The organism is Streptomyces sp. NPDC046557, assembly GCF_040645975.1.
Lineage (GTDB): Bacteria > Actinomycetota > Actinomycetes > Streptomycetales > Streptomycetaceae > Streptomyces.
In genome coordinates, this window is the sequence record NZ_JBEYZH010000001.1 from 443,400 (window position 1) to 499,848 (window position 56,449).

A 56,449-nucleotide genomic window follows, 5' to 3' on the forward strand; every position below is an offset into this window, starting at 1 on the left:
CTCGTCCCCCTGCAGGGCGGCGGTCAGCCGCTGGGACCGGAACAGGACTGCGGCGGCGTTCAGCAGGGCGAGCGCGCCGAAGAGGCCGAGCACGAAGGACAGCGGGCGGGGCGGGCGGCCGTCGAACTGGCGGGCGGAGAAGAGGCCGCCGAAGACCTCCTTGGCGGCCCAGTCGAGCCACTGGCCCTTGGGCAGGGTCCCCGGGACCAGGGCGACCAGGCCCCATCCGGCGAGGACGGCGAGGAGCAGTCCCAGACCGAGGACGAGCAGGGCCCGCCAGAAGGCCCCGGGCCGGGAGGCGGCGTAGAACTCCCGGCGAGCGGCGATCAGGACGGCGAGGGCGCCGGTCGCGAGGGCCAGGGAGACGCCGCCGATCCAGTACTCGTCGTCCGCGATGAACAGGACGTCGACGAGGATCAGCAGGGCCAGATAGGCGACGACGATCCACCAGGCGACCTTCTTGCGGGCGCCGAGGGCGGCGGCGAGGAGGAAGAGGAAGACGGCGTAGGCGAGGTTCGCGCTGACGGGAACCACGAAGTCGTCCAGGGAGCGCAGGACGGGGCGCATGAGGTGGCGCAGCGCCGGAAAGAGCGACAGGAGGGCACACAGCAGTCCGAGCGTTCCGAAGAACGCCCCGAACGCGTCGGGGACCCGGTTCAGGAAGCGGCTGCGGGTCCCCCGGGTCTGCTCCGCGGTGGCACTCATGGTTCGCACTGTAGGGAGGGCCGGGCCGGTCCGCGCGCCGACGGGATGATCTCGGGGCGTGACGGACCACGTGGGTAGGGGATTCGAACGCGGCACGGACGGTCCGAAGGTGCTCCTGGCCGGGATCGACGGTTCGGACTCTCGCTGCGGGCCGCGGCGTACGCGGCGGGGCCGGCGCGGCGGCAGAACGCGCTGCCGGCGCTGGTGTACGTGCAGCCGGTGATGGCGGCCGGGGCCTCGTTGGGGCGCCGGTGTCGGACACGACCGGTGAGATCGCGGAGGGCCTCGTCGCGGAGATCCGTGCGGCCGCCGAGCGTCTGAGGGGCATCTTCGAGGTGCGCTGGCAGTTCCACACGTTCCGTGGCGATCCTCCCCCAGCTACCGCTGGGAGGTGCCCCCAGCCGGTCTGGTGGGCGCGGCGGAGGAACTGAAGGGGGACGCGGTGGTGGTCGGGACGTCGGAGCGGGCCGGGCACCACATCGTCGGCTCGGTGGCGGTCAGGCTGGTCAAGGCGGGCCGCTGGCCCGTCACGGTGGTGCCGTAACGGGCCGGGCCGTGGTCGGGGCGCACGGGCCGGGGGCCGTGGTCGGCCGGACGCGGGGACGGCCCTGATACGGGGGCGGTTCGCTACTTGCCCATCGTGAGGCCGTCCTTGTCGGCGCCGCGGCTGAGGACGGCCTCGCTGATGGCGGCCCGGGCGGTTTCCCAGTCCTCGTGGTCGGGGTGCTTGGCGAGGGCGTCGGGGAGGTTGACGACCCTCCAGGGCGACTCGTCGGTCATCTGCGGGACGAACTCGGCCTTGGTGACCTGCCAGCGCTGTCCCGCGGCGGCCGGCGGGGCGAAGGTGAATCGGCCGATCGACCCGTAGTTGCCGCGTGCGTCCCGCGCGCCGGTGTCGTTGAACATCTCGCCCGCGACCTGGTCTCCCATGCCGTAGATGATCCAGGTCCCGTTGACCTTCTCGTAGGGCTGGGGGATGTGGGCGTGGGTGCCGAGGATCAGGTCGATGTCGGGGCGTCCGGCGGTCTGCGAGGCGGTCAGCGCCTTGCCGAGCGCCAGCTGGGTCTCGTCCGGCTCGGTCTGCCACTCGGTGCCCCAGTGCACGCTGACCAGGACCACGTCCGCGCCCGCCTTCCGGGCGGCCCGCGCGTCCGCGATGATCTTCTCCTGCTTCATCAGGTTGACGGCCCACGGCTGACCCTCGGGCATCGGGTAGCCGTTCGTGTCGTACGTGTACGCGAGGTGCGCGACCTTGGCGGAACCGGCGCGGTAGACGGTGACGGTGGCGGCCTCGGCCGCCGTACGGGCCGAGCCGGCGTGTTTGAGGCCCGCCTTGTCGAACGTGTCGAGGGTGCGCCGCACACCGTCGGCGCCGTCGTCCAGGGTGTGGTTGGAGGCGGTGGAGCAACCGTCGTAGCCGGTGGCCTTCAGCGCGTCGGCGATCTCCGGCGGGGATTTGAAAGCCGGGTAGCCGGTGAAGGGGCCGCCGTCCTCGCCGTAGACGGTCTCCATGTGGCACAGGGCGAGGTCCGCGGCGGAGACCACCGGTTTGACGCCGGCGAACATCGGCTGGAAGTCGTAGCCGTCTCCCCCGGTGTCCGTGGCGCCCTGCCGGATGATCGAGGTGTGCGGGAGTACGTCGCCGCTCGCCACCAGGGTGAAGCCCTTGGCGCCGCCCGGAGCGGCGGCTGAGCCGCCGGTGGAAGACCCCGGGCCGTGGCTGCCGGCCATGCGCGCCGGGGCGGACCTCCCGCCGGCGGAGCAGGCGGCGGCCGTGGCGGACAGCAGGAGGGCCGACGCGAGGGCGAGGGCCTGGCGGGTGCGCTGGGTCATCTGTACCGGCTCTCGCTCGGAGGGACACCTGCGGACGCCGGAACGGCCGGGACACACGGGACGTCGTGGAACGCCCGGACTCCCGGTTCCGGATGATGCGTACGACTATCCGATGAGCTGAATTCACAGAAGACGACGCCGCAAGTCAAGGAACGACGCGGCCCGACCCGCACGGTTCACCCCCGTGGCCGTTCGCCGCGCCGTTCGACCGTTCACCGTGCGGCGCGCCCGCCCACCGGAAGACCGGGGTGCTTGGGCGCAACGGCGGCTCCGGACGGTTCCCGGGCTGCCCCGTGCAGGTCAGGGTGGATCCGTCGGACCCCATACGGGCGCCGGGACGGTCCCCGGCAGACCCGGTGAACCGCGGAAGGAGCACTCGTGCCGCCCTCCCCCACCCTCCTGCGCACGGACCCCGAGGCGCTGGCCGAACTCCAGCGCGAGCACGGGCGGGCGCTGTTCGGTTTCCTGGTCGGCCTGACGGCGGGGGACGCCCAGCGGGCCGAGGACCTCGTCCAGGAGACCCTCGTACGGGTCTGGCAGCACCCGGAGGTGTTGGCCAGCGGGCACGAATCCATGCGGCCGTGGTTGTTCACCGTCGCCCGTCGGCTCGTGATCGACGCCCGCCGGGCCCGCCTCTCGCGGCCGCAGGAGGTGGACCCGGACGGCCTGGACCAGGCACCCGCGCCGCAGGACGCGGTGGCGGGCTCGGTGACCGCGATCGATGTCAGGCGGGCCGTGGGCAGCCTGGGGCAGGAGCACCGTGAGGTGCTGATGCAGGTCTACTTCCGGGACCGCTCGGTGGCCGAGGCCGCCGCGGAACTCGGCATTCCGGCCGGAACCGTCAAGTCCCGTACCTACTACGCGCTGCGCGCCCTGCGCAAGGGGCTCCAGGGATACGGGCTCGGCGCCTGAGGTACCGTCAAGACGGAGCGGAGGCGAGCCTGGTCGGTACGCCCGCACCCGAGGCGGCACCCGGTCCGGAGAATGCCTCGAAGGGACACGGACCGGACACAAGCCGCGCCAAAACCGGTACCAGTCCGTTCAAGTTGAGTAAACATCCCCCGCTCCGCGAGGCCCTCGGTGAAGGCTCGGGGCTGACGACGGGAACCTCACGCGCGGGAGAAGGTGGAACGGTGCGGCCCGAAGGTACGAACGGCACCAGTGACGGTGGCGGCAGTGGGCTGGCGGTGCCCATGGCGTGGCTCTACGCGGAGTACATCGCCGACGAACTGCTGCGCACGGGCCGGCTGATCCCCGTCAGTACGCTGGAGTTCCGGGCCGGCCGGGACACGCTCGCGCTGACCATCTACCTCTCGGACGCGGCCGGTGAGCTCTCCGGGATCAGGGTTGTCTCCCAGCTCGACGAGTGGCTGTCGCTGACGGCCTACGGACACCCGTGGCGCGACTGGGTGGAGACCCGGTTCCTCCAGCTCGGCGAAGAGGCGCGGGAGGACGGGCGGGACGGGGACCCGGACCTGGAACTGGCCCGGGCGGCCTGGCGCTGGCTGGACCGAACGGAGCTGTTCGCGACCAACCTCGACCCGGGACGGCGCGGCCACGCGGACACGCCGGCCGGCCTGGACGAGAACGCCCGCGTCTGGACGCCGGCCTGGCAGCTGGGGCTGCCGCTGGGCCACTTGGCGATGCACCTGTTCTGAGCGGCTGCTCAGGCGTCCGCGGTGCGGGATCCGGGCGCCTCGGCGGGGTCCGTGACCAGCCCGGTGAAATCGGCCTCGTTGCGCTCGGCCCGGGCCACGTACCAGCGGGCGATCAGCCACATCACCGGGTACACGAGCAGCCCCAACACCACCCACACCAGCGGGCCGGACGCCACCCGGGGCAGCAGGAACGCCACCGGCAGCGCGCCGACGAGCAGCGCGAGCACGGCCAGCGCCCGGAGTCCCGCCCGGAGTTGACTGCGCATCAGGGCCCTGACGTAGGTGGCACCGACGCTGGTCTGCTCGGAGATCTCCGACCGCGCCGGGGTGTGCGCGGGCGCCCTGCGCCGCGACCCCCGGGGCACGCCGGTGACGACCTCCCGCCGCGCCGCCTGCTGCTCCTCGGCCATGGCCCGACAGTCTACGCACCCCCTCCCCGAGCAGCCCCGCCGACCGGAAGCGCCGGCCCGGAACACCGGCGCCCGGTGGGTTGCGTCTCGCGGCTACTTGAGGAGGCGGGAGAGGCGCCGGTCCGCGAGGGGTTTGCCGCCGGTCTGGCAGGTGGGGCAGTACTCCAGCGAGGAGTCGGCGAAGGACACCGAGCGGATGGTGTCCCCGCAGACCGGGCACGGCTCCCCGGACCGGCCGTGGACCCGCAGCCCGCTCTTCTTCTCGGCCTTGAGCCGCCCCGCCGCCACCCCGTGGGCCCGCTCGACCGCCGCGCGCAGGGTGTCCCGTACGGCGTCGTAGAGGTGCGTCACCTGCTCCTCGTCGAAGGAGGCGGCCAGTTTGAACGGCGAGACCTTCGCGGCGTGCAGGATCTCGTCGCTGTAGGCGTTGCCGATGCCGGCGATGACGCTCTGATCGCGCAGGACCCCCTTGATCTGCCGCCGCTCCCCCGCCAGCAGGGCGGCGAACGCGGCCCGGTCGAAGTCGTCGGCGAGCGGGTCGGGCCCGAGCCGGGCGATGCCGGGGACCTCCCCGGGGTCGCGGACCACGTACACCGCGAGCCGCTTCTGGGTGCCCGCCTCGGTCAGGTCGAAGCCCCCGCCGCCTTGCAGTACGACGCGCAGCGCCAGCGGTCCCTTCCCGGGGCGCGGCGGGCCCGTAGGCAGGGTGTCCTGCCAGCGCAGCCAGCCGGCCCGGGCCAGGTGGGTGACGAGGTGGAGGTCGCCGATCCGCAGGGCGAGGAACTTCCCGTAGCGGGTGGTGGACCCGGCGGTCTGCCCTTCCAGGGCGCTGAGCGGGGGGTCGTACGTCTTCAGCACGCTGACCGCGAGCGGGAGGACGCGTTCGACCACCCGCCCGGTCAGGTGCTCGTCGAGGAACACCCTCAGGGCCTCGACTTCGGGCAGCTCCGGCATGCTCCCAGCGTGCCGCCGCCCACCGCGCAACGCGAGCCGTAGCCACCGACGTCTACGAGAGGACGAACTCGCACCACACGCACTTGCCGCCGCCCCGGGGGTCCACGCCCCAGACGTCCGCCAGCCGATCCACGAGCATCAGACCACGGCCCGAGACGCCCGACTCCCCCGCCTCCCGGCGTCGGGGCAGGGCGCTGGAGCGGTCCTCGACCTCCACCCGGAGCCGGCGCCGGGGGCCGGGCAGCACCCGAAGCGTCACGATGGCCGGGCCGTCGGTGTGCATGAGCGCGTTGACGATCAGCTCGTCGGCGACCAGCTCGATCTCGTCGGCCCGCTCCCGCGCCCCCCACGCGCGCACCGCCGCGCCGATCATGTGCCGGGCCGAGACCAGGGCCTCGGGGTCCGCCGGGGCCACGTGCTGTTGGAGCCGGCCGCCGGCCTGCGGCGCCTCGGGCACCTCGCGGCGCAGCAACAGCAGCGCCATGTCGTCGTCGCCGCCCCGCTCGTCGATGACCCCGCACAGCACGTCCGCCAGCTTCTGGAGGTCCGACGGGCCGCTCCGGATGAGGTGCGTCAGGTGTCCGATCCCCTGGTCGAGGTCCGTGCCCGGCTGCTCGACCAGGCCGTCCGTACAGAGCAGAAGCGTTTCCCCAGGGCCCAGCTCCATCGTGGTGACCGGGTACTCCAGCCGGCCGAACTCCGCCGAGAGCCCCAGCGGCATTCCGCCCTCCGCCGTGATCCGGCGGCAGTCCCCGTCGCGGGTGCGCAGCAGCGGATCGATGTGCCCGGCCCGTACCAGTTGGAGCACGCCGGTCGCGAGGTCGGCTTCCACGTAGGTGCAGGTCGCGAAGCGGTCGGTGTCCAGCTCGTGCAGGAACACCGAGGCCCGCGCCATGACGGTGGCCGGCGAGTGGCCCTCGGTCGCGTACGCGCGCAGCACGATGCGCAGCTGGCCCATCACCGCGGCCGCATGGGTGTCGTGGCCCTGGACGTCGCCGATGACCGCCCCGACGCGGCCGCCCGGCAGCGGGACGACGTCGTACCAGTCGCCCCCGATGTCCTGGCCCATGCGCGCCGACCGGTAGCGGACGGCGATGTCCGCGCCGGGGACGGACGGGATGCGCCGTGGCAGCATCGCCTGCTGGAGACCTTCGGCGAGGTCGTGTTCCTGTTCCAGCAGCATGGCCCGTTGCAGGCTCTGGGCGATGCTGCTGCCGAGGGCGACGAGCAGGTTCCGTTCCTCCTGCGTGAAGCCGTCCTTGTCCTGGTAGAGCAGTCCGATGGCGCCGATCGGGCGGGCCTGGGCGATCAGGGGCAGGTAGGCGGCTGCCGAGATGTCCATCGAGGAGATCTTCGCCCAGAGTTCGGGGTAGCCCTCGGCGAACTCCTTCGCGGAGTCGAGGAAGCGGGGCTGGAGGGAGCGGACGACCTCGCTCATCGGGTACTGCTCGTCGATGCGGGTGTAGCGGGTGCCGGGGATGAAACTGCCTTCCGGTCCTTCGGCCACCAGGTGGATGCGGCCGGCCTCGACGAGTCCCATGACCATGCCCATCGAGCCGAGCCGCTCCAGGCCGTGGGCGTCGCCGAGCGCGTCGATGACGTCCTGGACGGTCCGGGCGTGGGCGAGGGCGGCGGTGGTGCTCTCGACCACCGAGGTCTGGCGGCGCCGCTCCTCGTCCAGGCCGAGGCGTTCCGCCGAGTGGCCGAGCTCCTCGGTCGCGTCCCGGACGATGCCGATGATCCGGTACGGGCGGCCGTCGGGGCCGCGCATGACGCGGCCCTGGGTGTGGGTCCAGCGGAGGGTGCCGTCGTGGCAGCGGATGCGGAAGTAGGCGCCGTAGCTGTCCACGCCGCTCTTGAGGGCGCTGGAGACGAGCGCGTCGAGCCGGGTCGCCTCGGCGGGCGGTACGCGGTGGGCGAGGGATTCGGGACGGCCGTCGTAGTCGGCGGGGCTCGTGTCGAACACGTCGAGGGCCGCCACGTCCATGTGCATGAGACCGGTGAGCAGGTCCCAGTCAAAACTGCCCATCCGGTTCAGCGAGAGCGACCGGTCCGGGTGCGCGGGCCAGTCGTCCGGGAGCGATACGGCGGTCGGCACCGGTCCACCATGACACACCGGCGGGTCAGGCGCTCTCCATGGAGGGGGCGGGGCCGAAGGGCTGCGGGGCGTCGGGCACGGCGTACGGGTCGGAAGGGGCGACGGGGTCGTATCCGTACGGGTCCGCCTGCTCCGGCGCCACGCCGTCCGGGACCGTCGGCAGTCCCGGGTCGCCGGGCGGCGGCGCGGTGGGGTACGGGTCCGGCGGGAGGTCGAGGGTGCCGTCCGGCGGAATGTCCTGGGGCAGGCCTTGGGGGATGTCCTGGGGCACGTTCTGCGCGGGACCGTCGGGGAGGGCCGGGGCGAATGGGGAGGGGGCGTCGGAGGGCGGCGCCGGCGGCTGCTTGGGCGGCGGTTGCGGGGGCTGGACCGGCCGGTTCTGCCCGGTCGGTCCTGTCGGGCGGGCCGCTTCGGACGGGCTGCCGGGTCCGGCGGGACCCTCGGAGGTGAGGGGACCGCTCGGGATGCTTTCGGCCGGGTCGTAGGGCGGCATCCCCTGGGGCGTCGTGTCCTGGGCGCCGTCGTCGCCGGTCTTGCGCTCCAGCCAGGTGTTGTCGGCGAGGTTCACGAGCACGAGGTGCTCCAGCTGCTGGACGGTCGGCTCGATGACGATGACCTGGTTGGCCTGGTAGCCGTTCCAGGGTTCGCCCTTGATCACCGGGTTCCCCTTGGGGGCGCGGGGCGCGGAGAGGGGGTTTCCGGAGCCGCAGCGGACGCGCGGCATGCCGTGGCCGTCGACGAGGACGGCCGTCCCGGCCTGGAGCACGGACTGGAAGGCACTGGCGCGGCCGTCCTGGAAGCCGTGACTGGTGACCCGGGTGTCCGCGCGCAGGACGACCGGTGTGAGGTCGCGCAGGAAGTCCCCGATCTTGTCCTGGTCGACGCCGGAGGCCCCGGCGAAGGCACCCGCCTTGGCGTTGTCGGCGGTCAGCAGGCTCGACTGGTGTTCCACGTCGCAGCTTCCGAGCCGCTGGATGCCGCCGTACAGACCCGGTGTGGCGGCGTTGACGGTGCGGATGCCCCGGCCGCTCTGGTTGGGCAGCGGAGGCTGGGCGGGGGCGGACTCACCGGTGGCGGTGGAGGTGGTGAAGGGGTCGGGTCCGGCGGAGCCGACGGGTTGGAGGTGGACCTCCTGGTTCTCCGGGCCGGGGGTGCTCACGGGCTCCTCCGAGCCGCCGCAGGCGGTGGCGAGCAGGCCCAGCAGGCCGATGGCCGTGAAGAGCGTTGTCCGGGCCGGGGTATGACGGCGCGGCGCCTGACGGGATGTCGGTGCGTGCTCGTCGTTCACGAGATTCTCCCTTTTCGCCCCGGTTGCTCCCTCTTGTCTGCCGCATCCTCGCCCGGCCCGCAACCGGAGCGCCGAACCATTCCTTGAACATGTTCAAGAGAGCGCGTAAGGTCACGACCGAGACTGAACGCGTTCAAGAACGTTCGGCGCATCGAACCAGGGGAGTGGCCGTGACGGTACTCGTGAACCTGATCGTCACGCTGGGCATGCTCTACGTCGTCCCTACCGGCCTGCGCCTGATCGACCCGGCCTGGTTCCGCCGCACCGCCAGGCTCTGGCCCCTGCTCGCCGCTCCCGGGGCCGTGTGCCTGTGGCTCCCGCGCGGCGCCCCGGCCACGGTGCTCGCCGCTCTCTACGCGGCGACAACCCTGGCCCTGGCGGCCGGCGGAGCGGCCCGGCTGGGCGTCCCACTGGTGCGGACGCCGCCGCGCACCGGCAACCGCCTGCCGGCACCGGCCGAGGCCGCCGTGCTCACCGCGCTCGTGTCCCCCGCCGTCGCCGGCAGTGCCCTCGTCGCCGAACGTGCCGGGTACCGGCTCTTCGGCTTCGACCTCGACGTCCTTGAGCTGACCGTCCCGCACTTCCACTTCGCCGGGTTCGCCGCCGCCCTGGTCGCCGGGCTGGTGTGCCGGGCGGCCGAAGCGGGCCGCCCGTCCGAGGCCGCTCCCGGCGCCGCTCCGGGGCCCGGCGCGCCCCTGGCCCGCTGGGCCGCGTACAGCGTGCCCACCGGGACGCTGCTCGTCCTGTTCGGCTACTTCATCGGCGACTGGGCCGAGCTGGTGGGCGCGGTCGTGCTGACCACCGGGATGTGGGCGGTGGCCCTGACCACCTGGCGCGCGATCCGGCCGGGCGCCCGCGACCGCACCACCCGCACGCTACTCGCCACCTCCGCGGGGGTCCTGGTGGCCACGATGCTGCTCGCCCTGTGGTGGGCGACCGGCGAGGCCACCGGAATCACCCACCCCACCCTGACCTGGATGGCCGCCACCCACGGCCTCGGGAACGCGCTCGGCTTCGCCCTCTGCTCGCTCTTGGCCTGGCGCCGGCTCACCATGGACCGACAGGAGATGACCCGATGACCCGACTCCTCAGCACCGACCGTGACATCCTCAGCTACCCGGAAAGGGGCGCGACGGAGCACCGCCCGCTGCCCGCCGGATACCACCACCTCCACCACCGCACCCGGATCGGACACGGGCCGGCCGTCTTCGAGGCGGCCGGGACCGCGCTGACCACCTTCCGCGCCCACCGCGCCTCGGGCATGCGCGTCCTGGCGGAGCCGGGCGCCGTGCGGCCCGGCGCCCGGGTCACCGTCGGGATCGGCTTCGGCCCCCTGCGCATCGACGCCCGCTGCCTGATCCTGCGGACCGCGTACGAGAGCGCCCGCGTCGGCTTCTCCTACGGAACCCTCACGGGCCACCCGGAATCCGGCGAGGAGTCCTTCATGGTGCTCATGGACCCCGACGGCACCGTGTGGTTCGAGGTGACCGCTTTCAGCCGCCCCGCCCGCTGGTACACCCGCCTCGGCGGCCCGGTGGTCCCCTTCCTCCAGCTGAATTACGCCCGCCTGCTCGGCCGCACCCTGCGCAGGCTGGCGACCGGGACCCCCGCCGCCTGATACTGGAGGTGATGGACTGGTTCACGGCGCCCGGCTACTGGTTGGGCCGGCTGGTCTTCCAGCGGGCCCTGGCCGGCGTCTACCTCTGCGCCTTCACCGCCGCGGCCCTCCAGTTCCGGGCCCTGATCGGGGAGCGCGGCATGCTCCCCGTGCCGCGATACGTGCGCTACGTCCCGTTCCGCCGCGCCCCGAGCCTGTTCCAATGGCGCTACTCCGACCGGCTCTTCGCCTGCTGCGCCTGGGCCGGCGCGGTACTGGCCGCCGCCCTCGCGGCGGGCGCCGGGGACACCGTGCCGCTGGGAGCGGCGATGGCGATGTGGGCCGTGTTGTGGCTGCTCTACCTGTCGATCGTGAACGTGGGGCAGACCTGGTACTCCTTCGGCTGGGAGTCGCTGCTGCTGGAGGTGGGGTTCCTCGCCGTCTTCCTCGGCAACGCGCGGACCGGGCCGCCCGTACTGGTGCTGTGGCTGCTGCGGTGGGTGGTGTTCCGCGTCGAGTTCGGCGCCGGGCTGATCAAGGTGCGCGGCGACGCCTGCTGGCGCAAGCTCACCTGCCTCTACTACCACCACGAGACGCAGCCGATGCCGGGACCGCTGAGCTGGTTCTTCCACCACCTGCCGAAGCCGCTGCACCGGGTGGAGTGCGCGGCGAACCACGTGACCCAACTGGTCGTTCCCGTCCTGCTGTTCACCCCCCAGCCCGTGGCCTCGTACGCCGCCGGGATCATCGTCGCGACGCAGCTGTGGCTGGTCCTCTCGGGAAACTTCGCCTGGCTGAACTGGATCACGATCGCGCCCGCGCTCTCCGCCGTCGACTTCACGGGGCTCGCGGGGCCGCCGCCGGCCGCGGCCTTCAGTCCGGCGCCGCTCTGGTACACGGTCCTGGTCTGCGCGGTGACCGCGCTGGTGCTCGTCCTCAGCCGGCATCCGGTGGCCAACATGCTCTCGCGGCGCCAGGTGATGAACCGCTCCTTCGATTCCCTGCACCTGGTCAACACCTACGGGGCGTTCGGCACGGTCGGCCGAATCCGCGACGAGGTGGTGGTGGAGGGCACCGCCGAGCGTGTCCCCCGGACGGACGGAGACTGGCGCGAGTACGGCTTCAAGGGCAAACCGGGCGATCCGCGCCGGCTGCCCCGCCAGTTCGCCCCCTACCACCTGCGGCTGGACTGGCTGATGTGGTTCGCGGCGCTCTCCCCCGGCTACGCGCGGGACTGGTTCGGTCCGTTCGCGGAGCGGCTGCTCGCGAACGACCGGGACACCCTGCGGCTGCTGCGCCACAACCCCTTCCCGGACGCGCCGCCGGTGTACGTACGGGCCAGGCTCTACCGCTACCGGTTCACCACCTGGCGCGAGCTGCGCGAAACCGGCGCGTGGTGGCACCGCCGGCTGCTGCGCGAGTACCTGCCGCCCACCCGTCTCGAGGAAGCGGCCTGGTCAGAGCCCGAGTAGCGCCGCTTCCCGTTCCGGTGAGACACCCTTCATGGGCCGGTCGGGGCGTTGTGGGGCGACCCCGCCGAGGGACCGGAGCCAGGCCCAGGTGTCGGCCACGGTCTCCTCGACCGGCCGGCATTCCAGGCCGGCGGCCAGGGCCTTCGTGACGTCTGCGCGACACATGAAGTCGTGGAGTTCGCCCGGCGGGAGCCAGACGGGCAGCTCCGTCCACGGCTCGACGCCGGCGGCCTCGATCACGGCCGGGTCGGTCCAGCGGAGCTCCGCCCCGCCTCCGGTGACGCTCACGCACGCCTCCAGGAGGCCGCCCATCGTGGCGTGCCCGGACGGCGAGACGAGGTTGAACGCGCCGCCGTGTCCGGCCAGGGCGGCCCGCAGGGTCCAGCGCGCGAGGTCGCGTACGTCGATGTACTGGAGCGGAAGGTCACGCGGGCCCGGCGCGATCATCGGGCCGCCCCGGGCGGCGCGGCCCAGCCACCAGGGCAGCCGGCCGACGTTCTCGTACGGGCCGAGGATGAGCCCGGCGCGCACGAGCAGGGCCCGTTCGCCGAAGGCGTCGAGGGCGGCCAACTCACCGCCCCGCTTGTCCTCGGCGTAGGCGGTGGCCGACGCGTCCGGCGAGCCCTCCACCAGCGGGCCCTCCTCGGCCAGGCCCACGGGGGCCGGGTAGGAGTACACCGAGCGGCTGGAGACGTACGCGTACCGTCCGGCCCGGCCGGCGAGCAGCCGGGCGCTGTCGCGGACGGCGGTGGGGGCCGCGCCCCAGGTGTCGACGACGAGGTCCCACTCCCCCTCGGCGAGCGCGGCCAGGCCGTCGGGGCCGGTGCGGTCCCCGTGCAGGGCGGAGGTGCCCGGCGGGGGCGCGTGGTGCCCCCGGTGGAAGACGGTGACGTCCCAGCCCAGGTCCACGGCTTCTTCGGTGATGGCGCGTCCGACGAATTCGGTGCCGCCCAGCATCAGCAGTCTCATGCCGGTCAGCCTGCCCGCCGGAGCCCTGGGCCGGAACCCTTGATCGCCCTCAGCGATGACGCCGAGGGCGTACACGGTGCGGGAACCCGGTGGGTACGCGCGGGATACGTGCGGCGCCCCCGCCGCCGGGCCGGCGCGGGGGCACTGTGTCGCCGGGGCCGCCTCCCGGACCGGTCCGGCCGGGCGGCGGCGTGCGGCAACTAGTCGATGCCGGGCAGGATGTGAGGCTCCGCCAGGTCGTCTTCGTAACCGGCCAGTCGGATCGGTGCGGAGCGGGCCCAGACTTCGAGGCTGCCCAGTGCGTCGGAGCGGCTCTTGCCCTGCCACCCCGACCGTTCCAGCAGGACCTGGTCGGACTTCTTCGGTTCTGTCACCGCGCACTCCTTTGTGTCGCGTAACCCGGCGGGCGAACCCCGCGCCGGGCAGGAATGAAAGGGATACCGGACGCGGTGGCGTCGTGATGGAGCGAGGGAGGGCCGTGGTGGGGCCCTTTCATGCGGTCCAGAGTACACATATGAGCGGGGCCCCGCTCGATGGAAAGGCAAAATTCACTCTCGCCGTCGTGTCTTCGCCCCGAATTCAGCCGGTCGGCGTCGCCGGCCCCCCGCAGCGTGCATACGACGACGCCCCGGCCCCCTCACGGGAGGGCCGGGGCGCGCGGACCGTCGGGTACGACCTACCAGTTGGCGGGCGCGTAGTCCTTGAGGAAGACGCCGTACAGGTCCTCGCCGGCCTCGCCGCGCACGATCGGGTCGTAGACCCGGGCCGCGCCGTCCACCAGGTCGAGCGGGGCGTGGAAGCCCTCCTCGGCGAGCCGGACCTTGTCCGGGTGCGGGCGCTCGTCGGTGATCCAGCCGGTGTCGACGGCGGTCATCAGGATCTGGTCCTTCTGGAACATCTCCTGGGCGCTGGTGCGCGTCAGCATGTTCAGCGCGGCCTTCGCCATGTTGGTGTGCGGGTGCCCGGCGCCCTTGTAGCCGCGGCTGAAGACGCCTTCCATCGCGGAGACGTTGACGACGTAGCGGCGACCGGCCTCGGCGGCGGCCATCGCCGGACGCAACTTGCTGATCAGGATGAACGGCGCCGTGGAGTTGCACAGCTGCACTTCGAGGAGCTCGATCGGGTCCACCTCGGACACCGTCTGGATCCAGCTGTTCGTGTCGTGCAGGTCCGGGACCAGGCCGCCGGCGTCGATGGCGGTACCGGCCGCGATCCGCTCCAGCGAGGCGGAACCGGAGACCAGGGCGAGCTCGGTGACGTCCTGGGCGGTGAGCTTCTCGCCCTTGCCGGTGGGCAGGGCCGCGACCCGGTCGACGGTGCCGCTGCCGAAGGTGCCGATCACCTCGGCGGAGGGCAGCTCACCGGCCGGCAGCGGGGCGCTCTCGGCGGCCACCAGCTCGCGGTACGCGCCCGGGGACCGGCGCACGGTCTGGGCGGCGTTGTTGATCAGGATGTCGAGCGGGCCCTCGGCGGCGACCGAGTCGGCGAGGGCGACGACCTGTGCCGGGTCGCGGAGGTCGATGCCGACGATCTTCAGGCGGTGCAGCCACTCGGAGCTGTCCGGCATCGCCTTGAAGCGACGGACCGCGTCGTTGGGGAAGCGGGTGGTGATGGTGGTGTGGGCGCCGTCGCGCAGCAGCCGCAGCGCGATGTACATGCCGATCTTGGCGCGGCCGCCGGTGAGCAGGGCGCGGCGGCCGGTCAGATCGGTGCGGGCGTCGCGGCGCGCGCGGTTGAAGGCTGCGCAGTCCTGGCAGAGCTGGTGGTAGAACGCGTCGACCTCGACGTAGCGCGTCTTGCAGATGTAGCAGGAGCGCGGACGCTGGAGTATCCCGGCGATCGGGCCCTTGGTCGCGGCGGTCAGGGCGTTGCCCTGGGTCTCGTCGTCGATGCGCTCGGCGGAGCCGGTCGCGGTCGCCTCGGTGACGGCCTTGTCGTTGGCGGTCTTCGCGGCGCGGCGCTCTTGGCGGCGGCGCTGCTTGACCGTGCGGTAGAGGCCGGCGGTGGCGCGGCGTACGGTGACGGCGTCCGGGTGGTCGACGTCGAGCTTGTCCAGCTCGTCGAGGACGCTGAGGCAGAGGGCCAGCCGGTCGGGATCGATGCCCGGGCCGTACGCCTGGGCGCCGTCCCCGGTCACGTGGTTGTCTTCGGTCACCGTCATGGCCGCTGCCGTTCCTTGATCAATCGTCCGCATCCGCCTGCTGCGGAAGTCCTCAAAACCGCCACTGTACGGAGGCCACGCGCCCGGCACCAAACCCGTGTCCGCCCTCCTCACGGAGCGCGAGGGGCCGTCACCCTGCGGAAGGCGGGAAGAGGGCCGTCGTGGTTCGCGGGGAAGCGGTCGGGAGAGGCGCGACACGGGTGGGGCAGGGGGCGGGGCCGGGGGCGGGGGCGGGGCCGGGCCAGGAATAAGCCGCCGCGGCCGGGCATTGTGGACAACATGAGTGCACTGGCGCTGTCGGTCCTGCTCTGCCTGGCCTCGGCCGTCGCGTACGCGACGGGCGCGATCGTCCAGGAGCGGGTCGCGGCCGGCACGCCGGACCGCCTCTACGCGCCGTTGCGCCGCCCCGTCTGGTGGGCGGCGGTGGCCCTGAACGGGCTGGGCGCGGTGCTGCACGTCGTCGCGCTGGCGTACGGGCCGCTGAGTCTGGTGCAGCCGCTCGGGGCGCTGACCATCGTCTTCGCGCTTCCGATGGCGGCCGTGTTCGTGCGCCGCCGGGCGGGGGCGGCGGCCTGGCGCGGGGCGCTGCTGGCGACGGTCGGCCTGGCCGGACTCCTGGCGCTGGCGGGCGGCGACCGGGACGCGGGGCGGACGTTGACGGGCGGCGAGCGGGGCTTGCTGCTGATCGTGACGGGGGCCTCGGTGGCGGCGCTGTTCCTGGCGGCGCACCGGATGCGCCGGGCGGTGGTGCTGCGTGGTGTGCTGCTGGCGGCGGCCGCCGGAACGGCCTTCGGCATGGCCTCGGTGTTCACCAAGTCGGTGGCCGACGGCTTCTCCCTGGACGCGCCCGCCGCCCGGTGGCCCGACCTGTTGGCCATCGCGGTCCTGGCGTCCGGCGGGCTGCTGCTGTCGCAGGCGGCCTACCGGGGGGCCGGGCTGGCGGCGCCGCTGGCCACTGTGACCGTGGTGGACCCGGTGGTGGCCGCGGTGGTCGGACTCTCATTGTTCGACGAGGGCTTCCGGTACGGGTCCGTCGGGACGGCGGGGGCGCTGGTGAGCGCCGTGGCGGCGGCGGCCGGCCTGATCCTGCTCACGGCCGCGCCGCCGCACGCGCGGGGGTCAGATCTCGACGCCGTGCCCGCGGAGGTACCTGAGGGGGTCGATGTCGGTGCCGTACCCGGGCCCGGTGCGCATCTCGAAGTGGAGGTGCGGCCCGGTGGCGTTGCCGGTGGAGCCGGAGCGGCCGATGCGCTGTCCGCCGGAGACCTGCTGCCCGGCCTTCACGCCGAGGGCGGAGAGGTGGGCGTACTGGGAGTACCGGCCGTCGGCGTGCCGGATGACGACCTGGTAGCCGTACGCCCCGGCCCAGCCGGCCGAGAGGACGGTGCCGGGGCCGACGGCCTTGATGCCGGTACCGGTCGGCACCGGGAAGTCGACCCCGGTGTGGTAGCCGCTGGACCAGGAGGAACCGGCGACGTGGTACGCCGTGCCCATGGCGGCGTCGACGGGCGCGGTGAAGCCTCCCGAGGCCGTCTCCTGCTTCGCCGACGCCGACTCCGCCGGTTTGCCCTGCTCGGGTTTCGGGGCGGGCTTGGTCTGCTCGGGCTTGGGGGCGGCCGGCTGTACGGGCTTGACCGGCTCGGCGACGCGCGGCGGCTTCTCCGGGTTCTGGACGGGCGGCGCGACGGGGGCGGTGGTGACGCGCAGGGTGAGCCGCTGGCCGGGGAAGATCAGGTTCGGGTTGCCGCCGATGGTGTCGTGGTTGGTCTCGTACAGCGCCTGCCAGCCGCCTTCGACGTGCTGGTCGGTGGCGATCGCCGAGAGCGAGTCCCCGGGGGCGACGACGTACGGGTTCGGCAGGACCGAGGTACCGGTCGGGCGGGGCGCGCTCTGCGCCCGGGCGGGCGCCTGGGCCTGGACGGCCGCGGGTGTGGCCTGCTGTTGGCGCGGGATCGCGGCGGGCGCCGGGCCGGCGGCGGGACCGCTGCGGCTGAGCCCGGCCTGCGGCCCGCAGGCGGGCCAGGCGCGGGGCCCTTGCCCCTTGAGCACCTTCTCGGCGACCGCGATCTGCTGGTCCTTGGTGGCCAGGTCGGCGCGGGACGCGAAGGCGGTGCCGCCGAAGTCGCGCCAGGTGCTCTGGCTGAACTGTAGGCCGCCGTAGTAACCGTTGCCGGTGTTGACGTGCCAGTCGTTCGTGGACTCGCAGGCGGCGACCTTGTCCCAGGTGCTGACGGAGGCCGCGTGGGCCGCCCCCGCACCGATGAGCGGGAGTGCGATCCCCGCGCCGCCGGCGGTGACGGCGAGCGAGGCGCGGTTGATGCTGCTCGGCTGATACCGGCGGTGCCGGCCCCGTACACCCATGGGAGCCCCCTTGAAGACGTGCCGGAACCGCACAGGCGAACGGCGCCGATGGAGGCTGACAATAGCGACAACCGGCTGTCTTCGAGGGGGATTTGACGCTTTACCCGAGACCCAGCGGTCCCGGCTGCGGGATCGGGGCCGGCCCGGGGGGCGGTGGCACCGGATCGGGCTCCGGAACGGGCCCCGGCACCGGAGGGGCGGGCCGCGGCACGGGGTCGGGCTCCGGGAAGGGTCCGGGGCCGGGCGGGGGCGCGGGCACCGGATCGGGTTCCGGGGCGGGTGGCTGCGTCTGGTCTTCGTCGAGCACCACGAGGTTGAGCACCATAAGCCCCACCTTCCCCGGAACCCGGCGGGTACTCCCGCCGGCGGCGTCCGGGCGACGTACCCGACGTCCTACGGGCGCAGCGCCGCGGCCAGCCCGGTGGCGAGACTGGCCAGGACCGGGACCGCGGTGCTCACCAGGTCCGCCGCGTCGGCCATCGACGCCTGGGCGAGGACGATGACGTCCGCGCCTTCGACCGCCTCCGCGGCGCGGGCCACCCGGGTGAGGTACCCGGCGGTGTCCCCCGCCGCGAAGCGCTCCCACGCCCCCGCGACCAGGTGCGTACGGATCGACACGGCCCGGCCGGCGGCCTCCTGCTCCAGCAGTTCCACCGTCGGGCCGAGGGTGGACTCGACGGCGGCGAGTACGACGATCCTCGGCCCGGTGCGCACGGCCTCGGCCGCCATGGGCCGGTCCACCCGCAGGACGGACCGCCCGGGTCCGGGCGCGAGGTCCTCGGCGACGGCCCCGATCGTGGAGCAGGTGACCAGCACCGGTCCGTCCGCCCCGGCGAGCGCGTCGCGCACGTCCGCGGCCACCGACGCGGGCCCGTGCGTACGGGCCCGCTCCAGCAGCTCCGGGACGACGAGGTGCCGCAGCACGGCTCCGGGGTGGTTCCGGTCCCGCAGCGCGTCGAAGACGGGGACGTGGACCGGGGAGGTGTGGAGCAGTGTCAGGGAGCGGCCGGTCACCAGAGGTCGGCGTCCGCTTCCAGCCGTGCCTTCGCCGCCTCGACCGCCTCGGCCGGGGCGGCCGGGGCCTCGTCGGGGTGTTTGGCCGCCCAGCTCGCCGCGTAGGGGCAGAGCGGGACGACGGGAACGCCGTCGGCGGCGGCGAGCCCGTAGAAGGTCCTCACCAGCCGCCCGCCGATCCCGCGGCCCTCGTGGCCCGGCTCGACGATGGTGTGTACGGCGACCAGCGCGCGGGGCTCCCGGTCGAGGACGAAGTACGCGATGAACCCGACCACCGCCCCGTCCTCGACGGCCAGCAGCCGCCCGGCCTTGCGGTCGTCCTCGAACTCGATCGCCTGGTTCTCGGCCATGGTCCCCCGCCTCTGTTCGGAAATGTCAGACAGCCACCGCGTGGGGGCTGCGCTCCTGGTCCGTCCCGGGAACCGGGGCGGAGGGGTCCGCCCCGAGCTCGATGATCCTGTTGTCCGCGTCGACGTGCACGACGCGCGGCTTCAGCGCCCTGGCCTCGGCGTCCTCGACCTGCGCGTAGCTGATGAGGATGACGAGGTCGCCGGGGTGCACGAGGTGCGCGGCCGCGCCGTTGATCCCGATGACGCCGGACCCGCGCTCGCCCTCGATGACGTACGTCTCCAGCCGCGCCCCGTTGGTGATGTCCACGATGTGGACGAGCTCCCCTGGCAGCAGGTCGGCTGCGTCCAACAGATCGGCGTCGATGGTCACGGAGCCGACGTAGTGCAGGTCGGCCTGCGTGACGGTGGCCCGATGGATCTTGGACTTGAACATGGTGCGCAGCATCGAGTGGCTCCCGGTCGGTCTGCTCCCTGCCCACGTGCGTGGGTCAAGTGCGGTCGCGGCAGCCTACAACGATTCGCATGTCCGGTCAGCTGTCACGACGCACCCGCGGGACCACCCCCCCGATCCCGGATCTCATGGACGGTGGTCGATCAAACGGGGAGCACCGGCTTGACGGCCCGCGCATGGCCTCAAGAGCGGGTGGCGGCTCGGCCGGCGACTGAACGGCGTTGCCACTCCTCGGCCAGCAGGCGGTAGGACCGGACCCGGTCCGCGTGGTCGTGCGTGATGGTGGTGATCAGCAACTCGTCGGCTCCGGTGGCCTCTTGGAGCCGCTCCAGGTGATCGGCGACGGTCCGCGGCGAGCCGACGAACTGGGTGTCCACCCGGTCGGCGACAAGTTCCCGGTCCGCCTCCGTCCAGGGCAGGGCTCGCGCCTCGGCAGGTGTGGGGAAGGGAATGGCACCCTCGGCGGTACGGATGCTGCGCACCCAGGGCGCGTATCCGGTGGCCAGTTCACGGGCGGTCGCGTCGTCCTCGGCGACGACGACGTCGGCGGACACCGTCAGGTACGGCCGGTCGAGCTCGGCGGACGGCTTGAAGGCGGCCCGGTAGCCCTCGACGGCCTCCAGCACCGAGGCGGGGCTGACGTGGTAGTTGGCCGCGAACCGGAGCCCGTTGCGGCCCGCGGTCTCCGCGCTGACCCCGCCACTGCTGCCCAGGATCCACACCTGTACGTCGGCACCCTCCCCCGGGACGGCATGGGCCTCCACCCCTTCCGCGGAGCGGTAGTCGCCCCGCAGCAGCGCCAGGACGTCCTCGACCTGCTCCGCGTAGTCCTGTGGCTGGGCGCCGGGCAGGTTCAGCAGCCGCTGCTGGAGCGCGACCCGCGGATGGCCCAGCAGGTGCTCGAAGGAGAACCGGGCCGGGATGCGCAGTCCGTTCGGGGTGTACCCGTCCACGACGGGGGTGCCGGGCGATGCCGGTTCTCCGGTGCGCGACTGCGGCCGGCCGGCCGAGCGGCCCAGACCCAGGTCCAGGCGCCCGGGGTGCAGCGAGTCGATCAGGCCGAACTCCTCGACCGTGGACAACGCGGTGCGGTGCCCGAGCTGGACGGCGCCGGAGCCCAGCCGGATGGTCGAGGTCGCGGAGGCGGTCAGCGCGAGCACGACCGCCGGGGAGGTCCCGGCGACGCCCGGATTGAGGTGGTGTTCGGCGAACCAGTAGCGGGCGTAGCCGAACGCCTCCGCCTGCCGGGCGAGGTCGATGCTGTGGCGCAGGGCCTCGGCTGCGGTGGAACCGGACGGGACGGGGACGAGGTCGAGGACCCCGAGGGGGATGCCGGACATGCCGGGCTCCTTACAGATCGGGGAAGACGGGGTCGGGGAAGACGGGGTCGGGGATCTCGCGGCGCAACACCGGGGCGATCTGCGACTGGAAGAGTTCGAGGGAGGCGCGGTGCTCCGCGGGAGTGAGCCCGCCCGGCTCCGCCTGGAGGTGCAGGACCGTGTGCCCGAACGCCTCGTGGTAGCGGTGGACCTTCTCGATCACCTGCTGGGGGCTGCCGACGAGTGCCGAGCTCCGCTCGACGAAGTCCTCCGGCGTCGTGAAGACGGGAACGATTCCTTGCCGTTCGTGGGCGGCGAGGTACCGGGCGAACACCGGCCGGTACGCCGCCACCGCCTGCTGCGAGGTGGGGGCCGCGTGGTAGCCGGCCGTGCCCGCGCCGACGACCGCGTGCGCCGGGTCGTGCCCGTAGTGCTCCCAGCGCTCCCGGTAGTGGCGGATCAGCTCGGCGTACGGACCGATCGGGTGGGTGACGTTCGCCGAGAAGAGCGGGTCGCCGTAGCGCGCCGCGAGTTCGACCGACTCCCGGCTGGTCGCGCTGCCGTGCCACACCCGCAGGGCCGGCTGAAAGGGTCTCGGCAACACCTCGGCGCCGGCCAGCGCGGGGCGGAAGCGCGGCTCGGCGCTCACCTTGTCCTCGCGCCAGATCCGCCGGAACAACGCGTAGCCCTCGGCATTGCGCTCCCACTGGTCCTCGGGCGTCACGTGGAACAGCTCGCGCTGGGCCGTGCCGTTGCCCTTGCCGATCATCAGCTCCAGGCGACCGTCGCTGAGGTGGTCGAGCGTGGCGTAGTCCTCGTACGCCCGCACCGGGTCCAGCAGGCTCAGCGTGGTCACGGCGGTGAACAGCCGGATCCGGCGGGTCAGCGCGGCGATGTGGCTGAGCACCACGGGCGGCGAGGACGACAGGAACGGCCGCTCGTGGCGCTCCCCGACCCCGAAGCCGTCGAAGCCGAGTTCCTCCGCGAGCAGCGCGGCGGCGACCACCTCGCGAAACCGCTCACGGGTGGGTGTGGGGGCTCCCGTCACCGGGTCCGCGGAGTCCGTGATCAGGGTGATGGCCAGGAACTTCACGAGGCCGCGGCCTGCGGGGCCGGCGCTTCGACGCCGGGGACGGAGAGCCCGAGGTGATCGCGCAGGGTGGTGCCCTCGTACTCGGAACGGAAGACACCGCGCTCCTGGAGCAGCGGGACGACGGTGTCGGCGAAGACGTCCAGGCCGCCCGGTGTGATGTGCGGGACCAGGATGAACCCGTCGGCCGCGTCCGCCTGCACCAGGTCGTTGATCGACTCGGCGACCGTGGTGGCGGAGCCGACGAAGGTCTGGCGTGAGGTGGTCGCGATGACGAGCTCGCGGATCGACAGCTTCTTGGCCTCGGCGAGCTCGCGCCATTGCCGGGCGGTTTCGAGCGGGTCGCGGAACTGGCGGACGCTCGCCCGACCGAGGGCGATCGTGTTCTCACCGACCTCCGGGTCGACGGTGGGCAGCGGGCCGTCGGGGTCGTAGGCGGACAGGTCCCGGTTCCACACGTGCTCCAGGTACTTGATCGCGGTCTGCCCGCTGACCTGGAGGCGGCGGACCTCGTGCGCGATCTCGTGCGCCTCGGCGTCGGTGTCGCCGAGTACGAAGGTGGCCGCGGGCAGGATCTTCAACTGGTCCGGGGAGCGCCCGTACGTGGGAAGGCGGCCCTTGACGTCGGCGTAGAACGCCCGTCCCTCGTCGAGCGTCCCGTACCGGCCGAAGATCGCGTCGGCACTGGCGGCGGCGAACTCGCGCCCCTCGTCGGAGTCTCCGGCCTGGAAGACGACCGGCCGGCCCTGTGGACTGCGCGGCACGTTGAAGTGCCCCTCGATGTCGAAATGCCGCCCGTGGTGGGCGAAGGCCCCGGCCCGCGCGTCCCGCAGGAAGGCGCCCGACACGGGGTCGGCGACGACCTCGGAGCCGTCCCAGGAGTCGAACAGCTCGGTCGCGGTGGCCAGGAACTCCTTCGCGCGCGAGTAGCGCTCCTCGCGCGGCAGGAACCCGCCGCGCCGGAAGTTCTCGCCGGTGAAGGCGTCCCAGGAGGTAACGACGTTCCACGCGGCCCGACCCGCGGAAAGGTGGTCCAGCGAGGCGAACTGGCGGGCCACCTCGTAGGGCTCGTTGAAGGTGGAGTTGATGGTGCCGGTCAGCCCGAGGCGCTCGGTGACGGCGGCCAGGGCGGCGAGCACCGTGAAGGTGTCGGGGCGCCCGACCACATCCAAGTCGTATATCTTCCCGCCCTGTTCGCGTAGCCGCAGCCCCTCGGCGAGGAAGAGGAAGTCGAACTTGGCGCGTTCGGCGGTATGCGCGAAATGGACGAACGAGTCGAAGTCGATGTGACTGCCGGCCGCCGGGTCGCTCCACACGGTGGTGTTGTTGACGCCCGGGAAATGGGCCGCGAGGTGGATCTGCTTGAGCGGCTTGCTGCTCATGATGGGTCCTTCCGGGTCCGGGATCAGGCGACGGGGTGGGCGGCGTAACGGCCGACCGGGCGCTCCAGGCCCAGAAGTCCGCGCAGGGTGTCCGCCTCGTACGCGTGGCGGAAGACCCCGCGCCGTTGGAGCTCCGGCACCAGCCCCCGGGTGATCGCGGGCAGGTCGTGGGCGAGTACGCCCGGCCGCAGCCGGAAACCCGACAGGCCCGCCGTCCGCCAGTCCTGGAGCAGGTCCGCCAACTGCGCGTAGGTTCCGGTGAAGATCGCGGTGTCACTGCTGTACGCGGTTTCCGCGAGCGCGTCGAGGCGGCTTCGGCGCGCGTCGGCCGCCGGGGCGTCCTCGTCCAGGAACACGGTGAGGTCCGCGAAGAGGTGCAGCGGCTGCGCCGCGAGCCCGGCGGATTCCCGGACCCGCCGGATCTCCGCGACCGCGGCGCGGGCCCCGTCGGCGTCGCGCACGGCGATGTAGCCGACGTCCGTGGACCGGGCGATGAGACCGTACGCCGCGCTGACGTCACCGAGGGCGCCGGCGGCGCCCGCCGCACTCACGACCGGTTGCCCCTGCGGTGGACGGGGGGTGATCGAAGGCCCCCTGACGCTGAAGTGTCGGCCCTCGAAATCGATGTAGTGCAGCTTGTCCCGGTCCACGAACCGGCCGGTGCCCACGTCCCGGATCTCGGCGTCGTCGTCCCAACTGTCCCACAGCCTCCGGATCACCTCGATGTGGTCGGCGGCCTCCTCATAGGACTCCGCATCGGGGAGCGGGACCGCCCGGCGCCCGAAGTGCCGTGCTTCAAGGCTCAGTTGTGATACCCGGACGCGCAGGCCCGCACGTCCGCGGCTGACGTGGTCCAGGGTGGCGATCGCCTTGGATATGTGGAAGGGCTCGGTGTGGGTGGCGGTCACGGTCGGGACCAGCCCGATGTGCCGGGTCAGCGGTGCGACGCGGGCGGCGGTGAGCACCGCGTCCAGCCGCCCGCGGACCTGGTCCGTGCGCCCGTCGGGACGGTCGGCCGAGGAGGACTGGAGGGTGAGGGCGTCCTCGAAGGTGACGAAGTCGAGCAGTCCGGCCTCGGCCTCGGCCACGGCGTCGGCCCAGTAGCGGGCCGTGAAGAGTTCGCCGGGCCGGGCACCCGGCTCCCGCCAGGCGGCAGGGTGCCGGCCCGCGCCGTCGAGCGCGACGGCGAGGTGCAGCGGGGCGGAAGACGCTGATGTGCTTGCGGATGGGGGCGGGGATGCGGGCACGTCGAATTACGCCTTCCTGATCGGCCGTGCGAAAAAGGAGGCCGATGCGCGTCGCGAATGAGGGCATGTGAAAGGGCGGGGAAGAGGCCCGTCGCCGATATCTCTTGGAAACGCTACGCCCGATAGCGGTGCCATACAATGACCGGGATATTAAGAGGAGTTGGCAGCAGTGTTGCCGGGCGCGCGGACCGCCATGAAGGACGGGCGGCGACGCGGGGTGAAGCCGACCGACTCGTACAGTCGGATCGCCGTGGTGTTGCTCGCGGCGGTGTGGAGGAACGGGACGTCGCCCCGTTCCCGGATGCCCGCGGCGACGGCGCGGACCAGCCGCGTCGCCAGCCCCCTGCCCCGGTGGTCGGGATGGGTGCACACCGCGCTGATCTCGGTCCAGCCGGGCGGTCGCAGCCGCTCACCGGCCATCGCGATCAGCCGGCCCCGGTGCCTGATGCCGAGGTACGTGCCCAGCTCGACGGTGCGGGGCAGGAACGGACCGGGCTTCGTGAGGTCGATCAGGCCCAGGATCTCCGGTACGTCACGCGGGCCGAGCCGAACCGCCTCGGGGGCGGGTTCGGCGCGCAGCGAGGTGTCGACCAGTTGGACGCCGGGGACCGAGCCGACGGTCTCCCAGTCGTCGGGTGGGGTCAGCACGCCGGCGAGCGCGGCGGTCCCCCCGTCGCCGACCAGCCTGCGCAGGTCGGCCCAGCAGGCCGGGTCGGTCGGGTCCGCGAGGGCGGCGAACGGTGAGACGTCCGGCGCGTAGCGTGCGGCTCGGGAGCAGGGGTCGGTCTCGGGGCGGGCGGCCCGCTCGGCGAAGGCGGCGTGCGGGCCGGACAACGCGGCCCAGGCCGGGTTGTCCAGGATGTGTGGGGACACGAGGGTGCCCGTATGCGGACTCGCACTCGTGCTCATACTCGTGCTCGGACCTGCGTGGGTGCTCATACGGCGGGCTCTCCGTCCGTGGCGCGACCTGGGGCCGGGGATTCAGGAGTTGGGCACCGGCAGGCCCGGCGGGTCGACCTCCGAGGTGGTCACGGCCTCGTCGGTCAGGTTCCAGGCGGCCAGCACCTGCGCGTACTGGCCGTTCTTGATCAGATGGTTGACCGCATCCGCCACCGGCTTGGCGAGCCCGCTGCCCTTCTTCGCGGTCCCGGCGATCAGACCCTGGAGCGACTCACCCGCCCCGGAGAAGGAACCGGCGTTGCGCGTGGGCGCCTTGCCGCTCGCCGTCTGGGTGATGTGGTAGGCGATGGACGGGTTCGGGCCGAAGCTGATGTCGATCTTCTTGCCGCTCAGGGCGAGGTAGGCGCTGTTGGTATCGGGGAAATTCTTGACGGTGACGTCCTTGCCCTCGGACTGGAGCTTCTTCTGCCACTCCAGCAGGATCTTCTCCTGGTTGGTGCCGGAACTGACCGCCACCGTCTTGCCCGCGAGGCTGTGGTAGTCGCCGCCGAAGTTCCAGGGGTTGTCCTTCAGGACCTCGAAGGCCAGGTTGTCCTGCCGGTAGGAGGCGAACTCGTACTTCTTCTTGCGCTCCTCCGTGACCGTGACGTTCGTGAAGGCCACGTCCACCTTGCCGCTGTCGATGCCGACGAAGAGGTTCTCCCAGGTGGAGTTCTTCACCACCGGCTTGAGCCCGAGCGTCGCGGCCACCAGGCGGCCGAGGTCCGGTTCCGCTCCGGTCAGGGTTTTCTGGTCGGTGCCGACGTACGCCAACGGTGGGAAGCCGGCGGGCAGCGCGCCGACCCCGATGACGAGTTCGCCGCGCTCGCGGACCTCGGCGGGCAGCCCGGCGCGCAGGGACTCGACCACCGGGACGGACAGCTCGACCTGCCGAGCGGCGCCATTGGACACCGCGCCGACGGTGACCTTGCCGGAGCCGGAACCGGTGGCCTCGGCATCGCCCCCGCACGCGGTGAGGCCGGAGGCGAGCGCCACGGTGGCGGTGGCGGCGCCGAGGCCGCGAAGAAGTCCGGTGCGCAGAGAGCGTCGGCGTTGCATGATGTTCCTTTTCGGTTCGGGTAAGGGTTGCTCGGGCGGGGCGGGACGGGGGAAACGGGGCGCGGCGGAGTCAGAGCACCTTGCTCAGGAACTCCCGTGTACGGGCATGGACGGGCCGGTCCAGCACTTGCCCGGGTGGGCCCTGCTCGACGATGCGGCCGCCGTCGAGGAAGACGATCTCGTCGGCGACCTCGCGGGCGAAGCCGATCTCGTGCGTGACGATGACCAGAGTGGTACCGCCGGTGGCGAGGTCTTTGATCACGGACAGCACCTCGCCGACGAGTTCGGGGTCCAGCGCGGAGGTGGGTTCGTCGAAGAGGATGACTCCGGGACGCAGCGCGAGGGCGCGGGCGATGGCCACGCGCTGCTGCTGACCGCCGGACAACTGCCGCGGATAGGCGCCGGTCCGGTCGCCGAGCCCGACGCGCTCCAGGAGTTCGTGCGCCAGGGCCCGGGCCTGCGGCCGCGACAGCCTGCCGGTTGCCACCGGGGCCGCGGCGACGTTGTCCAGCACGGTCAGGTGCGGAAAGAGGTTGAAGTTCTGGAAGACGAAGCCGATCCGCCCGCGCTGGGCGCGGATCGCCCGGTCGCTCAGTTCCTTCAGCCGCCCGCCGTGCCGCTGCACGCCGATCGGCTCGCCGCCCACGCTGACGTATCCGGCCTCGGGCTTCTCCAGGTGGTTGATGACCCGCAGCAGGGTGGACTTGCCCGCCCCGGAGCGGCCCAGGATCGCGGTGACCGTGCCCGGCCGCAACGTCAGGCTCACCCCGTCCAGGACCTGTCGGCCGCCGAACCACTTGTGCACGTCGTGGACTTCGATCGCGGCGGGCCGCGCGGCAGTGGCCGTGGTCATCGCGCCGTCTCCTTCCGGAAGCGGTCCCGCAGGTCACGCAGGCCCGTCCGGGCCCGCTGCAGGGGGGTGGGAGGTACGGTGCGCAGCGCGCCGCGCGCGTAGTACCGCTCGACGTAGAACTGGACGACCGAGAGGACGCTGGTGAGCACCACATACCAGAAGGTGGCCACCACCAGCAGCGGAACCACGTCGCCGGAGTAGGTGCTGCCGAGGCTCTGCACCGTGCCGAACAGGTCGAGCAGGGACACGTAGAAGACCAGTGACGTGGCCTTGACCAGACCGATCAGCAGGTTGACGTAGCCGGGCACGATCACGCGCAGGGCCTGCGGGAAGACGATCCGGGCGAACTGGTACCGCTTGGGCAGTCCCAGCGCCGCCGCCGCCTCGTGCTGGCCCTGGTCGACGGAGAGCAGCCCCGCCCGTACCACCTCGGCGGCGTACGCGGCTTCGGCCAGGCTCAGTCCCACGACCGCCACGACGATGTCGGTGGCCTGCCGTGATTCGTCGAAGGTGAAGAAGGCGGGCCCGAAGGGCACCCCGATGCTGAGGGTGGGGTAGAGGGCGCCGAGGTTGTAGAGGAAGAGCAGGACCACGATCAGCGGCACCGAGCGCAGCAGCCAGATGTACGTCCAGCTCACGGACCGCAGTACGGGGTTGGTGGAAAGCCTGCCGAGGGCGAGCAGGATGCCGCCCGCGAGGCCCAGGACCGCGCTGTACGCGGCCACTTGGAGGGTGGTGAACAGGCCCTCCAGGATGACCGGCCGGGCGAACCAGTACGCGAACCGGTCCCACTGGTAGAAGGGGTTGGTCAGCAGGCCGTGGGCCGCCTGGGACACCAGGACCAGCACGACGACGGTGGCGATCCACCGCCCGGGCCGGCGGAGCGGGAGCACCCGCTCGGCCGGCGCCGGCGGTCCCGGGGGTGCGCTGAGAACAAGCGATTCGGTCAAGGACACTCCAGCAGCATTCGATGAATGGAAGAATCGAAAAGCAGCCGTCATGCCGGACAGAAGAGGCCGCTGATGTCGTTATCTGCGGCGTAAGCTAGGCAGCTCGGAGAAGGGCTGTCAACGGTCCCGATATCGATATCGGCGGAAGCGTGCGCCAATTTCATCCGCCGGACACAAAACGCCTTCCGGTGAAATAAACCGGGCTGTTGCGCACGGCCCGGGGAGCCGGTGGGCCGGCTCGGGGCCCGGGTCCGCGCACCGGCCGGCTGCTTGGGGTGACGTGCGGGTGCCGCGGGTTCGGCCACGACAGGGCAGGGGGCTCCGCGCCGCATTCGACGGTGGGTGTCGGCCTATCGCACGCCGCACCGATCCGCACGGCCAACTCGCCGCGCCGAGAGCCCTCCTGATGGACGGTCCGGCCACGACCCGCCCTCGCACGGGTCGGCGGCAGGCCTCTGACCTGCACCGTATTTCATCTCAAGACCCTGCTGTCCACCATCCGGTCATGCTCTTGCCGGTGAGGGCCACTTCGGGCGAGTATCCCTATCAATTCGACGGGAAAGGTGGGGATGCGGTTTGCCCGCGGGCACCTCGACGAGCCCGCCACCCAACAACCTCTCGGAGTAACCGACATGACCACCGCCATCCCCCATGGCACCGCTGTCCGGCCGGCCCCCGCGCCACGCGGCGGCACCCGGGCCCGTCGATGACCCCCGTGCCGACGACACCGACTGCGCCCGGCGCCCGGTCCTCCGACGCGCGGCGTCGCGCGCTCCTGCGTACCGCCCGCGATGTGGCGGACGACCTCGCCGCGGACGCCATAGCCCGCGACCAGGCGGGCAAGCCGCCGATCGACGAGACGGCCCGGCTGCGCGAGGCCGGTCTGCCGGCGGCCCTCAACCCGCCCTCGTCGGGCCGCGGGGCGGACTGGCGTACCGGATGCGCCGTCATACGGGAGATCGCGGCGGCGGACAGCTCCATCGGCGACCTGATCGCCCGCCACTACGTACACGCGTGGAGCGGACGCTTCTATGGGACTCACCACCAGGCGGCCGGCTTCGAAGAGGAGTCGGTGCGCGAGCGGTGGCTGTGGACCGGCGCGATCCGCAGTCCCGCGCCCGATGACGACACCGAGGGACCGGACCTCACGCTGAGGCCGCGCACCAACGGCTACGTGCTGAACGGGTGCCGGTCCGTGGATACGGCGGTGAGCGTCGCCGACCAGATCGTGGTGGACGCCGTCTGCGCCGTGACGGGTGACGTCCTGGTCGTGCGGATCCCACCCGGCGGGCGGGGCGTGACCATCGCACCAGCCCGCGACCGCCTCGGGCAACGCGTCGCCGGCGCGGGCGAGGTCGTCCTCGACCGGGTCGCCGTCCCGCCCGGGCAGGTGCTGGGCCGCCGGCCGCACGACGAGGAGTCGACCGCGCCCTTCACCGCGCTCGCCGAACCGGCGCTCCGGCTCGCCCTGTGCCATGTCGGCCTCGGCATCACCGAGGGCGCCCTCACGGAAGCGCGTGACCTCAGCAGGGGCGGTCGCGCGTACCGGCCGGCCGGTGCGGACCCGGACCTCCTCCTGACCTACGGGGAACTGGCCACTGCCGCCCAGACGGCCACCGCGGTGGTCGAGCGGGCGACGGAGGTGATGGCGCAGGCCCTCGGTGCGGGCGCGCAGCTCGATGCCGAGGAACCCGCGGGCGTGGCCGCCCTGGTCGCCACCGCCGAGACCGTGACGGCGAAGGCCGCGCTGCACATCACCGCCCGGGTGCTGGAGCTCGCCGATGCCCCCGGCCTGGACCGGTTCTGGCGCAACGCCCGCGTGCTGACAGCCCACCGCCCGGTCGCGCACCGCCTGCGCTCCATCGGCGAGCACTACCTCAACGGCTCCCACCGCGCGGTGGCGGCGGCCTTCCACTGACGCGGGGCACCGCCCGGGATGCGGATCCGCGACCTGACCCCCTCGGCCACCGGGCACGAGCGCCCGTCAGGCAGCATGCGGCCCACCCGGGACGGACGCCGGCCGAAGTCGTACGGGATAATGTCCTCATGCGGATCTCAGCCAGGGCGGACTACGCGGTACGTGCCGCGCTGCAGCTTGCCGCGTCACAGGATGACGGGCCACTGAAGGCCGAGACCATCGCCGACGCCCAGCAGATCCCGCACAAGTTTCTCGAGGGCATCCTGAACGACATGCGCCGAGGCGGCCTCGTACTCAGCCGGCGCGGCGGCAACGGCGGCTACCGGCTGGCCAAGCCGGCCCAGTCCATCAGCATCGCGGATGTCATCCGCGTCGTGGACGGACCGCTCGTCTCGGTGCGCGGGGTCCGTCCCCCGGACCTGTCGTACACCGGTCCCGCCCAGTCGCTGCTCCCCCTGTGGATCGCACTACGGGCCAACGTGCGCGAGGTACTCGACGGGGTGACGCTCGCCGACGTCGCCTCGTCCGACCTGCCGGCCGACGTATCCGCGCTGACCCGGGCCCCGGAAGCCTGGACCAATCCCTGATCCCTGATCGCTGACCACATGCCGGCCGTCCGGTCGTCCACGATGTGGGCGCCGCAGTGGCGGATCTCGCCACTTTTCCGCTGAAACCACAGGTCAGAGCGGTGCGCATGGGGCGTCAGGTGGCGCAATACTGCGGCAACACCACGGGGATCGCTCTGCCGGTACGTTCCCTTCCATGCCAGCCGAACCCGCCCCCGCCGCCCTCCCGGTCGCCGCCGCGCGCCGCCGACGGCTGCGTGCGGACCGAGCCCGGCAGCTCGCCGACCTGCTGCGCCACCAGATCCTGGCGGGCGGCTTCCCCGGCGGGGTCCTCCCCCTGGAAGACGCCATCGCCGCCGACTACCGGACCAGCCGCAACACCGTCCGGCAGGCACTGGACCTGCTGCGCGGCGAGCAGTTCATCGACCGGCAGCCCGGCGTCGGCACCGTGGTGGTCTGTGAGAAGTACCCGCACGGCCTGGACCGCCTCCAAGGCCTGGCCGAGACCCTGCACGAGCACGGCCGGGTCACCAACGAGGTCCGCACCGTCGGCCCCGTCACCGCCCCGGGCCCGGTGGCCCGACGGCTGGGCCTGCCCGAGCACACCGACGTGCTCTGTATCGAGAGGCTGCGCCGCCTGGGCGGACTGCCACTGTCTCTCGACCTGTCCTACCTGCCCATGGACGTGGGCGGCGCACTGCTCGGCTGCGACCTGGAGAACACGGACGTGTTCCGGCTCCTGGAGTCACTGACCGGGGGCCCGCTCGGCCATGCCGAGATCACCCTGGAGGCCGTCAACGCCGACGCGCACTCCGCCGCGGTGCTCCAGGCCCCGCGCGGCGCCGCCGTACTGATGCTGGAACGGCTCACGCATCTGCCCGACGGCCGGCCGGTGGACCTGGAATTCATCCGCTTCCGCGGCGACCGCATCACCATGAACGGTGTGCTGCGCCGCTCCTTCTGAGCCCGTGAGCTCCGCCTTCCTTCCATTCCTCGTGTTCCCGGCCCTTCCGGGCCTTTGGAGACAGCCATGCCCCTTGTTCCGCAGCGCGCCGACGTGCCCGTGACCATCGACGAGTCCAAGTGCATCGACGGTTGCACGCTCTGCGTCGACATGTGTCCGCTCGACTCGCTGGCGATACGCGAGGACAACGGCAAGGCCTACATGCACGTGGACGAGTGCTGGTACTGCGGCCCGTGCGCGGCCCGCTGCCCCACCGGCGCGGTCACCGTCAATATGCCCTACCTGCTCCGGTGAAAGGCCGAACTCCCATGAAAGGCAAGAGAATCCTCCTTACGCTCGCCCTGCTGCTGCCGCCGGCTACCGCATGCGGCGCCGCGGCCGGCGCCGACGGCAAGGCCGGGCCGGGCCGAAGACGGTCACGGTGACGGTCGGCTACCAGTCGAAGACCATCAACACCGTCACCGCCGGCACCCTGCTCCGCTCCCTCGGCTACTTCGAGGAGGAGCTCACGACCCGCGGGAAGAAGGACGGCACCACCTACAAGGTGGACTGGCAGGACTACGCGACGGGCGCGCCGATCACCGCCCAGATGACCGCCGCGAAGGTCGACATCGGTTCGATGGGCGATTTCCCGCTGCTGATCAACGCGGCCCGCGGCAAGGAGCTCAAGCAACCGACCCGGCTGGTCTCGGTCACGGGCTACAACCTGCGCGGCGGCCTGAACACGGTGGTCACCGCCCCCGACTCGCCGCTGCGGTCGCTGGCCGACCTGCGCGGCAAAAAGGTCTCCACCAGCGTCGGCTCGGCCGCCGACGGCACGCTGGTCCGAGCCCTCCAGAAGGGCCGCCTTGACCCGAACAAGGACATCCAGAAGCTCAATCAGCAGCCCAGCATGGGTGCTTCGGCCCTGGCCGCGGGCAGCGCGGACGCGCTTTCCCAGTTCGTCGCCTGGCCCGGCCAGCTGGCCTTCGAGGGGCGTGCCACGGTCTGTACGACGGAGCCGAACTGAACGTGCCGACCTTCCACGGGGTCACGGTCCGGGAGAAGTTCGCCGAGGGACGGGCCGGGGTCCTCGACGACTTCCTCAAGGCGCAGCGACGGGCCACCGACTACCTGCGCGAGCGGCCGGTCGCCGCCGCCGAGTCGGTCGCCAAGGCGACCGGGCTGCCGGCCGAAGTGGTCTACCTCTACAACGGTGCCAACGGCATCGCCACCTTCGACCCGGAACTCCGCCCGGAGCTGATCGCCGCGCTGAAGGAGGACGTGCCGGTACTGAAGACCGCCGCACTGGTCGGAGACGTCGACGTGGACGCCTTCGTCGACCCGGCGCCGCTGAAGCGGGCCGTGGGGGCCCCCGCCTACCCGCAGGCGAGTGAACCCCACGACCCTGCCCACCGTGCCCCGCCGACCGGGGCCGCACTCGCCCTGCACGACGTTCGGCTCGGCCACCCGGACGGCACTGCTCTGCCGGGCACCGTCACCCTGCGCATCCCGCCGGGCGAACTGCTGGCCGTGGTCGGGCCCTCCGGGTGCGGGAAGTCCACCCTGCTGCGCACCCTCGCCGGGCTGCTGCCCCCGCTGGACGGGCAGGTCACCCTCGATGACGAGCCGATCACCCGACCCGCCGCCGACCGGGCTCTGGTCTTCCAGCACGACGCCCTGCTGCCCTGGCGCACCGTCAGCGCCAATGTGCAGCTCCCGCTGGCGATCCGCCGGGTCCCGCGGGCCGAACGGCGGCGGTCCGCGGCCGATTGGCTGGACCGGGTCGGTCTGGCCGAGTACGCCCACAAGCTGCCCCACCAACTGTCCGGCGGGCAACGACAGCGGGTCCAGCTGGCCCGCGCCCTGGCCGGCCGGCCCCGCGCGGTCCTGATGGACGAACCCTTCGGCGCGCTCGACGCGCAAACCCGCGCCGAGATGCAGGACCTGCTGGTGGACATCGTGCGGGGCACGGGCGCGACCGTCGTCTTCGTCACCCACGACGTGGACGAGGCCGTCCTCCTCGGCGACCGGGTCGCCCTGCTGGGCTCCGGCCGGGTGCTTGACGTACCGCACCCGCGCGAGCGGGCCGCGCAGCACGCCCCCGGCACCGCCGAACTGCGCCGCCGCATCCTCGAATCCCTCTGAAAGGCACCTCCGTGGAGACCCTGGTGGACACTCCCCTGCCCGTTCCCGCTCTCGCCGACGCGACCGAGCTGTCCTGTGACGTCCTCGTCATCGGTGGTGGGACCGCCGGCACGATGGCCGCGTTGACCGCCGCCGGACGCGGTGCGCGGGTGCTGCTGCTGGAGAAGGCGCACGTACGGCACTCCGGCGCGCTGGCCATGGGCATGGACGGGGTCAACAACGCGATCATCCCGGGCCGGGCCGAGCCCGACGACTACGTCGCCGAGATCACCCGCGCCAACGACGGCATCGTCGACCAGTCCACCGTCCGGCAGACCGCCACCCGCGGCTTCGCGATGGTCCAGCGCCTGGAGTCGTACGGGGTGAAGTTCGAGAAGGACGAGCACGGCGAGTACGCGGTGCGCCAGGTGCACCGTTCCGGTTCGTACGTATTGCCGATGCCGGAGGGCAAGGACGTCAAAAAGGTCCTCTACCGGCAACTGCGGCGCCGCGAGATGAGGGAGCTGATCCGGATCGAGAACCGGGTCATGCCGGTCAGGGTGCTCACCCACCCGGACGACGGCCGGGCCATCGGCGCGGCTGCGTTCAACACCCGCACCGGGGAGTTCGTCACCGTCCGGGCGGGTGCGGTGATCCTGGCGACCGGGCCCTGCGGCCGGCTCGGACTGCCGGCCTCCGGCTACCTGTACGGGACGTACGAGAACCCGACCAACGCCGGTGACGGCTACGCCATGGCCTACCACGCGGGAGCCGCGCTCACCGGGATCGAATGCTTCCAGATCAACCCGCTGATCAAGGACTACAACGGGCCGGCCTGCGCGTACGTCGCGAACCCGTTCGGCGGCTACCAGGTGAACCGGCACGGCGAGCGGTTCGTGGAGTCGGACTACTGGTCGGGGCAGATGATGGCCGAGTTCGCCGACGAACTCGCCTCCGACCGGGGCCCGGTATACCTCAAGCTCAGCCACCTGCCTGAAGAGACCGTCACCGCCGTCGAATCGATCCTGCACACGACGGAGCGGCCCACCCGCGGCACGTTCCACGCGGGCCGCGGCCACGACTACCGCACCCACGACATCGAGATGCACATCTCGGAGATCGGACTGTGCGGCGGTCACTCCGCCTCCGGGGTACGGGTCGACGCGCACGCCCGCACCACAGTGCCCCGGCTGTACGCGGCCGGAGACCTGGCGTGCGTACCGCACAACTACATGATCGGCGCGTTCGTCTTCGGCGACCTGGCCGGCGAGGACGCCGCACGGTACCGGGCCTACGAGGGCGAGCTGCCCCGGGACCAACTGGTCGCCGCCCACGAGCTCGTCTACCGGCCGCTGCGCAACCCCCAGGGCCCGCCGCAGCCGCAGGTGGAGTACAAGTTGCGGCGGTTCGTGAACGACTACGTGGCACCGCCGAAGACGGGGGCGAAGCTGTCCCTGGCCGTGGAGGCGTTCACCCGGATGTCGGAGGAGATCGCCGGGATGGGGGCGCGCACCGCACACGAACTGATGCGGTGCGCGGAGGTCGGCTTCATCCGGGACTGCGCGGAGATGGCCGCCCGGGCCTCGCTGGCCCGCACCGAGTCCCGGTGGGGCCTGTACCACGAGCGGGTGGACCACCCGGAGCGCGACGACACGGGCTGGCTGCACCACCTCGACCTGCGCAAGTCGCCCTCCGGGGCCATGGTTCACCGCACGGCCCGTTGAGCCGTACGCGGTCCCGGTGCCGGAGTTCGCGCCGGCACCGGGACCGGAGCGCCCGCTGGGCGAGGTCGCGCTGGTGCCGGTGGCCACGGCCGGCCCGCGGGACGCCGCTCCGGCCGCCCGCCCGACCGCAGCCACGGCGGGGCCCGCACCGACGGCCGCCCCGTCCGAGGCTCCGGAGGTGGCCGCGCCCGGCGCCGTCCTTCTCCGCCTGCTCTCCCTCGCCGAGGAGTCCCCCGACCTGGACGCGCTGCGCCCCTACCTGGCCGACGCCGACCCGGGGGTCCGGGCGGCCGCGGTCGCCGCCCTCGGCGAGACCGTACCGACCGGCGCCGGCCCCGCGCTCGCCGCATGCCTGCGGGACACCGCACCGCGGGTGCGGGCCGCTGCCGCGGCCGCGCTGCGCGAGCTCGTCGAAGTGCTACCGGTTGAAACGGAGTTGGGCGACGGCCTGCGGGCGGCGCTGGGCATCGCCGACCCGACCGTCCGGGGCGCCGCGCTTGACGTGCTGCGCACGCTGCGGCTGGGTGACGCCGCGGTGTACGCAGCCGCGCTCGCCGACACCGACATAGAGGTCCGCACCACCGCTGTCCGTGCCCTGGTCTCGGTCGACGCCGTGCCTGAACTGGTGGTGGCCGCCGCCGACCCGGCCCGTGAAGTCCGCGTCGCGGTGGCCCGTGGACTCGCGGCCGTGCACGCCCCGGCACCGGCACCGCTCGACCCACTGCTGGACGACCCCGACCCGCTGGTCCGGGGAGCCGCCCTGGCCGCGCTGGCCGTCATCGGATGCCCGCCCGAGTACGCCGCGCGGGCCGCGGCGGCGCTCGGCGACCCCGCATGGCAGGTCCGGACCGGCGCCGCGACCGCCCTCCGGGCGGCCCCACCCGTCGCGGCGGTCCCCGTCCTCGCCCAGGCCCTGTCCGACCCGAACGCGGATGTCCGCAAGGCCGCCGTCCTCTCCCTCGTGCCCCACCGCGACGTCCCCGAAGCCCGCGCCGCCCTCGCCACGGCCTCCACCGACCCCGACGCCGACATCCGCGCCTACGCGTCCCGCGCGGCCAGGTGACCGGCACGGTGACGAGCGCGGCGACCGGCGACCGTGCCCATGCGGCCGGCCCGGGACAGCCCGCGGGCGTGCGGGCGGAGTCAGGCCGCCACCGGGCTCCGGGGGGGGCGGGCGTGGGTCAGGGGTGGTCGTGCCAGGAGAGGGCGGCTATGCGCCAGCCCGCGGGGGTGCGGACGAACTGGAGGGTCTTGGTGCCGGCGCCCTCGAAGGGGGTGCCGTCCAGGGTTCCGGACTTGCGGTAGTCGCCGAAGCGGGACGCGATGTCGCCCTGGATCTCGGTGCGCTCGGAGGTCTCCCACTCCGAGAAGTCGACCAGCCGGCCCTCGCCCAGCAGTCGACGGCGGGGCTCGATGAACTCCTCCACGGTGTAGACCGTGAAGTCGGGGCCCGTCTTGACGATCACACCGCCGGGGAGGAACAGCCGGCGGAGCCTGTCGACATCGGCGGTCTTGCCGTCCCGGTTGTCGAAGGCGCCGAAGAACTCGGTCGTCAGGGTGTCGAGTTCGGACTTGGACCGCGTACGTGACATGGCGTGCTCCCCCGGTTCCGGTCCCCGACCGCCTTCCGCGGTCCGGGCACGTCCCCATTGTGTCCGAGCGGAACGCGCCCGCCGCCTCGGAGGCCGCCGGCTCAGCGCGGCTTCTCGCCGCCCAGCACGTGGCGGCGCATCAGGCGGGAGATGTCCTTCGCCGTGACGATGCCCACCAGCCGGCCGCCGTCGATCACGAGGAGGCGGGTACCGGTGGCCATGCCGAGCCGGTCGAGGGCCTCGGTCAGGGGGTCGTCGGGCGAGGCGACCGCGCACCGCGAGAGCGGGGTGGCCACCTCGCGCACCTGGGTGGTCTCGCGCAGGGCGCCCTGGACCGCGGCCAGCCTGCGCAGCTCCACGACGCCGCTGGGACGGCCCTCGAAGTCGAGCAGCGGCACCGCGGAGTGGCGGGACGGGAGGGCCACCTCGTCGATGAAGCGGCGTACGGTCAACCAGTCCGCGCCGGTGGTCACCGGGCTGGTCATGGCGTCGGCGACGCGTACGCCGCGCAGTGCCGTGCCCATGACGGCGCGCTGCCGTTCGGCGCCCGCGACGACCATGACGAACAGGCCGGTGAACACCAGCCACAGTCCGCCCGAGGAGCCGCGCAGCAGCGACACCCAGCCGGCGCCCATGAGCAGGACGCCCAACACCTGGCCGCTGCGGGACGCCGCCCGCTCGGCGCGTTCCCGGTCACCGGTGCGCCACCACAGCACCGCCTGGACCACCCGGCCGCCGTCCAGCGGAGCGGCGGGCAGCAGGTTGAACACCCCGAGGGCCAGGTTCACCCAGCCGAGCCAGCCGAGGACCGCGCCGGGCACGGCCCACCCCGGCAGCCGGTCCAGGCCGATACCGGCCCCGAGGGCGGCCCCGCCGATGACCAGGCTGGTGAGCGGGCCGCTGACGGCGACGGCGAAGGCCGCCGCCGCGTTCTGGGGGCGCCCCATGCGGGTCATCCCGCCCAGCGCCCACAGCGTCACGTCCTGTACGGAGATCTTCTTGCGGCGGGCCATCGCCGCGTGCGCCGCCTCGTGGCACAGCAGGCTGGCCATCAGGAGCAGGGCCCCGACGGCGCTGGCGAGGGTGTAGACGGCGTTCGAGTGCCCCGGCGTCCAGAGGGGGAGGGTCTGGCGGCCGAGGCCGTACGCGAGGAAGACCGCCAGCAGCGGCACGCTCCAGTGCATGCGCAGCGGTACGCCGACCACGCGTCCCACGAGGACCGAGCCGTTCATGGCGCTCTCCCGCCGGCCCGGCGGCCGGTCCGCGCGGGCCGCACCGTGCGGCCCGTACCCCGCGGATCGGACGGCCGGGACCTCACCTCCAGTGTCCCTCTCGGCGCACCCCCCGCCCCGGCGACCGGCCCGGCGACCCCGGTGACCGCCCCGGCTACCCCGGTGATCGGCCCGGCGAGGGGTCGTGCCCGGGCCCGTGGGCGGCGTCCATCGGGGAGGCGTCCGCGGGCCCGGGGCCTCCGTGGTCTTCGTGCCCGGGGCCCCCGTGGTCTACAGCATCGTCTTCGTGCCCGGGGCCCCCGTGGTCTACAGCATCGTCTTCGTGCCCGGGGCCCCCGTGGTCCGGACCGTGGGAGTCGCCGGTCTCCACCGTCCCGCCGAGGCGCTCGCGCAGCGGCGCCAGGGCTTCGGCCGAGGCGGCGGTGACCACCCACCGGTCTCCGACGAGGTAGGTGCCGCCGTACTCGCGGGACTGCGCCAGCCACGCGCGCTGCCCCTCGTCCGCGGTGAACGTCTCGATCCGGAACCCGGCGGCCCCCGCCCCGCACGCTCCTTCCCTCAGCTCCTCGGCATCGACGGTGATCTCGGCGGTGCAGCCGAGGGCCGCCGCCAGGTCCTGGACGGCGACGTGGCTCGCCGCACGGGTGGCGGCGGCCGGCCGGGCCTTGGCGTGCCCGGTGGCGCACCCCCCGCACAGCAAGGAGGCGAGCAGCACGGCCACACAGGGCGCCAGGTGGCGGGCGGTGACTCGGGGTGATTGCGGCATGTCTCCCTCGCGGGGGTTCGGGCGGGGTGGGGCGCGCGGATCGGGGCGCGGGTCGGGGCCTACCGGTCGGCGGGGATCTTCTTGCCGGCGTCGTCGACGGCGAACCAGAGGCCTTGCTTGTTGTGTCCGTTCGTCTGACCGGGCTGGGTGTCGCCGGTGAACAGGTAGACGGGCCAGCAGTCGATCGTCAATTGCTGTGATCCGTCGGGGCGCTTCACCGAGCCGACGAGTTTGGCCGCTATTCCGGACACCTTCGTCTTGTCCACCGGAGCGGCGGGCTTCCAGGTGTCCAGGCAGGCGTCGAGGCAACCGAATTTCATCGGCCACGCACTGTCCTTGTTGAATCGGTACAGGGTCCTCCCCTGCCCGTCCACGAGGATCTTCCCGAGTTTCGCGTCGGTTGCGACGGAAAGTTCCGCACCGGATTTGGCGTTCATGTCGCCCATGCCGCTTCCCATGCCGCTTCCCGTTCCCGCACCCATGCCACCGGTGGCGGGCGCCCCGGGTTTTTCGCCGCCCTTCTGGTCGACGGCCTTCTTCCCGTCGGCGGCCAGCGCGTGCCAGGTCCCGCCGACGCCCTCGCCCTTGGCCTCCCCGGCCTGGGTGTCCTTGGCGTAGCGGTACACGGGCCAGCCGCCGAGGGTGAGTTGCTTGCTGCCGTCGGCGCGGGTGACCTCGCCGAGCTGGGCGGCGTCGATGCCCGCGGCGGCCGAGACGTCGGCCGCGGGGACCGGCGGCCAGGCGGTGGCGCAGTCGCCGGAGCAGTTCGAGGTGGGGGGCTTGGCGGTGTCCTTGTCGAACCGGTAGAGGGTGAGGCCGGCGCTGTCCGTGACGACGCTGCCCACGTTCGCGACGTCCCGCACGGCGAGCTGGCCCGCCCTGGCGGAGGTGGCGGCCGCCGCGTCGCCGGCGGCGCCGTACCCCGAGCCGGCCGCCGGAGCCGCTCCCGCGCCGCCGGAGCCGTATCCGCTGTCGTATCCGTTTCCGAGGGCTTTGCTGTCCCCGACCGGCTGTACGGAATTCCCCGCGCGGCCCGCGTTCGACCCGCCGCTCCCGCATCCGACCGCCAGTACCAGTACCGCCATCACCGATCCGGCGGCGGCCGCCCCACGACGCTTGTTGTTCATGGTTGCTCACTCCCTGCGTTTCCATTCGGCGTTTTCTCTTCCCGGTCATTCATAAGGCCCCGGAAGCCCGCCGAATTCATACGGGCGAGAATTTGTCAGATCGCGCCAAAGGCTGAACCCGGGTCGACCACGGCCGTTCACGGCCTTCGGAACGCGCTCATTCCTGGATGCGCAGCGCCAGCGCCGGGCAGCGGCGGACCGCGCGCAGCGCCTTGGGCCTCAGCCGTCCCGGGACCGGCATGACTCCCTGGGCCGGGTAGCCGTCGGGGTCCAGCCGGACGATGTCGGGCAGCAGGTCCACGCAGAGTCCGTGGCCCTTGCACAACGTCCAGTCCACGACGAGCCGTTCGGGGCTCTCGTCGGCCGGCAGGGGCAGCGCGCCCAAGGCCCGGCGACCGCAGCCGCTGCCGAGCGCGTGGTCGCGGAACTCGTCCGGGAACACGGCGAGCGCGGAGGCGACGAAGGCGGAGGTGCCGTCGGGGTGGCTGCACGCCCCGCGACCGAGCACTGAGCGCATCCGCGCCTGGACGGCTTCGAGGGCCGCCCTTCCCCCGCCGCCGACGAGTGCGTCCACCGCGTCGGCGAGTGAGGGCAGTCCCCGCGCGCACGGCCCGCACTGCCCGGCGGACTCGTCCGCCATCCAGCGGGTGACGCGGGCGACCTCCCCGGCGGGGCAGGTGTCGTGGGGCAGCGGCAGCACGGCGCCCGCCCCGAGCACGGCGTCGTACGAGGCGAGCGAGCGGCGGGAGAGGGCGGCGGAGCGGGCGGCGGCCGGGGCCAGCCAGCGGCCGTGGTAGCCGCCGACCAGAACGCCCTGGCCGGGTTCCGATCCGCAGAGGTCCAGGACGTACGCCAGGGACGTCCCGGTCGGCACTTCGACGACCGTGGCTCCCCCGACGGTCAGCATGACGGTACCCGGCTCGTCGTCGAGGCCGGCCATCCGGTACTCGGCGGCTCCCAGTCGGGCGGCGACGGCGAGTTGGGCGTAGGTCTCGGTGTTGGACAGCAAGGTCGGCAGACCTCCGAGGCCCCGGTCGCTGGTGCGTACCTTCTGCCCGGACGGCAGCGCCGGTCCGCCCTCGATGCCGTTGATCAGGGCGGTGCCCTCCCCCGTGACGAAACGCTCGGGGAGCCGGGCCACGCGGACCCGGCGGTCCGCCGGGTCGCGTTCGGCGACGGCGGCGCGCAGCGAGCCCTCCACGTCGTCCCGGGTCACGCCGATCACCACGTCCTCGGCGCCGAGCGCGTCGGCGGCCAGCAGCGCGCCGTCGAGCACCAGGTGCGGTACGTGCAGCAGCAGGGCGGTGTCCTTGAGGCAACTGGGTTCGCCCTCGCTGCCGTTGACGACGACGGCGGTGCGTCCGTCGCGCGCCCGGGCGGAGCGGACCACCGCGCGGAGTTTGCGGGCGAAGGGGAAGCCCGCCCCGCCGCGCCCCTTGAGGTCCACGTTCTCGGCCAGGTTCGCCAGTTCCTCGACCGGGTAGCGGGGCCGGGGCCCGTGTACGGCGAGGTGCCCGGCCAGATCGAGCCGGGCGGCCAGGTCGAGCCCCGCCAACAGCCGGGGCATGCCCACGCAGCCGAGGGCGGGGCGGGACACGCCGGTCACTGGCGCCCCCGCGCCCCGCCGAGCGGTTCACCGGGCCGGTCGGCCACCCCGAGCCTGCTCGGTATGAACACCGTCGCGGGGTACGGCTGCGGCTCGTACGGCGGTGCGGCGTAAGGCTCCGCGGCGTAGGGCTGCGGGGCATAAGGCTGCGGTGCGGCATTCGGCTGCGCGGCATACGGCTGCGCGGCATACGGCTGCGCGGCATACGGCTGCGCGGCATACGGCTGCGCGGCATACGGCTGCGGTTCGGACGAGGCCACGGGGTACGCCTGCGGGGCGGCCCGGGACACCGTCGCCGGACCGGCCGCCGCCGCCCGGGCGGTCGGCAGCGGATCACCGAGCGGGTCGGGCCGCACCTCATCGGCGGTCGACTGCGTCTGGCGGGCCAGCCGTGCGGTCAGTCGCGCCGCCGCCCATTCGGCGGGCTTGCGGACGAAGGGAAGCGGCGTGCGCGGCGGCCTCTGCCCGGATGCGCGGGGCGGGGGCGGCGGCACGACGGCCGGGCGGGCGGGGAACGCGCGCAGTCGCGCGCGCAGCCGGATCACGAGGACGGCGGCGACGCCCGCGAGGCAGAGCCCGTACGCCACGGTCACCCAACCGGCGGCTACACGACCGGACTTGAGGCCGTGCACCAAGGAGGCGCCCCAAGCGGGGTACGCGCCCACGTGCAGGGCCCGCCACCACAGCGAGCGACCCTTGGTGGCGAACGCGCTGCGGGCCGCGCCCGAGACGGCCACGGCGACGAAGAGGTACCCGGCGAGCGTGCCGAGTCCGATGAGGACGGGACGGTCGGGGTCCGCGAACGGCAGGACGGCGGACGCGGCCCCGGTGTGCGCCCGCGCGATCTTGATCCAGATGTGCAGGGCGAGGAAGGCCAGTCCGGCGACGGCGAGTCCGCGGTGGACCCCCTGGGCGACGAGCCGGTGACCGGACGCCAGCAGCGTGCGGTCGGTGGCGGCCAGGCCCCACAGGACCGTGGAGGTGAGCGAGACCAGCGAGAGGACGCCCGCGCCGTAGTCCAGGAAGTCCCACAGCCGGCTCAGGGCGCCCGCCCGGACCGCGACGGTCAGCGCGACGAGGCCGGCGAGCGCGGCGGCGGACAGGGCGCCCGGGTGCAGTCCCCCGGGGGCGGACAGCAGCGGCGGCCGGCGCACGGCGCGTCGTCCGGCCGCCGGGGTGGCCGTACCGGCGTGGCGTCTGGCCCGGCGGGCCCGGTGAGAGCGTGGCGTACGGGGTTGGGGCAAGGGCATCTGGTTCTCCCATACGCCCGGGCCCGAGCACTCCACCTCGCGCTCGGCGCCCGGGGCAGTCGTCGGAACTGCTCCGCGGCGGGCGGGAGATGACGCCTCACCGACCGGGGAGCGGGGGCCGGAGTGCAGAAGCATCGTGGAGCGTCGCAGCACCTCCACGGGATTTATCGAAACGTGATAATTTCTGGCGCCCGCGCAGTCATCGCATCGAACATCCCCGGAAGATTCCCTTCCAGTGGTGCGGTCACGACGAGGTTCACCCCTCGTCCGCCGCCACACCTCCCCGACGGCAAAATTAAGGCAAGGTCGCGGGACTGCAAGTGGATGGCACGCTCCTGGAGGGAGTACGAGGCGCTCGACTTCCTGCCGGCACCGACGCCGGCGGGGAGGAAGGCGGCCCCGACAGGCTTGTCACCCTCCCACGGGGCAGGCCATACCCCGGCATGAACGAGGTAACAATGTGCGAACTGCTGAACCGCATCTGGTCCCGCCCCCGCGGCGAGTGGACCCGGGTCCTGCGAAGGGAACTGCCCGCGCTGGCCGCGGGGATCGCGGAGGAGCTCCGGGAGGGCATTCCCGGATTCCGCGAACTGATCGGGGACACCGACGAAGAGGTGGTCAGACAGCGCGTGGAAGCGGCGCTGCTGACCGCTCTCGGGTACCGCGAACCCCGCTCCCCGGCCGAGGAGGAACGGCCGCGGGAGACCGCGCGGTCCGACCGGGACCCTTCCGCAAGTGGCCAGTTGGTGGCCCTCAAGGCCGTTCCCTCACCGCGTTCCGAGGCGCACGGCACCGCGGCCGAACGCGCGCGGCGGGAGCTGTTCACCGCTCTTACGAATGACATGCCCATGTCCGAAATAGCCCTGTCGGAACTGGCCGCCACGGCCGGATGGCCCCTGCCGGCCACCATACGGGCCGTCGCGCCGGCCACGCCCGGCGAGATGCAGCAATTGGCGGGCGTACTGGACGACGCGCTCACCGGGATGGTCGGCGGGCAGCCGTGCCTGCTGGTCCCCGCCCCCGACCCGGACGCCCGCGGCCCGTTGGAGTGCGCGCTGCGCGGGCGGTTCGCCGCCGTCGGGCACCCCGTCGCGCTGCGGGACGCCGCCTCCTCGCTGCGCTGGGCGCTGCGCCTGCTCCACCTGACCCCCGCCCGGCCCGGCGCCGAGGCCCGCGCCGTCTTCGTGGACGACCACCTCTCCACCCTGCTGCTGCTCCAGGACGAACCCCTCGCGCACGCGCTGGCCGCGCGCTGGCTGCGACCGCTCGCCGACCTGACCCCGCGCCAGAGCGAGCGACTGGAGGTGACCCTGCTCGCCTGGCTGGAGGGGGGCGGCGCGCCGGAAGCGGCCAAGGCGCTGAGTGTGCATCCCCAGACCGTGCGCTACCGCATGCGGCAACTGGAGAAGCTCTTCGGAACGGGTCTGCGGGACCCGCGCACCCGCTTCGAGTTGGAGATGGCCCTGCGCACCCGCCGGCTGATGGCTCAAGTACGGCGTCAACACTCGCGGGTGAGCCGGCGGGCCCGTGTCGTGACCGCCGAGTTCCGGCCGCCACTCGGTGCCGGTCGCATGGCCCGGGTCAACGGCCTGTAAGCCCGCGCACCTGTGGGCCCGTGCGTCCGCAAGCCGTCCCGGCCCCGGTTCCGCCCCCTCAGCGCGGGGTGGAGCCGGGGCCGGAGGCGTGTGCGGCCAAGGCGGCTCCGAGGTCGAGCAGTTCCGCGTACGCCCGTGAGCAGGAGCGGCATCCCGCCAGGTGACGGCGCAGCCCCCCGGTACGGGGCCCGTCCCGGCGCAGGACGGCCGCGCCGAGCATCGGGGCGTACGGCCGGCACCGGTCGTCGCCGGTCGCGGCGGGACCGAGGTGGGCGCACAAGTACGCCTCCCGCAGCCCTTCGCGGGCCCGGAAGGCCAGCGAGGTCACGGCGCTCGGGGTGATCCCGAACAGCACCGGCACCTGGTGGCGGCAGTCGTCCTCGACGAGCGTGTGCCACAGGACGGCCTTCCAGCGCCCGGGCAGGGCGTGGAAGGAGCGGGCGGCCAGCCGGCGCTCCTCCTCGGACAGCAGCCGCTGCTGCGGGTCCTCGCCTGACGGTCCGGGGCCGCACCAGGATTCGACGTCGGGGGTCAGGACGGTCCGGCCGTCGCCCGTCCGCCATTCGATGGCGGTGTGGCGGACCACCGCGAGGAGGTACGGGCGCCATTCGTCCCGCGGGCCCGCCCCGGACCGGACGGCCTGGAGGGTGCGGACGAAGGCTTCCGAAACGAGGTCCTCGGCGTCCTGCGGGGCGCGGCAGCAACCCCGGGCGCACGCCATGAGGGCGCCGCGGTGGCGCCGGTACAGCAGGTCGCAGACGTCGGTATCCATGGCGCCGCGGGCGTAGGACCGCCTGAGCCGACGGGTGAGTTCCCGGTCGCTGGGCGCTGCCCCCTGACCGGATGGTGCACCGGCCGTGGTGCGTTGAGAGCCGGACATGGCGATCGCTCCTCGGTGACGTGGGGGCCGGCCGCCGCGGGGCGACGGCACGGCGCGGTGCCGGCCCGAAGTCGGCTTCGGACCGGCACCGCTCTCGGGGCGACGCGGGGAGTGGGAGGGGGGCGTCGCCCCGAGGGTCTCAGCGGCAGGCCCGCCCGCCGTTGATGCAGCGCACGGCGCCGGCCATCAGCCCGTCCGACATGACGTTGATGAAGTCGCCGTGGTCGGTCACCGGCTTGTGCAGTTGCTCGGGGAAGCTGTCCACGGCGAACCGGGCGCCGGGTGCCACCGCGTAGGTGATCCGCTGCACGAGTTGCGGGATGGCCTTGAACCCGGCCGGGCAGGAGCCGTCGCGGCGGGCGAAGGCCACGTGGGTGCGGTGGTTGGCGCTGTCGACGTTCTTCCCGTCCCAGCAGTTCTGGAAGCTGAACGTCCGCACGACGTCGCTGCCCTTGGGACAGATCGGGTACTTGTCCTTCAATTGGCGGTTCTCGAAGCCGGTGCAGCTCCACGAGGCGTTCGCGTTCGTCGGGCCGTTGGTGAACGCCTTCGCGTCACCGGTGATGATCCGCAGGAAGCGCGGCATGGCGGTGACCGGCCCGGTGGGACTGCCCTTGAAGTCGATCGTCACCTGCTTGGGCTTGAGGATGGTGCCGACGTTGGCGTCCTGGCCGCCGCCGGGCGCCTTGGCGTCCTGCTCCGCCCGGCCGTCGCGCAGCCGCAGCACCGGCCAGTAGTAGGTGGACTGGTCGCCGTTGGAACAGGTGGTGCCGGACGCGGCCAGGCTGTTGTTGGTGGAGAAGGCGTCGGTCGTCTCGTTGCCGACGTAGTCGTGCATGTGGTGGGCGCCGTTGCCCACGCCCGGCGCGACGATCACGTTGTCCGGGTTCAGGTGGCGGTTCTCGTTGCGTCCGCACTGGACGGAGAAGGAACCCTTAGACGCCCTCGCCTGGGCGGTGGGCGTCCGGACGTTGGGCTTCACCGTGCCGATGACGACGAAGTCGGAGCGGGCCGGGCCGCCCTTGCCGCCACCGCTCTTGCCCTGGGCCGGTCCTTGCGCGTCGGCCGGCCCGGCCGCCTCCGCGGCGGTGTCCGCGGCGTCGGCGGCCGGGGCCTGCTTCATCGAGCAGCCGCTGAGGGCCTCCAGGCCCCCGGGGCGGGCGGCGGTCCGCCCGATCGCGTCGGCCATGCCGGTGATGGTCTTCTGCCGCTTGCCCTTCAACTCGCCGAGCAGTGCGTCGCCTTGGGCCCGGCCGGTCGCGAGGCGCTGGTAGGAGTCGGCGATCTGGGTGTCCAACTGCGCCAGGTCACGGTCGACCTCGTCCCGTGCGGGGTCCGGGACCTCGCGGAGCCGGTCGCCGACGTCGGGACAGTCGATGGTGGCGGTCACCGGGGCGTTGCGCGCGGAGTCCTGTCCCGCGGAGGCCGCCTGCTCGACGATCACGACTCCGCCGGCGCCCAGGACGAGGGCGGACACGAGGGCGAGGGCCTTGTGGGACGGCCTCAGTCGACGTTTGTGGCCCTTTGGGCTCATACGATCACTTCACTTCGTCGGTCGGGGAACGGTGGAAGGGGCGGGCGAGACGTCCGCCAGGCCGTCGAAATCGACGAGGCCGCTGGCTTCGAGGACCGAGATGTGGTCCAGAACGGTGGAGTTGGCGTCCGTGGCGAGATCCCGCACCATCGAGTTGCGCGTCTGGGCGCGGACCTGGGCGACGAGGGCGAACACCTTGCCGTGCGCCCGGCGCAGCAACTGGACGAACAGCCGCTCGTACTCGTTGCCCTGGGCGGTGTTGAGTTGGTCGAGCCAGCCCTGCTGCTGGGCGCTGGGCCGGTCGGGCAGCTCCATGCCGAGGGCCTGGCCCACCGCCCGCACGTGGCGGTCGAGTGCGGTGTGGCCTTCGACGAGGTGTTCGCCCGCGGTGCGCACGGCGGGGCGCGTGGCCCGTTCCTGCGCCTGCCGCCCGGCGGGAAGCTCCCACAGTCCGGCGAGCCGCACCTTGCGGACGAAGTCCCGGTCCTGGGGCGTCAGCGGCCCGAAGGCGGTGCTCATCGTTCCGGCGCCGTCGTCGTCGCCGGAGGGGGTGGTGGCGGCCGCTGCCGTGGTGCCGCCGAATTTCTGCACGGGGATCAGCAGCGCGACCAGCGTGAACGCGAGGGCGCCGATGACGATGAGCGTCCCCATCACGTGTCGCGAGGCGACCGACATGGCGGCGACGTTCGACCGGCGGAATGACAGCACAGTGCCTCCTTGCTGCGTGGGCGGGGAGGGGCGGCATGGCCGGAGGTGTCCGGCGGCCACACCGTGTGCACCCGAGCTCCCCGGGTGCCAAGGGACGCTAATGCCAGTCGGGGTGCCCGTTCGGAAGGACCATCACGAACGGACAAAGATCCGGGCAACGCCTCGAACGGCTGGTACGGTGCCGCGTTCGGCCTCCGTGTGCCGCGGACCCAACCGCAGAGGCGTGTCGGCCAGTTGTCCGGAATTGCCCTCCTTCGCGGGGAGGATCCCGACCAGCTCTTCGGGAGGATTCGGTCCGGGCTCGCGTGCCACAGGGTGGACGGGACCCGTCGCCCCGCCGAAAGGAACCGCCTCCCTGTGCGCAGGAAACGCTTCACACCGCTGCTCGCCGCGGCCGGCCTCATGGTCACCGCCCTCCCGCTGCTCACCGCGCCCCAGGCGTCCGCCGCCCCGGCCAACGCCCCGGCCGACGCCCCGGCCGCCGAGTTCGTCGCGCGCCCGCCCGCTTGGCAGCGGTGCGATCCCGACCAGCCGGCCGCGTACGAGTGCGCGACCATCAAGGTCCCGCTGGACTACCGGCGTCCCTCGGGGCGCACGATCGACCTCGCGATATCGAGGATGAGGAGCGAGAACCCGGCGAAGCGGCACGGCGTGCTGCTGCTGAATCCCGGCGGTCCGGGCGGCCCGGGACTCGACCTGCCGCTCCAGCTGAACGAGCAGATGCCCAAGGGGGTCCGCGAGCAGTACGACCTGATCGGATTCGACCCCCGCGGAGTCGGCGCGAGCAGTCCGGTCAGTTGCCAACTGGCCCCGGAGGAACAGGAGATCATGCGTCCCTACCGGCCCGAGAGCTTCCCCTCCGACGTGGCGTGGGCGCGGACCGTGGCCGACAAGTGCCGCGAGAAGGCCGGGGCGGTGCTGCCCTTCATCACCACGCGCAACACCGCACGGGACATGGACGCGATCCGCTCGGCGCTGGGCGAACGGAAGATCTCGTACCTGGGCTACTCCTACGGGACCTACCTGGGCGCGGTCTACACGCAGATGTTCCCGGCCCGCACGGACCGCTTCGTACTGGACAGCGGCGTGGACCCGCAGCGGATCTGGCGCGGCATGCTCCAGGTGTGGGCGAGCGAGGCGGAGCCCGCGTTCGCGCGCTGGACTCGGTGGACGGCGCAGCGTTCGGCCGAGTACGGGCTCGGGGACACCCCGGAGGCGGTGTCGCGGACGTTCTGGGCGCTGGTGGCCCGCGCCGACAAGGACCCGATCCCGCTCGACGGCATGAAGCTGACGGGTGATGACATCCGGGCCCGTCGGGCGCTCTTCTTCTACCCCGCCCAGGCGGCCCCGGCCGTCAAGGCGCTCAAGGACGCGGCCGACGGCGAGCCCGCCGCGCTCTCGCCGGCGCAGCGGAAACTGTTGCTGCCCACCGCCGAGCCCGCCGCCGACAACGGCACTGCCGCGTTCCTGGCCGTGGTGTGCGGCGACACGGAGTGGCCGCGCTACCCCGAGCAGTACGAGCGGGAGACGGTCCGGGACAAGGCGCGGTACCCGCTCTACGGGGACTTCACGTCCGGGATCAAGCCGTGCGCCTTCTGGTCGAGGCCGATCGAGGCCCCCACGCCGATGAGGACCGGGGCCCCGGTGATGACGGTGCAGAACGAATGGGACTCGCAGACCCCGCTGGTCAGCGGCCAGGGCCTGCACCGCGCGCTGGCCGGCTCGCGGATGGTGCTGGCGGAGGGCGGCGAGGGCCACGGCGTGTACCTGGTCGACCCCGCCTCCTGTGTCGCCGCACCGGTCGAGGCGTACCTCACCACGGGTCGACTGCCGGCGCTGGACGTGACCTGCCACAGCGCTCCGGGTGCGGCCGAGCGGCGAGCCGCGTCGCCGGGTCCGTCGCTGCCGTCGCCGTTCCTCTTCTGACCCTTCCCGTACCGCTGCCTGCCGGTACCCGCGTGCGGGGACCGGCAGGACGCCCCCGACGCCTGGACCGGCGCGGGGGCGTTCGCGTGCGTACGGGGACGCGTCAGGCCGGTCGGGAGTGCCGCGCCCGGGCCAGCAGTCCGGACAGCAGGACCTCCAGCGTCTCGCGCAGCGTGGGGGCGAAGTCGACGCACAGGGCGGCCAGGGCGGGGTCGGCTTCGTAGGCCGCGCGCATGGCGGCGGAGGGGTGGGCGTGGGCCCAGACGGCCCCGATGACCATGGTCGCGGACCCGACGAACCGGAAGGCGTCCTCCTCCCCCAGTTCCGGCAGGTGGAAGGCGATCTGTCCGGCCAGGGCCGTGGCGCTGTCCAGGGCGGCCCGCTTGTAGGCGACGGCGACCTGCGGGGAGACGTTCCGCTCCAGTACGGCGGCCTGGGCGCTGATCAGGTCGCACAGCACCGGGCGGACGGCGAGGGCCTCGGCGAGGCAGTCGGCGATCCGGTCGGGCCGCTCGGCCTCGGCAGCGCCTTCCACCGCCCGGGCGAGGCTGCCGTCGAGGTGGTCGACGAGTTCGCGGGAGGCGGCGGCGAGGAGTTCCAGCAGGACGGCCTCGCGGGACTCGAAGTAGCGCAGCACGTTCGACTTGGCGAGGCAGACCCTGCGCGCCAGCTCGTTCAGCGTGACCTGGGCGACGGGCATCTCGGTCAGCATGGCGGCGGCCGTGTCGAGGATCGTCCGGCGGCGGGCGGCGCGCTGTTCCTCGCTGCGGGCGCGCTGGAACTTCGTAGGCAGGGTCACGCCACCAGCGTACAGACCTGCGGTCTGTTGTTATCAGACCAGCGGTCTGCTAGCTTCGGAAGGAGCATCAGACCGTCGGTCTGTTACGCACTTTCCCCGAGGAGTACGCCATGTACGCCGTTCCCGACCAGTCCGGAAAGCTCGCCGTCGTCACCGGATCCAACAGCGGCACGGGCAAGGAGGCCGCGCGCCGGCTCGCCGAGGCGGGCGCCCGCGTCGTGCTCGCGGTGCGGACGCCCGCCAAGGGAGAGCGGGCCCGTGCCGAGATCCTGGCCCGGCATCCCCACGCCCGGGTGGAGGTGCGCCGGATCGACCTGGCCGACCTCGCGTCGGTCGCCGCCTTCGCCGACGCGTTCCTCGCCGACGGCGTCCCGCTCGACCTGCTGGTCAACAACGCCGGGGTGATGGCCCCGCCGACCCGGATGACCACCGCCGACGGCTTCGAGCTCCAGTTCGGCAGCAACTTCCTCGGACCGCTGGCCCTGACGGTGCGGCTACTGCCGGCCCTGCTCGCGGCGCCCGCCCCGCGCGTCACGACGATGAGCAGCGGCACCGCCAACTTCGGCAGGGTCGACTTCACCGACCTCCAGTGGGAGCGGCGGCGCTACGTCCCGATGCTGACCTACGCCCAGTCCAAGCTGGCCGACCTGATGATGGCCCGCCACCTGGCCGTCCTCGCCGCCGAGCAGAACTGGCCGCTGCGCAGCACCGCCGCGCACCCCGGTTACACCAAGACGAACCTCCAGACCGCCGGTGCCAGCCTCGGCCGGGGCAAGCCGTCGCGGCTGCACGGCGTCGTGAGCAAGCTGGACCTCCTCCCGAAGCAGGAGGTCGGCCCGGGTACGGAACCGCTGCTCTACGCCGCCACGAGCCCGGACGCGACCGCCGGCGGCTACTACGGCCCGACCGGCCGGTTCGGCCTCGTCGGGCCGACCGGCGAGTCCCGCGTCACCCGCCGCGCCTTGGACCCCGCCGCCAACGCACGGCTCTGGGCGGTCGCGGAGCGCCTCACGGGCGTCGGCCCCGCAGTGGCCGCCGCAGCCGGCTGAGCGGCGCGGCCGGGGCCCCCGAACCGGCGCGGGGGACGCTCGCGCGCAGCGGGGTGGCCAGGCCCGCGCCCACGATCAGCAGGCAGAAGGCCCCGCCGGCGACGCTGACGGCGGGGACGCCGTGCCGCTCGGCCAGCGCGGTGAGCAGGGCCGCCCCGGCGGGGCCCGAGGCGTTGTGCACCGTCCAGAAGGCGGCGGTGACACGGCCCAACAGCGGCTCGGGCGTCACCTCTTGGCGCAACGTCATCGAGCAGACGCCGCCGAGGGTCAGTCCGAACATGAACAGGGCGGCCAGTACCGCGATGACCGGCACGCTGCGGCTGACGCCGATCCCGGCGAACGACACGGCGATCACCGCGACGGAGCCCAGCCAGCAGGCCCCGAACCCGAGGGTGCGGCGCAGCGGTCCCGCGGTGAAGGCGCCGACGAGCGTGCCGAGCGCGCTCGTCGCCATCACATAGCCGAGGGTGGCGGAGCCCTGGTGCAGGTCGTGCTCGACGCGGAAGATCATCAGGTCGGTCCAGCCGACGGTGATGAAGGTCAGCAGGGTGAGCAGTACGGTCAGCGGGCGCAGCAGCGGGTGCGCCCACAGGCACCGGAAGCCGACCACGAACATCTCGCGCAGGATTCCGGCCGCGCCCGGCGCCGGCCCGCCCGCCCGCGCCCGCTCCCGCACCTCGCCGGGGCGCGGGCCGAAACGGACGAACACGAGACTGACGGCCGAGATCAGGAACGTCACGCCGTCCAACCCCAGGGCCCAGGCCGGCCCGACGCCGGCCGTGACGGCTCCGGCGATCACCGGTCCGAGCAGGGTGCCCAGGGCGAAGGTGCTCGTCAGCCGGCCGTTGGCGCGGGTGAGGTCCTCGGGCGGCGCGAGCCGGGGCACCGCCGTCACGTAGGCCACGTCGAAGAAGCTCGTCAGTACGCCGACCGGCGCGGTCAACAGGTACAGCAGCCAGACCCGGGGGCCGATCCACCAGAGGAAGGGCACCGCCCCGAGCAGCAGGGCCCGCGCCAGATCGCAGAGGATCATCAGCCGGCGGCGGTCGACGCGGTCGACGACGTAACCGGCGAAGACCCCGGTCACCACCGCGGTGCCCGCGCCGACCACCGTGACGAGGCCCATCCGGAAGACCGAACCCGTGGCCGTGAACACCAGCAGCGGCAGCGCGACCGCGGAGACGGACCCACCGAGGACGGACAGCGCCTGCCCGAGCCAGAAGACGTTGAAGTCGCGGTTGCGGGAGAGGGACGTCACCCGAGGAGGGCGTAGACGGTGGAGGCCGTCGCGGCGGGTTCGGTCGAGCCGTCGGGGGTCATGGTGATGTCGGCGAAGGCCATCCGCTTGCCGAGCTTGGTGATCCGCGCGGCGATCCACACGTCGGCGCCGACGACCGGGCGCTGGAAGCTGGTGGACTGCTGGACGGTGGTCATCGGCCCGTAACCGCCGCGGGCGGCGGCAACGGCGATGACGGTGGCGGTGTCCGCGGCGGCCATCAGCGCCTGGCCCGAGAGCCCGCCGCCGTCCCGGGCCAGGGCCTCGGACCACGGCAGCCGCAGGACGGCGTGCCGCTCGCCGGTCTCCCGGACGGTGAGGCCGAGGGCGAGCACCCAGGGGGCGAAGTTCTCGGCGAGGATCCGGTCCGCGTCTGCCGGTGTGAAGGTCATCAGGGGATTGTGGCGGCCCAGCCGGGACCGCCACAACACCATTGCGCCGTCAGGGGGTTGGAACAGGCGCTACCGGTTCACAGGCTCGCGGCGAGTTCCGTGCCCTGACGGATGGCCCGCTTGGCGTCGAGTTCGGCGGCCACGTCGGCGCCGCCGATCAGGTGCGCCTCGACGCCGGCGGCGCGCAGCGCCTCGTACAGGTCACGGCGCGGCTCCTGACCGGTGCAGAGCACGACGGTGTCGACGGGGACCAAGCGCCGCTCGCCGTCGACGGTGATGTGCAGGCCCTCGTCGTCGATCCGGTCGTACGTCGCCCCGGCCACCGAGACGACACCGCGGTGCTTGAGTTCGGCGCGGTGGATCCAGCCGGTGGTGGTGCCGAGGCCCGCGCCGACCTTGGTGGTCTTGCGCTGGAGCAGGTGGACCCGGCGCGGCGGCGCGGGCCGCTCGGGGGCGACGAGGCCGCCCGGGCCGGTGTACTCCGTGTCGACGCCCCAATGGCGGAAGTAGACGTCCGGGTCCTGGGAGGCGCCCTCGCCGCTGTCGGTGAGGAACTCGGCGACGTCGAAGCCGATGCCGCCGGCGCCGACGACGGCGACGCGCTCGCCGACCGGGGCGCCGTCGCGCAGGACGTCGAGGTAGGTCACCACGTTGGGGTGGTCGACGCCTTCGATGTCGGGGGTGCGGGGGGTGACACCGGTGGCGACGACGACCTCGTCGTAGCCCCGGAGGGTCTCGACGTCGGCGCGGGTGTTCAGGCGCAGGTCGATGCCGTGGGCGGTGATCCGGTTGCCGTAGTAACGGATGGTCTCCGCGAACTCCTCCTTGCCGGGGACGCGCCGGGCGATGTCGAGCTGGCCGCCGATGTGCCCGGACGCCTCGAAGAGGGTGACGGCGTGCCCTCGCTCGGCGGCGGAGACGGCACAGGCCAGACCGGCCGGGCCGGCGCCGACGACGGCGACCCGCTTCTTCGTGCGGGTGGGCGAGAGCACCAGTTCGGTCTCGTGGCAGGCGCGCGGGTTGACCAGGCAACTGGTGATCTTGCCGCTGAAGGTGTGGTCGAGGCACGCCTGGTTGCAACCGATACATGTGTTGATCGTGTCGGAGGCCCCGGCGCGCGCCTTGTCGACGAAGTCCGCGTCGGCGAGGAAGGGGCGGGCCAGCGACACGAGGTCGGCGCGCCCGTCGGCCAGCAGTTCCTCGGCGATCTCCGGGGTGTTGATGCGGTTGCTGGTGACGAGCGGGACGGACACCGCGCCCATCAGCCGCTTGGTGACCCAGGTGTAGGCGCCGCGCGGGACGGAGGTGGCGATGGTGGGGATGCGCGCCTCGTGCCAGCCGATGCCCGTGTTGATGATCGTGGCGCCGGCCGCCTCGACCTCCTTGGCGAGGCGGACGACCTCGTCCAGGGTGGATCCGCCCGGGATCAGGTCGAGCATCGAGAGGCGGTAGACGAGGATGAACTCCTCGCCCACGGCCTCACGGGTGCGCCGGACGATCTCCAGCGGGAAGCGGACGCGGTTCTCGTACGCGCCGCCCCAGCGGTCGGTGCGCCGGTTGGTGGCGGCGGCGATGAACTCGTTGATCAGGTAGCCCTCGGAGCCCATGATCTCGACGCCGTCGTAGCCGGCCAGCTTGGCGAGGCGGGCGGCGCGGACGAAGTCCTCGACGGTCCGCTCGACCTGTATGTCGGTGAGCTCGTTCGGGACGAACGGGCTGATGGGGGCCTGGAGCGGGGAGGGGGCTACCAAGTCCTTGTGGTAGGCGTAGCGACCGAAGTGGAGGATCTGCATCGCGATCTTGCCACCCTCGGCGTGTACCGCCTCGGTGATCACCCGGTGCTCGGCGGCCTCTTCCTCGGTGGTGAGGCGGGATCCCCCTTCGAAGGGGCGGCCGGCGTCGTTCGGGGCGATGCCGCCGGTGACGATCAGGCCGGCGCCGCCGCGGGCGCGCTCGGCGTAGAAGGCGGCGAGGCGCTCGAAGCCGCCCTCGTGCTCTTCGAGACCGGTGTGCATCGAGCCCATGATCACGCGGTTCGGCAGGGTGGTGAAACCGAGGTCCAGGGGGCTCAGCAGGTGCGGGTACCGGCTCTGGGACATGGGGGGCGCCTCCTCGCGCGGGGGTGATGAACCTGTTCTAGCGAGGGACAGCATGTTTTGCAACTAGGTGCATAACCGGGGCGATGCCGTCCTCCCCGGGATTCCCGGGGAGGACGGCGCCGCTTGTGGCGCAGTTCACCCGCCCGCGGGCGCCCGTGCGCCCTCGGCCGGCGCGCCGACGTCAGCTCCGGTGGAGACGGACCGTGACGATCTGGAACGGGCGCAGGGTCAGGGGAAGGGCGCCGCCGGGGGTCAGAGCGCCCAGCGCGGTGGGCGGCAGAGGGCGCTCCAACAGGTCGCACTCGGTGGCCGCCGTCGGCGCGAAGTCCGCCGTGAGGGTGGCCGCTGCCCGGCCGCCCCGGGACTCGTACACCCGGACGATGACGTCTCCGCTTCGGTCCTCGGCCGGCTTGACCGCCTCCACCACCACCGCGTCACCGTCCACCGCCACCAGCGGCGCCACCGGACCCGCCCCGGACACCACCCGCTCCGGCAGGTTCAGCGCGTGCCCCTCGCGGACGGCGTCGGCGATCGTCGCGCCGGGCGCGAGCGAGAAGCACAGGGTGTGGGTCCCCTGATCGGTCTCCGGGTCGGGATACCGCGGGGCGCGCAGGAGCGAGAGCCGGACGGTCGTGGTCTGCCCGCCGTCGGGGCGCACGTCCCGGGTCACGTCGTGGCCGTACGTGGAGTCGTTGAGGACGGCGGCGCCCCAGCCGGGCTCCTCGACGTGGATCCAGCGGTGGGCGCAGATCTCGAACTTGGCCGCCTCCCAGGAGGTGTTGGTGTGCGTGGGCCGGTACACGTGCCCGAACTGGATCTCGGAGGCGGAGCGTTCGGCCTTCACGTCGAGCGGGAAGGACGCTTTGAGGATCTTCTCCGTCTCGTACCAGTCGACCTCGGTCCGGATGTCGACCGTCTTGGCGTCCGCCCGCAGCGTGAGCGTCTGCACCACCTTGGAGGAGCCGAAGGAGCGGGCGACCCGGACCGTCGCCGACTCCGGACCGGCCCCGGTGACATCCAGCGCGTCCAGGCCCACCAGGTCGGTGACCCGATGGCGGTAGGAGGCGTCGAGGTCCCAGGCGTCCCACATGTTGGGTACGTCGGGGTGGATCTGCAGCAGGTTCGCGGCAGCGCCCGGCGCGACGGACTCGCGGCCGGCTTCCAGGTCGAACGCCGACAC

At 72.9% G+C, this 56,449-nt stretch carries 48 protein-coding genes and 4 pseudogenes (2 of these 52 only partly in view); 17 read left to right on the forward strand and 35 right to left on the reverse strand.

Features of this window, described 5'->3' with window-relative positions; all coding sequences use genetic code 11:
* A protein-coding gene (gene lysX, locus ABZ934_RS02190) for a bifunctional lysylphosphatidylglycerol synthetase/lysine--tRNA ligase LysX (protein WP_361307567.1) crosses the window boundary here: on the reverse strand, positions 1-705 show its start. The gene continues 2,598 nt to the left of window position 1, outside the view; 705 of the gene's 3,303 nt are visible here — the first part of the coding sequence; it begins with the start codon at positions 703-705; its stop codon lies beyond the left edge, outside the window.
* 58 nt (positions 706-763) lie between these two features.
* Here lysX and ABZ934_RS02195 point away from each other — a divergent pair.
* Positions 764-1,249 (forward strand): annotated as a pseudogene (locus ABZ934_RS02195) (universal stress protein).
* An 83-nt stretch (positions 1,250-1,332) separates the two neighbouring features.
* Here the strand turns inward: ABZ934_RS02195 and ABZ934_RS02200 are convergent.
* Positions 1,333-2,538 (reverse strand): CapA family protein, encoded by a 1,206-nt coding sequence (locus tag ABZ934_RS02200; RefSeq protein ID WP_361307569.1) that lies wholly within the window; start codon positions 2,536-2,538, stop codon positions 1,333-1,335.
* A 378-nt stretch (positions 2,539-2,916) separates the two neighbouring features.
* Here ABZ934_RS02200 and ABZ934_RS02205 point away from each other — a divergent pair, with 378 nt between their 5' ends.
* Positions 2,917-3,450, forward strand: coding sequence for a sigma-70 family RNA polymerase sigma factor (locus ABZ934_RS02205; RefSeq protein WP_361307571.1), 534 nt, complete (start codon positions 2,917-2,919; stop codon positions 3,448-3,450).
* Between the two features lie 281 nt (positions 3,451-3,731).
* Positions 3,732-4,196, forward strand: coding sequence for a hypothetical protein (locus ABZ934_RS02210; protein ID WP_361308677.1), 465 nt, complete (start codon positions 3,732-3,734; stop codon positions 4,194-4,196).
* A gap of 8 nt (positions 4,197-4,204) precedes the next feature.
* Here ABZ934_RS02210 and ABZ934_RS02215 read toward each other — a convergent pair whose 3' ends face one another.
* From ABZ934_RS02215 to ABZ934_RS02230, 4 genes are all read right to left on the reverse strand, one after another.
* Positions 4,205-4,606, reverse strand: a complete 402-nt coding sequence (locus ABZ934_RS02215) for a hypothetical protein (RefSeq protein WP_361307573.1) — start codon at positions 4,604-4,606, stop codon at positions 4,205-4,207.
* 93 nt (positions 4,607-4,699) lie between these two features.
* A complete protein-coding gene (locus ABZ934_RS02220) occupies positions 4,700-5,560 on the reverse strand; it encodes a DNA-formamidopyrimidine glycosylase family protein (RefSeq protein WP_361307575.1) in 861 nt (286 codons plus the stop codon).
* Positions 5,561-5,612: 52 nt separating this feature from the next.
* Positions 5,613-7,676, reverse strand: a complete 2,064-nt coding sequence (locus ABZ934_RS02225; RefSeq protein ID WP_361307577.1) for a SpoIIE family protein phosphatase — start codon at positions 7,674-7,676, stop codon at positions 5,613-5,615.
* A gap of 7 nt (positions 7,677-7,683) precedes the next feature.
* Positions 7,684-8,946: a DUF6777 domain-containing protein gene (locus ABZ934_RS02230; protein ID WP_361307579.1), complete on the reverse strand. Its 1,263-nt coding sequence runs from the start codon at positions 8,944-8,946 to the stop codon at positions 7,684-7,686.
* Between the two features lie 170 nt (positions 8,947-9,116).
* On the opposite strand from ABZ934_RS02230, the gene ABZ934_RS02235 reads away from it, so the two are divergent.
* The 3 genes from ABZ934_RS02235 to ABZ934_RS02245 are packed head-to-tail and all read left to right on the forward strand — an operon-like array spanning position 9,117 to position 12,015.
* Positions 9,117-10,025, forward strand: a complete 909-nt coding sequence (locus ABZ934_RS02235) for a YndJ family protein (RefSeq protein ID WP_361307581.1) — start codon at positions 9,117-9,119, stop codon at positions 10,023-10,025.
* Complete coding sequence (locus ABZ934_RS02240) at positions 10,022-10,564, forward strand: DUF1990 domain-containing protein (protein WP_361307583.1); 543 nt, start codon at positions 10,022-10,024, stop codon at positions 10,562-10,564. The genes ABZ934_RS02235 and ABZ934_RS02240 overlap by 4 nt, the downstream gene beginning before the upstream one ends.
* Positions 10,565-10,575: 11 nt before the next feature.
* Positions 10,576-12,015: a lipase maturation factor family protein gene (locus ABZ934_RS02245; RefSeq protein ID WP_361307585.1), complete on the forward strand. Its 1,440-nt coding sequence runs from the start codon at positions 10,576-10,578 to the stop codon at positions 12,013-12,015.
* Here ABZ934_RS02245 and ABZ934_RS02250 read toward each other — a convergent pair.
* The 3 genes from ABZ934_RS02250 to ABZ934_RS02260 form a co-directional block, all read right to left on the reverse strand.
* Entirely contained in the window at positions 12,001-12,984 is a 984-nt protein-coding gene (locus ABZ934_RS02250) for an NAD-dependent epimerase/dehydratase family protein (RefSeq protein ID WP_361307587.1), read from the reverse strand. The two genes, ABZ934_RS02245 and ABZ934_RS02250, sit on opposite strands and share 15 nt — an antisense overlap.
* A gap of 200 nt (positions 12,985-13,184) precedes the next feature.
* Positions 13,185-13,358 carry a hypothetical protein gene (locus ABZ934_RS02255; protein ID WP_361308749.1) on the reverse strand — a complete coding sequence of 58 codons (174 nt, stop codon included), beginning with the start codon at positions 13,356-13,358 and terminating at the stop codon, positions 13,185-13,187.
* A 302-nt stretch (positions 13,359-13,660) separates the two neighbouring features.
* On the reverse strand, positions 13,661-15,145 hold the full coding sequence (locus ABZ934_RS02260) for an SDR family NAD(P)-dependent oxidoreductase (RefSeq protein ID WP_361307589.1): 1,485 nt from the start codon (positions 15,143-15,145) through the stop codon (positions 13,661-13,663).
* Between the two features lie 279 nt (positions 15,146-15,424).
* On the opposite strand from ABZ934_RS02260, the pseudogene ABZ934_RS02265 reads away from it, so the two are divergent.
* Positions 15,425-16,240, forward strand: a pseudogene (locus tag ABZ934_RS02265) (DMT family transporter); the annotation flags it as partial.
* Positions 16,241-16,264: 24 nt separating this feature from the next.
* Here the strand turns inward: ABZ934_RS02265 and ABZ934_RS02270 are convergent.
* From ABZ934_RS02270 to ABZ934_RS02325, 12 genes are all read right to left on the reverse strand, one after another.
* On the reverse strand, positions 16,265-17,506 hold the full coding sequence (locus ABZ934_RS02270) for a transglycosylase family protein (RefSeq protein WP_361307591.1): 1,242 nt from the start codon (positions 17,504-17,506) through the stop codon (positions 16,265-16,267).
* Between the two features lie 393 nt (positions 17,507-17,899).
* Positions 17,900-18,523 carry an arylsulfatase gene (locus tag ABZ934_RS02275; protein ID WP_361308679.1) on the reverse strand — a complete coding sequence of 208 codons (624 nt, stop codon included), beginning with the start codon at positions 18,521-18,523 and terminating at the stop codon, positions 17,900-17,902.
* A complete protein-coding gene (locus ABZ934_RS02280) occupies positions 18,517-18,870 on the reverse strand; it encodes a GNAT family N-acetyltransferase (protein WP_361307593.1) in 354 nt (117 codons plus the stop codon). The genes ABZ934_RS02275 and ABZ934_RS02280 overlap by 7 nt, the downstream gene beginning before the upstream one ends.
* 25 nt (positions 18,871-18,895) lie before the next feature.
* A complete protein-coding gene (gene panD / locus ABZ934_RS02285) occupies positions 18,896-19,315 on the reverse strand; it encodes an aspartate 1-decarboxylase (protein ID WP_132754471.1) in 420 nt (139 codons plus the stop codon).
* 188 nt (positions 19,316-19,503) lie between these two features.
* Complete coding sequence (locus ABZ934_RS02290) at positions 19,504-20,661, reverse strand: LLM class flavin-dependent oxidoreductase (protein ID WP_361307596.1); 1,158 nt, start codon at positions 20,659-20,661, stop codon at positions 19,504-19,506.
* A 10-nt stretch (positions 20,662-20,671) separates the two neighbouring features.
* Complete coding sequence (locus tag ABZ934_RS02295) at positions 20,672-21,733, reverse strand: LLM class flavin-dependent oxidoreductase (RefSeq protein ID WP_361307598.1); 1,062 nt, start codon at positions 21,731-21,733, stop codon at positions 20,672-20,674.
* Complete coding sequence (locus tag ABZ934_RS02300) at positions 21,730-23,112, reverse strand: NtaA/DmoA family FMN-dependent monooxygenase (protein ID WP_361307600.1); 1,383 nt, start codon at positions 23,110-23,112, stop codon at positions 21,730-21,732. The genes ABZ934_RS02295 and ABZ934_RS02300 overlap by 4 nt, the downstream gene beginning before the upstream one ends.
* Before the next feature lie 23 nt (positions 23,113-23,135).
* The gene (locus tag ABZ934_RS02305) at positions 23,136-24,359 is read right to left on the reverse strand and encodes an LLM class flavin-dependent oxidoreductase (RefSeq protein ID WP_361307602.1); all 1,224 of its coding nucleotides are present in this window, start codon (positions 24,357-24,359) and stop codon (positions 23,136-23,138) included.
* Positions 24,360-24,509: 150 nt separating this feature from the next.
* Entirely contained in the window at positions 24,510-25,268 is a 759-nt protein-coding gene (locus tag ABZ934_RS02310; RefSeq protein WP_361307604.1) for a GNAT family N-acetyltransferase, read from the reverse strand.
* A 72-nt stretch (positions 25,269-25,340) separates the two neighbouring features.
* Positions 25,341-26,357 (reverse strand): transporter substrate-binding domain-containing protein, encoded by a 1,017-nt coding sequence (locus tag ABZ934_RS02315; protein ID WP_361307606.1) that lies wholly within the window; start codon positions 26,355-26,357, stop codon positions 25,341-25,343.
* A 70-nt stretch (positions 26,358-26,427) separates the two neighbouring features.
* Positions 26,428-27,210 carry an amino acid ABC transporter ATP-binding protein gene (locus ABZ934_RS02320; protein ID WP_361307608.1) on the reverse strand — a complete coding sequence of 261 codons (783 nt, stop codon included), beginning with the start codon at positions 27,208-27,210 and terminating at the stop codon, positions 26,428-26,430.
* Positions 27,207-28,211, reverse strand: a complete 1,005-nt coding sequence (locus tag ABZ934_RS02325) for an amino acid ABC transporter permease (RefSeq protein ID WP_361307610.1) — start codon at positions 28,209-28,211, stop codon at positions 27,207-27,209. Before ABZ934_RS02325 ends, ABZ934_RS02320 begins: the two co-directional genes overlap by 4 nt.
* 664 nt (positions 28,212-28,875) lie before the next feature.
* On the opposite strand from ABZ934_RS02325, the gene ABZ934_RS02330 reads away from it, so the two are divergent.
* The 7 genes and pseudogenes from ABZ934_RS02330 (at position 28,876) to ABZ934_RS02360 (ending at position 36,501) form a co-directional block, all read left to right on the forward strand.
* Positions 28,876-30,078 carry an acyl-CoA dehydrogenase gene (locus tag ABZ934_RS02330; RefSeq protein WP_361307612.1) on the forward strand — a complete coding sequence of 401 codons (1,203 nt, stop codon included), beginning with the start codon at positions 28,876-28,878 and terminating at the stop codon, positions 30,076-30,078.
* Positions 30,079-30,206: 128 nt separating this feature from the next.
* A complete protein-coding gene (locus ABZ934_RS02335; RefSeq protein WP_361307614.1) occupies positions 30,207-30,665 on the forward strand; it encodes an Rrf2 family transcriptional regulator in 459 nt (152 codons plus the stop codon).
* Positions 30,666-30,840: 175 nt separating this feature from the next.
* Positions 30,841-31,608, forward strand: coding sequence for a GntR family transcriptional regulator (locus ABZ934_RS02340; RefSeq protein WP_361307616.1), 768 nt, complete (start codon positions 30,841-30,843; stop codon positions 31,606-31,608).
* A 66-nt stretch (positions 31,609-31,674) separates the two neighbouring features.
* Complete coding sequence (locus ABZ934_RS02345; RefSeq protein ID WP_125741086.1) at positions 31,675-31,902, forward strand: ferredoxin family protein; 228 nt, start codon at positions 31,675-31,677, stop codon at positions 31,900-31,902.
* 14 nt (positions 31,903-31,916) lie between these two features.
* Positions 31,917-32,976: pseudogene (locus tag ABZ934_RS02350) on the forward strand (ABC transporter substrate-binding protein); the annotation flags it as partial.
* A 57-nt stretch (positions 32,977-33,033) separates the two neighbouring features.
* Complete coding sequence (locus tag ABZ934_RS02355) at positions 33,034-33,735, forward strand: ABC transporter ATP-binding protein (protein ID WP_361308681.1); 702 nt, start codon at positions 33,034-33,036, stop codon at positions 33,733-33,735.
* A gap of 11 nt (positions 33,736-33,746) precedes the next feature.
* Positions 33,747-36,501 (forward strand): annotated as a pseudogene (locus tag ABZ934_RS02360) (fumarate reductase/succinate dehydrogenase flavoprotein subunit).
* Between the two features lie 118 nt (positions 36,502-36,619).
* Here ABZ934_RS02360 and ABZ934_RS02365 read toward each other — a convergent pair.
* The 6 genes from ABZ934_RS02365 to ABZ934_RS02390 all read right to left on the reverse strand — a co-directional run bounded on the left by ABZ934_RS02365 (position 36,620) and on the right by ABZ934_RS02390 (position 43,011).
* Positions 36,620-37,030, reverse strand: coding sequence for a nuclear transport factor 2 family protein (locus tag ABZ934_RS02365; RefSeq protein ID WP_361307618.1), 411 nt, complete (start codon positions 37,028-37,030; stop codon positions 36,620-36,622).
* 101 nt (positions 37,031-37,131) lie between these two features.
* Positions 37,132-38,262 (reverse strand): site-2 protease family protein, encoded by a 1,131-nt coding sequence (locus ABZ934_RS02370; protein ID WP_361307620.1) that lies wholly within the window; start codon positions 38,260-38,262, stop codon positions 37,132-37,134.
* Between the two features lie 154 nt (positions 38,263-38,416).
* Complete coding sequence (locus tag ABZ934_RS02375) at positions 38,417-39,028, reverse strand: hypothetical protein (RefSeq protein WP_361307622.1); 612 nt, start codon at positions 39,026-39,028, stop codon at positions 38,417-38,419.
* A gap of 59 nt (positions 39,029-39,087) precedes the next feature.
* On the reverse strand, positions 39,088-40,155 hold the full coding sequence (locus ABZ934_RS02380) for an SCO0930 family lipoprotein (protein ID WP_361307624.1): 1,068 nt from the start codon (positions 40,153-40,155) through the stop codon (positions 39,088-39,090).
* Positions 40,156-40,312: 157 nt separating this feature from the next.
* Positions 40,313-41,761: an NADH-ubiquinone oxidoreductase-F iron-sulfur binding region domain-containing protein gene (locus ABZ934_RS02385; RefSeq protein WP_361307626.1), complete on the reverse strand. Its 1,449-nt coding sequence runs from the start codon at positions 41,759-41,761 to the stop codon at positions 40,313-40,315.
* Positions 41,758-43,011 (reverse strand): hypothetical protein, encoded by a 1,254-nt coding sequence (locus ABZ934_RS02390; protein ID WP_361307628.1) that lies wholly within the window; start codon positions 43,009-43,011, stop codon positions 41,758-41,760. The genes ABZ934_RS02385 and ABZ934_RS02390 overlap by 4 nt, the downstream gene beginning before the upstream one ends.
* A 443-nt stretch (positions 43,012-43,454) precedes the next feature.
* Here ABZ934_RS02390 and ABZ934_RS02395 point away from each other — a divergent pair, with 443 nt between their 5' ends.
* On the forward strand, positions 43,455-44,606 hold the full coding sequence (locus ABZ934_RS02395; protein ID WP_361307630.1) for a helix-turn-helix domain-containing protein: 1,152 nt from the start codon (positions 43,455-43,457) through the stop codon (positions 44,604-44,606).
* A gap of 58 nt (positions 44,607-44,664) precedes the next feature.
* Here ABZ934_RS02395 and ABZ934_RS02400 read toward each other — a convergent pair whose 3' ends face one another.
* The 3 genes from ABZ934_RS02400 to ABZ934_RS02410 form a co-directional block, all read right to left on the reverse strand.
* Positions 44,665-45,378, reverse strand: a complete 714-nt coding sequence (locus ABZ934_RS02400) for a sigma-70 family RNA polymerase sigma factor (RefSeq protein ID WP_361307632.1) — start codon at positions 45,376-45,378, stop codon at positions 44,665-44,667.
* A gap of 247 nt (positions 45,379-45,625) precedes the next feature.
* A complete protein-coding gene (locus tag ABZ934_RS02405) occupies positions 45,626-47,020 on the reverse strand; it encodes a DUF1996 domain-containing protein (protein ID WP_361307634.1) in 1,395 nt (464 codons plus the stop codon).
* Positions 47,021-47,029: 9 nt separating this feature from the next.
* Entirely contained in the window at positions 47,030-47,728 is a 699-nt protein-coding gene (locus ABZ934_RS02410) for a DUF4142 domain-containing protein (RefSeq protein WP_361307636.1), read from the reverse strand.
* Between the two features lie 402 nt (positions 47,729-48,130).
* On the opposite strand from ABZ934_RS02410, the gene ABZ934_RS02415 reads away from it, so the two are divergent.
* The gene (locus tag ABZ934_RS02415; RefSeq protein ID WP_361308683.1) at positions 48,131-49,654 is read left to right on the forward strand and encodes an alpha/beta hydrolase; all 1,524 of its coding nucleotides are present in this window, start codon (positions 48,131-48,133) and stop codon (positions 49,652-49,654) included.
* A 103-nt stretch (positions 49,655-49,757) separates the two neighbouring features.
* On the opposite strand, the gene ABZ934_RS02420 is transcribed toward ABZ934_RS02415, so the two are convergent.
* Positions 49,758-50,447: a TetR family transcriptional regulator gene (locus tag ABZ934_RS02420; RefSeq protein ID WP_361308685.1), complete on the reverse strand. Its 690-nt coding sequence runs from the start codon at positions 50,445-50,447 to the stop codon at positions 49,758-49,760.
* Positions 50,448-50,563: 116 nt separating this feature from the next.
* Here ABZ934_RS02420 and ABZ934_RS02425 point away from each other — a divergent pair, with 116 nt between their 5' ends.
* The gene (locus ABZ934_RS02425; protein WP_361307638.1) at positions 50,564-51,502 is read left to right on the forward strand and encodes an SDR family oxidoreductase; all 939 of its coding nucleotides are present in this window, start codon (positions 50,564-50,566) and stop codon (positions 51,500-51,502) included.
* Here ABZ934_RS02425 and ABZ934_RS02430 read toward each other — a convergent pair.
* The 4 genes from ABZ934_RS02430 to ABZ934_RS02445 form a co-directional block, all read right to left on the reverse strand.
* A complete protein-coding gene (locus ABZ934_RS02430; protein ID WP_361307640.1) occupies positions 51,462-52,760 on the reverse strand; it encodes an MFS transporter in 1,299 nt (432 codons plus the stop codon). The genes ABZ934_RS02425 and ABZ934_RS02430 overlap by 41 nt on opposite strands.
* A complete protein-coding gene (locus tag ABZ934_RS02435) occupies positions 52,757-53,170 on the reverse strand; it encodes a PaaI family thioesterase (protein WP_361307642.1) in 414 nt (137 codons plus the stop codon). Before ABZ934_RS02435 ends, ABZ934_RS02430 begins: the two co-directional genes overlap by 4 nt.
* A 77-nt stretch (positions 53,171-53,247) precedes the next feature.
* Positions 53,248-55,269 (reverse strand): NADPH-dependent 2,4-dienoyl-CoA reductase, encoded by a 2,022-nt coding sequence (locus ABZ934_RS02440; RefSeq protein ID WP_361307644.1) that lies wholly within the window; start codon positions 55,267-55,269, stop codon positions 53,248-53,250.
* A 181-nt stretch (positions 55,270-55,450) separates the two neighbouring features.
* Positions 55,451-56,449 carry the final stretch of a glycoside hydrolase family 38 C-terminal domain-containing protein gene (locus ABZ934_RS02445; protein WP_361307646.1) on the reverse strand. 2,025 nt of this gene lie beyond the right edge of the window, so only the last 999 of its 3,024 coding nucleotides appear in the window; its start codon lies off the right edge, out of view — the gene reads right to left on this strand; it ends in the stop codon at positions 55,451-55,453.

Bases quoted from the DNA above. Each gene is read 5' to 3' on its own strand.
- ABZ934_RS02375 (WP_361307622.1), bottom strand. From the start codon at position 39,028: ATGCCGCAATCACCCCGAGTCACCGCCCGCCACCTGGCGCCCTGTGTG.
- ABZ934_RS02440 (WP_361307644.1), bottom strand. From the start codon at position 55,269: ATGTCCCAGAGCCGGTACCCGCACCTGCTGAGCCCCCTGGACCTCGGT.
- ABZ934_RS02435 (WP_361307642.1), bottom strand. From the start codon at position 53,170: ATGACCTTCACACCGGCAGACGCGGACCGGATCCTCGCCGAGAACTTC.
- ABZ934_RS02335 (WP_361307614.1), top strand. From the start codon at position 30,207: ATGCGGATCTCAGCCAGGGCGGACTACGCGGTACGTGCCGCGCTGCAG.
- ABZ934_RS02250 (WP_361307587.1), bottom strand. From the start codon at position 12,984: ATGAGACTGCTGATGCTGGGCGGCACCGAATTCGTCGGACGCGCCATC.
- ABZ934_RS02280 (WP_361307593.1), bottom strand. From the start codon at position 18,870: ATGGCCGAGAACCAGGCGATCGAGTTCGAGGACGACCGCAAGGCCGGG.
- ABZ934_RS02220 (WP_361307575.1), bottom strand. From the start codon at position 5,560: ATGCCGGAGCTGCCCGAAGTCGAGGCCCTGAGGGTGTTCCTCGACGAG.
- ABZ934_RS02415 (WP_361308683.1), top strand. From the start codon at position 48,131: ATGGTCACCGCCCTCCCGCTGCTCACCGCGCCCCAGGCGTCCGCCGCC.
- ABZ934_RS02425 (WP_361307638.1), top strand. From the start codon at position 50,564: ATGTACGCCGTTCCCGACCAGTCCGGAAAGCTCGCCGTCGTCACCGGA.
- ABZ934_RS02325 (WP_361307610.1), bottom strand. From the start codon at position 28,211: ATGACGGCTGCTTTTCGATTCTTCCATTCATCGAATGCTGCTGGAGTG.
- ABZ934_RS02200 (WP_361307569.1), bottom strand. From the start codon at position 2,538: ATGACCCAGCGCACCCGCCAGGCCCTCGCCCTCGCGTCGGCCCTCCTG.
- ABZ934_RS02260 (WP_361307589.1), bottom strand. From the start codon at position 15,145: ATGACGGTGACCGAAGACAACCACGTGACCGGGGACGGCGCCCAGGCG.
- ABZ934_RS02270 (WP_361307591.1), bottom strand. From the start codon at position 17,506: ATGGGTGTACGGGGCCGGCACCGCCGGTATCAGCCGAGCAGCATCAAC.
- ABZ934_RS02340 (WP_361307616.1), top strand. From the start codon at position 30,841: ATGCCAGCCGAACCCGCCCCCGCCGCCCTCCCGGTCGCCGCCGCGCGC.
- ABZ934_RS02290 (WP_361307596.1), bottom strand. From the start codon at position 20,661: ATGTCCGGCATCCCCCTCGGGGTCCTCGACCTCGTCCCCGTCCCGTCC.
- ABZ934_RS02405 (WP_361307634.1), bottom strand. From the start codon at position 47,020: ATGAGCCCAAAGGGCCACAAACGTCGACTGAGGCCGTCCCACAAGGCC.
- panD (WP_132754471.1), bottom strand. From the start codon at position 19,315: ATGCTGCGCACCATGTTCAAGTCCAAGATCCATCGGGCCACCGTCACG.
- ABZ934_RS02370 (WP_361307620.1), bottom strand. From the start codon at position 38,262: ATGAACGGCTCGGTCCTCGTGGGACGCGTGGTCGGCGTACCGCTGCGC.
- ABZ934_RS02390 (WP_361307628.1), bottom strand. From the start codon at position 43,011: ATGCCCTTGCCCCAACCCCGTACGCCACGCTCTCACCGGGCCCGCCGG.
- ABZ934_RS02245 (WP_361307585.1), top strand. From the start codon at position 10,576: ATGGACTGGTTCACGGCGCCCGGCTACTGGTTGGGCCGGCTGGTCTTC.
- ABZ934_RS02240 (WP_361307583.1), top strand. From the start codon at position 10,022: ATGACCCGACTCCTCAGCACCGACCGTGACATCCTCAGCTACCCGGAA.
- ABZ934_RS02310 (WP_361307604.1), bottom strand. From the start codon at position 25,268: ATGAGCACGAGTGCGAGTCCGCATACGGGCACCCTCGTGTCCCCACAC.
- ABZ934_RS02300 (WP_361307600.1), bottom strand. From the start codon at position 23,112: ATGAGCAGCAAGCCGCTCAAGCAGATCCACCTCGCGGCCCATTTCCCG.
- ABZ934_RS02365 (WP_361307618.1), bottom strand. From the start codon at position 37,030: ATGTCACGTACGCGGTCCAAGTCCGAACTCGACACCCTGACGACCGAG.
- ABZ934_RS02395 (WP_361307630.1), top strand. From the start codon at position 43,455: ATGAACGAGGTAACAATGTGCGAACTGCTGAACCGCATCTGGTCCCGC.
- ABZ934_RS02315 (WP_361307606.1), bottom strand. From the start codon at position 26,357: ATGCAACGCCGACGCTCTCTGCGCACCGGACTTCTTCGCGGCCTCGGC.
- ABZ934_RS02210 (WP_361308677.1), top strand. From the start codon at position 3,732: ATGGCGTGGCTCTACGCGGAGTACATCGCCGACGAACTGCTGCGCACG.
- ABZ934_RS02320 (WP_361307608.1), bottom strand. From the start codon at position 27,210: ATGACCACGGCCACTGCCGCGCGGCCCGCCGCGATCGAAGTCCACGAC.
- ABZ934_RS02380 (WP_361307624.1), bottom strand. From the start codon at position 40,155: ATGAACAACAAGCGTCGTGGGGCGGCCGCCGCCGGATCGGTGATGGCG.
- ABZ934_RS02400 (WP_361307632.1), bottom strand. From the start codon at position 45,378: ATGGATACCGACGTCTGCGACCTGCTGTACCGGCGCCACCGCGGCGCC.
- ABZ934_RS02345 (WP_125741086.1), top strand. From the start codon at position 31,675: ATGCCCCTTGTTCCGCAGCGCGCCGACGTGCCCGTGACCATCGACGAG.
- ABZ934_RS02215 (WP_361307573.1), bottom strand. From the start codon at position 4,606: ATGGCCGAGGAGCAGCAGGCGGCGCGGCGGGAGGTCGTCACCGGCGTG.